The organism is Streptomyces sp. NPDC088785 (assembly GCF_044750685.1).
GTDB lineage: Bacteria > Actinomycetota > Actinomycetes > Streptomycetales > Streptomycetaceae > Streptomyces.
The window spans coordinates 465,379-520,689 of sequence record NZ_JBIVKH010000001.1 but is presented as its reverse complement, the minus strand read 5'-3'; the positions used below and the strand labels follow the sequence as shown (position 1 = coordinate 520,689).

General features: G+C 72.7%; 51 protein-coding genes. 27 read left to right on the top strand and 24 right to left on the bottom strand.

Annotated elements, in window-relative coordinates:
* The first annotated feature begins 280 nt into the window (after positions 1 to 280).
* From ACIP5K_RS02295 to ACIP5K_RS02265, 7 genes are all read left to right on the top strand, one after another.
* Entirely contained in the window at positions 281 to 1,333 is a 1,053-nt protein-coding gene (locus tag ACIP5K_RS02295; RefSeq protein WP_401404107.1) for a BMP family protein, read from the top strand.
* 156 nt (positions 1,334 to 1,489) lie between these two features.
* Positions 1,490 to 3,079, top strand: a complete 1,590-nt coding sequence (locus ACIP5K_RS02290) for an ABC transporter ATP-binding protein (protein ID WP_401404105.1) — start codon at positions 1,490 to 1,492, stop codon at positions 3,077 to 3,079.
* Positions 3,080 to 3,084: 5 nt separating this feature from the next.
* The gene (locus ACIP5K_RS02285) at positions 3,085 to 4,224 is read left to right on the top strand and encodes an ABC transporter permease (protein WP_401405232.1); all 1,140 of its coding nucleotides are present in this window, start codon (positions 3,085 to 3,087) and stop codon (positions 4,222 to 4,224) included.
* Positions 4,221 to 5,489, top strand: a complete 1,269-nt coding sequence (locus tag ACIP5K_RS02280; RefSeq protein WP_401404103.1) for an ABC transporter permease — start codon at positions 4,221 to 4,223, stop codon at positions 5,487 to 5,489. The genes ACIP5K_RS02285 and ACIP5K_RS02280 overlap by 4 nt, the downstream gene beginning before the upstream one ends.
* Positions 5,489 to 5,878, top strand: a complete 390-nt coding sequence (locus ACIP5K_RS02275) for a cytidine deaminase (protein WP_401404101.1) — start codon at positions 5,489 to 5,491, stop codon at positions 5,876 to 5,878. The genes ACIP5K_RS02280 and ACIP5K_RS02275 overlap by 1 nt, the downstream gene beginning before the upstream one ends.
* 219 nt (positions 5,879 to 6,097) lie before the next feature.
* Positions 6,098 to 7,318, top strand: a complete 1,221-nt coding sequence (locus tag ACIP5K_RS02270) for a beta-ketoacyl-[acyl-carrier-protein] synthase family protein (RefSeq protein ID WP_401404099.1) — start codon at positions 6,098 to 6,100, stop codon at positions 7,316 to 7,318.
* 79 nt (positions 7,319 to 7,397) lie between these two features.
* Positions 7,398 to 8,675, top strand: a complete 1,278-nt coding sequence (locus tag ACIP5K_RS02265) for a thymidine phosphorylase (protein WP_401404098.1) — start codon at positions 7,398 to 7,400, stop codon at positions 8,673 to 8,675.
* Between the two features lie 93 nt (positions 8,676 to 8,768).
* On the opposite strand, the gene ACIP5K_RS02260 is transcribed toward ACIP5K_RS02265, so the two are convergent.
* Entirely contained in the window at positions 8,769 to 9,698 is a 930-nt protein-coding gene (locus ACIP5K_RS02260; protein WP_401404096.1) for an AEC family transporter, read from the bottom strand.
* Positions 9,699 to 9,823: 125 nt separating this feature from the next.
* Between ACIP5K_RS02260 and ACIP5K_RS02255 the strand changes: the two genes are divergently transcribed.
* The gene (locus ACIP5K_RS02255) at positions 9,824 to 10,201 is read left to right on the top strand and encodes an STAS domain-containing protein (protein WP_401404094.1); all 378 of its coding nucleotides are present in this window, start codon (positions 9,824 to 9,826) and stop codon (positions 10,199 to 10,201) included.
* On the opposite strand, the gene ACIP5K_RS02250 is transcribed toward ACIP5K_RS02255, so the two are convergent.
* Both ACIP5K_RS02250 and ACIP5K_RS02245 read right to left on the bottom strand, forming a co-directional pair.
* Positions 10,082 to 11,089, bottom strand: coding sequence for a sigma-70 family RNA polymerase sigma factor (locus ACIP5K_RS02250; protein ID WP_401404092.1), 1,008 nt, complete (start codon positions 11,087 to 11,089; stop codon positions 10,082 to 10,084). The genes ACIP5K_RS02255 and ACIP5K_RS02250 overlap by 120 nt on opposite strands.
* Before the next feature lie 151 nt (positions 11,090 to 11,240).
* On the bottom strand, positions 11,241 to 12,539 hold the full coding sequence (locus ACIP5K_RS02245; RefSeq protein ID WP_401404091.1) for an MFS transporter: 1,299 nt from the start codon (positions 12,537 to 12,539) through the stop codon (positions 11,241 to 11,243).
* 62 nt (positions 12,540 to 12,601) lie between these two features.
* On the opposite strand from ACIP5K_RS02245, the gene ACIP5K_RS02240 reads away from it, so the two are divergent.
* The gene (locus ACIP5K_RS02240; RefSeq protein ID WP_401404089.1) at positions 12,602 to 13,597 is read left to right on the top strand and encodes a LysR family transcriptional regulator; all 996 of its coding nucleotides are present in this window, start codon (positions 12,602 to 12,604) and stop codon (positions 13,595 to 13,597) included.
* Positions 13,598 to 13,624: 27 nt separating this feature from the next.
* Here the strand turns inward: ACIP5K_RS02240 and ACIP5K_RS02235 are convergent, their stop codons facing one another.
* Positions 13,625 to 14,383 carry an alpha/beta hydrolase gene (locus ACIP5K_RS02235; RefSeq protein WP_401404087.1) on the bottom strand — a complete coding sequence of 253 codons (759 nt, stop codon included), beginning with the start codon at positions 14,381 to 14,383 and terminating at the stop codon, positions 13,625 to 13,627.
* 145 nt (positions 14,384 to 14,528) lie between these two features.
* Between ACIP5K_RS02235 and ACIP5K_RS02230 the strand changes: the two genes are divergently transcribed.
* Both ACIP5K_RS02230 and ACIP5K_RS02225 read left to right on the top strand, forming a co-directional pair.
* Complete coding sequence (locus ACIP5K_RS02230; protein ID WP_401404085.1) at positions 14,529 to 15,677, top strand: adenosine deaminase; 1,149 nt, start codon at positions 14,529 to 14,531, stop codon at positions 15,675 to 15,677.
* A gap of 141 nt (positions 15,678 to 15,818) precedes the next feature.
* The gene (locus ACIP5K_RS02225) at positions 15,819 to 16,169 is read left to right on the top strand and encodes an ATP-binding protein (protein ID WP_401404084.1); all 351 of its coding nucleotides are present in this window, start codon (positions 15,819 to 15,821) and stop codon (positions 16,167 to 16,169) included.
* A gap of 80 nt (positions 16,170 to 16,249) precedes the next feature.
* Here ACIP5K_RS02225 and ACIP5K_RS02220 read toward each other — a convergent pair whose 3' ends face one another.
* The 5 genes from ACIP5K_RS02220 to afsQ1 all read right to left on the bottom strand — a co-directional run bounded on the left by ACIP5K_RS02220 (position 16,250) and on the right by afsQ1 (position 20,131).
* Positions 16,250 to 16,450 (bottom strand): PspC domain-containing protein, encoded by a 201-nt coding sequence (locus ACIP5K_RS02220; RefSeq protein WP_401404082.1) that lies wholly within the window; start codon positions 16,448 to 16,450, stop codon positions 16,250 to 16,252.
* Positions 16,451 to 16,529: 79 nt separating this feature from the next.
* Positions 16,530 to 17,072 carry a VanZ family protein gene (locus tag ACIP5K_RS02215; protein WP_401404080.1) on the bottom strand — a complete coding sequence of 181 codons (543 nt, stop codon included), beginning with the start codon at positions 17,070 to 17,072 and terminating at the stop codon, positions 16,530 to 16,532.
* Between the two features lie 142 nt (positions 17,073 to 17,214).
* Positions 17,215 to 17,820, bottom strand: a complete 606-nt coding sequence (locus ACIP5K_RS02210) for a hypothetical protein (protein ID WP_401404078.1) — start codon at positions 17,818 to 17,820, stop codon at positions 17,215 to 17,217.
* On the bottom strand, positions 17,817 to 19,457 hold the full coding sequence (locus ACIP5K_RS02205) for an ATP-binding protein (protein ID WP_401404076.1): 1,641 nt from the start codon (positions 19,455 to 19,457) through the stop codon (positions 17,817 to 17,819). The genes ACIP5K_RS02210 and ACIP5K_RS02205 overlap by 4 nt, the downstream gene beginning before the upstream one ends.
* Positions 19,454 to 20,131: a two-component system response regulator AfsQ1 gene (gene afsQ1, locus ACIP5K_RS02200; RefSeq protein WP_383487233.1), complete on the bottom strand. Its 678-nt coding sequence runs from the start codon at positions 20,129 to 20,131 to the stop codon at positions 19,454 to 19,456. Before afsQ1 ends, ACIP5K_RS02205 begins: the two co-directional genes overlap by 4 nt.
* Before the next feature lie 215 nt (positions 20,132 to 20,346).
* On the opposite strand from afsQ1, the gene ACIP5K_RS02195 reads away from it, so the two are divergent.
* Positions 20,347 to 21,120: a SigE family RNA polymerase sigma factor gene (locus ACIP5K_RS02195; RefSeq protein WP_401404074.1), complete on the top strand. Its 774-nt coding sequence runs from the start codon at positions 20,347 to 20,349 to the stop codon at positions 21,118 to 21,120.
* A gap of 114 nt (positions 21,121 to 21,234) precedes the next feature.
* On the opposite strand, the gene ACIP5K_RS02190 is transcribed toward ACIP5K_RS02195, so the two are convergent.
* A complete protein-coding gene (locus tag ACIP5K_RS02190; protein ID WP_401404072.1) occupies positions 21,235 to 21,915 on the bottom strand; it encodes an ATP-binding protein in 681 nt (226 codons plus the stop codon).
* Between the two features lie 85 nt (positions 21,916 to 22,000).
* On the opposite strand from ACIP5K_RS02190, the gene ACIP5K_RS02185 reads away from it, so the two are divergent.
* A complete protein-coding gene (locus ACIP5K_RS02185) occupies positions 22,001 to 22,414 on the top strand; it encodes a hypothetical protein (protein ID WP_401404071.1) in 414 nt (137 codons plus the stop codon).
* 64 nt (positions 22,415 to 22,478) lie between these two features.
* On the opposite strand, the gene ACIP5K_RS02180 is transcribed toward ACIP5K_RS02185, so the two are convergent.
* Genes ACIP5K_RS02180 through deoC form a run of 3 tightly spaced genes read right to left on the bottom strand, consistent with a single transcriptional unit; the run spans position 22,479 to position 25,776 of the window.
* Positions 22,479 to 23,366 (bottom strand): aldehyde dehydrogenase family protein, encoded by an 888-nt coding sequence (locus ACIP5K_RS02180; protein WP_401404069.1) that lies wholly within the window; start codon positions 23,364 to 23,366, stop codon positions 22,479 to 22,481.
* Positions 23,359 to 24,795 (bottom strand): aldehyde dehydrogenase family protein, encoded by a 1,437-nt coding sequence (locus ACIP5K_RS02175; RefSeq protein ID WP_401404068.1) that lies wholly within the window; start codon positions 24,793 to 24,795, stop codon positions 23,359 to 23,361. Before ACIP5K_RS02175 ends, ACIP5K_RS02180 begins: the two co-directional genes overlap by 8 nt.
* Before the next feature lie 24 nt (positions 24,796 to 24,819).
* Entirely contained in the window at positions 24,820 to 25,776 is a 957-nt protein-coding gene (deoC, locus tag ACIP5K_RS02170) for a deoxyribose-phosphate aldolase (RefSeq protein WP_401404066.1), read from the bottom strand.
* 679 nt (positions 25,777 to 26,455) lie between these two features.
* On the opposite strand from deoC, the gene ACIP5K_RS02165 reads away from it, so the two are divergent.
* The gene (locus tag ACIP5K_RS02165) at positions 26,456 to 27,082 is read left to right on the top strand and encodes a PH domain-containing protein (RefSeq protein ID WP_401404065.1); all 627 of its coding nucleotides are present in this window, start codon (positions 26,456 to 26,458) and stop codon (positions 27,080 to 27,082) included.
* A 56-nt stretch (positions 27,083 to 27,138) separates the two neighbouring features.
* On the opposite strand, the gene ACIP5K_RS02160 is transcribed toward ACIP5K_RS02165, so the two are convergent.
* The 4 genes from ACIP5K_RS02160 to ACIP5K_RS02145 all read right to left on the bottom strand — a co-directional run bounded on the left by ACIP5K_RS02160 (position 27,139) and on the right by ACIP5K_RS02145 (position 31,646).
* Positions 27,139 to 28,338, bottom strand: coding sequence for a hypothetical protein (locus tag ACIP5K_RS02160; protein WP_401404063.1), 1,200 nt, complete (start codon positions 28,336 to 28,338; stop codon positions 27,139 to 27,141).
* Positions 28,339 to 28,482: 144 nt separating this feature from the next.
* A complete protein-coding gene (locus ACIP5K_RS02155; RefSeq protein ID WP_401404061.1) occupies positions 28,483 to 30,129 on the bottom strand; it encodes a phospho-sugar mutase in 1,647 nt (548 codons plus the stop codon).
* Positions 30,130 to 30,258: 129 nt separating this feature from the next.
* Positions 30,259 to 31,083: a purine-nucleoside phosphorylase gene (locus ACIP5K_RS02150; RefSeq protein ID WP_401404060.1), complete on the bottom strand. Its 825-nt coding sequence runs from the start codon at positions 31,081 to 31,083 to the stop codon at positions 30,259 to 30,261.
* A gap of 125 nt (positions 31,084 to 31,208) precedes the next feature.
* On the bottom strand, positions 31,209 to 31,646 hold the full coding sequence (locus tag ACIP5K_RS02145) for a gamma-glutamylcyclotransferase (RefSeq protein WP_401404059.1): 438 nt from the start codon (positions 31,644 to 31,646) through the stop codon (positions 31,209 to 31,211).
* A gap of 107 nt (positions 31,647 to 31,753) precedes the next feature.
* Here ACIP5K_RS02145 and ACIP5K_RS02140 point away from each other — a divergent pair, with 107 nt between their 5' ends.
* Both ACIP5K_RS02140 and ACIP5K_RS02135 read left to right on the top strand, forming a co-directional pair.
* Positions 31,754 to 33,202 carry an NAD(P)H-quinone dehydrogenase gene (locus tag ACIP5K_RS02140; protein WP_401404057.1) on the top strand — a complete coding sequence of 483 codons (1,449 nt, stop codon included), beginning with the start codon at positions 31,754 to 31,756 and terminating at the stop codon, positions 33,200 to 33,202.
* Positions 33,203 to 33,423: 221 nt separating this feature from the next.
* Positions 33,424 to 34,347 carry a DeoR/GlpR family DNA-binding transcription regulator gene (locus ACIP5K_RS02135; protein ID WP_401405231.1) on the top strand — a complete coding sequence of 308 codons (924 nt, stop codon included), beginning with the start codon at positions 33,424 to 33,426 and terminating at the stop codon, positions 34,345 to 34,347.
* A 55-nt stretch (positions 34,348 to 34,402) separates the two neighbouring features.
* On the opposite strand, the gene ACIP5K_RS02130 is transcribed toward ACIP5K_RS02135, so the two are convergent.
* Both ACIP5K_RS02130 and ACIP5K_RS02125 read right to left on the bottom strand, forming a co-directional pair.
* On the bottom strand, positions 34,403 to 34,984 hold the full coding sequence (locus ACIP5K_RS02130) for a TetR/AcrR family transcriptional regulator (protein ID WP_401404055.1): 582 nt from the start codon (positions 34,982 to 34,984) through the stop codon (positions 34,403 to 34,405).
* A 115-nt stretch (positions 34,985 to 35,099) separates the two neighbouring features.
* Positions 35,100 to 36,872: an acetyl/propionyl/methylcrotonyl-CoA carboxylase subunit alpha gene (locus ACIP5K_RS02125; protein WP_401404053.1), complete on the bottom strand. Its 1,773-nt coding sequence runs from the start codon at positions 36,870 to 36,872 to the stop codon at positions 35,100 to 35,102.
* A gap of 353 nt (positions 36,873 to 37,225) precedes the next feature.
* Here ACIP5K_RS02125 and ACIP5K_RS02120 point away from each other — a divergent pair, with 353 nt between their 5' ends.
* Positions 37,226 to 37,699: a hypothetical protein gene (locus tag ACIP5K_RS02120; RefSeq protein ID WP_401404052.1), complete on the top strand. Its 474-nt coding sequence runs from the start codon at positions 37,226 to 37,228 to the stop codon at positions 37,697 to 37,699.
* Here the strand turns inward: ACIP5K_RS02120 and ACIP5K_RS02115 are convergent.
* From ACIP5K_RS02115 to ACIP5K_RS02100, 4 genes are all read right to left on the bottom strand, one after another.
* Positions 37,671 to 38,282 carry a nucleoside triphosphate pyrophosphatase gene (locus ACIP5K_RS02115; RefSeq protein ID WP_401404051.1) on the bottom strand — a complete coding sequence of 204 codons (612 nt, stop codon included), beginning with the start codon at positions 38,280 to 38,282 and terminating at the stop codon, positions 37,671 to 37,673. The genes ACIP5K_RS02120 and ACIP5K_RS02115 overlap by 29 nt on opposite strands.
* Positions 38,283 to 38,311: 29 nt before the next feature.
* A complete protein-coding gene (mmpB, locus tag ACIP5K_RS02110) occupies positions 38,312 to 38,440 on the bottom strand; it encodes a morphogenic membrane protein MmpB (protein ID WP_401404049.1) in 129 nt (42 codons plus the stop codon).
* 94 nt (positions 38,441 to 38,534) lie between these two features.
* Entirely contained in the window at positions 38,535 to 38,741 is a 207-nt protein-coding gene (locus ACIP5K_RS02105) for an acyl-CoA carboxylase epsilon subunit (RefSeq protein WP_401404048.1), read from the bottom strand.
* 19 nt (positions 38,742 to 38,760) lie between these two features.
* Positions 38,761 to 40,356 carry an acyl-CoA carboxylase subunit beta gene (locus tag ACIP5K_RS02100; RefSeq protein ID WP_401404046.1) on the bottom strand — a complete coding sequence of 532 codons (1,596 nt, stop codon included), beginning with the start codon at positions 40,354 to 40,356 and terminating at the stop codon, positions 38,761 to 38,763.
* Positions 40,357 to 40,478: 122 nt separating this feature from the next.
* Here ACIP5K_RS02100 and ACIP5K_RS02095 point away from each other — a divergent pair, with 122 nt between their 5' ends.
* The 5 genes from ACIP5K_RS02095 to hutH all read left to right on the top strand — a co-directional run bounded on the left by ACIP5K_RS02095 (position 40,479) and on the right by hutH (position 46,984).
* Complete coding sequence (locus tag ACIP5K_RS02095; protein WP_401404045.1) at positions 40,479 to 41,354, top strand: biotin--[acetyl-CoA-carboxylase] ligase; 876 nt, start codon at positions 40,479 to 40,481, stop codon at positions 41,352 to 41,354.
* Positions 41,355 to 42,176: 822 nt separating this feature from the next.
* Positions 42,177 to 43,298, top strand: a complete 1,122-nt coding sequence (locus ACIP5K_RS02090) for an adenylate/guanylate cyclase domain-containing protein (RefSeq protein WP_401404043.1) — start codon at positions 42,177 to 42,179, stop codon at positions 43,296 to 43,298.
* 43 nt (positions 43,299 to 43,341) lie between these two features.
* Positions 43,342 to 44,154, top strand: coding sequence for an enoyl-CoA hydratase/isomerase family protein (locus tag ACIP5K_RS02085; protein WP_401404041.1), 813 nt, complete (start codon positions 43,342 to 43,344; stop codon positions 44,152 to 44,154).
* A 78-nt stretch (positions 44,155 to 44,232) separates the two neighbouring features.
* The gene (locus ACIP5K_RS02080) at positions 44,233 to 45,381 is read left to right on the top strand and encodes a diguanylate cyclase domain-containing protein (RefSeq protein ID WP_401404039.1); all 1,149 of its coding nucleotides are present in this window, start codon (positions 44,233 to 44,235) and stop codon (positions 45,379 to 45,381) included.
* Between the two features lie 64 nt (positions 45,382 to 45,445).
* On the top strand, positions 45,446 to 46,984 hold the full coding sequence (hutH, locus tag ACIP5K_RS02075; RefSeq protein WP_401405229.1) for a histidine ammonia-lyase: 1,539 nt from the start codon (positions 45,446 to 45,448) through the stop codon (positions 46,982 to 46,984).
* A 78-nt stretch (positions 46,985 to 47,062) separates the two neighbouring features.
* On the opposite strand, the gene ACIP5K_RS02070 is transcribed toward hutH, so the two are convergent.
* On the bottom strand, positions 47,063 to 47,347 hold the full coding sequence (locus ACIP5K_RS02070) for a hypothetical protein (RefSeq protein ID WP_401404037.1): 285 nt from the start codon (positions 47,345 to 47,347) through the stop codon (positions 47,063 to 47,065).
* Between the two features lie 109 nt (positions 47,348 to 47,456).
* Between ACIP5K_RS02070 and ACIP5K_RS02065 the strand changes: the two genes are divergently transcribed.
* The 5 genes from ACIP5K_RS02065 (at position 47,457) to ACIP5K_RS02045 (ending at position 55,183) form a co-directional block, all read left to right on the top strand.
* Entirely contained in the window at positions 47,457 to 47,804 is a 348-nt protein-coding gene (locus ACIP5K_RS02065; protein ID WP_401404035.1) for a hypothetical protein, read from the top strand.
* Between the two features lie 204 nt (positions 47,805 to 48,008).
* A complete protein-coding gene (locus tag ACIP5K_RS02060; protein ID WP_401404034.1) occupies positions 48,009 to 49,274 on the top strand; it encodes an Ig-like domain-containing protein in 1,266 nt (421 codons plus the stop codon).
* Between the two features lie 216 nt (positions 49,275 to 49,490).
* Positions 49,491 to 50,969 carry an ABC transporter permease gene (locus ACIP5K_RS02055; RefSeq protein WP_401404032.1) on the top strand — a complete coding sequence of 493 codons (1,479 nt, stop codon included), beginning with the start codon at positions 49,491 to 49,493 and terminating at the stop codon, positions 50,967 to 50,969.
* A 102-nt stretch (positions 50,970 to 51,071) separates the two neighbouring features.
* The gene (locus ACIP5K_RS02050) at positions 51,072 to 51,758 is read left to right on the top strand and encodes an ABC transporter ATP-binding protein (protein ID WP_401404030.1); all 687 of its coding nucleotides are present in this window, start codon (positions 51,072 to 51,074) and stop codon (positions 51,756 to 51,758) included.
* A 95-nt stretch (positions 51,759 to 51,853) separates the two neighbouring features.
* On the top strand, positions 51,854 to 55,183 hold the full coding sequence (locus ACIP5K_RS02045) for a S8 family peptidase (RefSeq protein WP_401404028.1): 3,330 nt from the start codon (positions 51,854 to 51,856) through the stop codon (positions 55,181 to 55,183).
* Positions 55,184 to 55,311: the final 128 nt, after the last annotated feature.

Here is a 55,311-nt window from a genome sequence, read left to right as displayed (position 1 = left end):
TCAAAAAAACCCCGCAACCACCCCCGCCGCCACCTTTTCCCCCCGGGCCACCGGGGCCCCGGGGGGGGGGGGGGCCGGGTCCCCCGGGCCCCCGCCCCGCTTTGCTGCGTCGCGGACGCACCGGCTCCCGCGCGCTCCACCGCGCCCGACTTAAGGCTTTCAGTACAGCCCGATAACAGTGGGGGGAAGGGGGTTCTATGTTCTGTCTACGCGCGTTAATCTGCGGCGAAGTCAGCGCCGTCCGGAACGCCGTCGGTGCGAGTACGAAGGAGCACATCCCATGCGCCGCGTTTCCCGAATAGCGCTCGCAGGCACTGCGACCGTGGCTCTCGCCGCGTCCCTCGCCGCCTGCGGCGGCACGTCCACCGACGCCTCGAAGCAGAGCGGCGGCGGCAAGTCCAAGGGTCTCGCCATCTCCTACGACGTCGGCGGCCGCGGCGACCAGTCCTTCAACGACGCCGCGTACGAGGGCCTGAAGCAGTCCGAGAAGGCCTTCGGCTACAAGGGTACCGACGTGGAGCCGAGCGACGGCGAGTCGGACGCGGACAAGACGGCGCGCCTGGTGGCCCTCGCCAAGCAGGGCTACAACCCGATCGTCGGCATCGGCTACTCCTACGCCCCGGCCGTCAAGGCCGCCGCGGCGAAGTACCCGAAGACCACCTTCGGCATCGTCGACGACTCGACGGTCCAGGCGAAGAACGTCGCGGACCTCGTCTTCAGCGAGCAGGAGGCCTCGTACCTGGCCGGTGTCACCGCCGCCAAGACGACGAAGTCGAACGTCGTGGGCTTCGTGGGCGGCGTGGACGTCCCGCTGATCCACAAGTTCCAGGCCGGCTTCGAGCAGGGCGTCAAGGACACCAACAAGAAGGCCAAGGTCGTCTCGCAGTTCCTGACCGAGACCGCCGACGAGGGCGGCTTCTCCAGCCCCGACAAGGGCAAGACCGCCGCCGACGGCCAGATCGACAAGGGCGCCGACGTGGTCTACCACGCGGCCGGCCTGTCCGGTCAGGGCGTCATCCAGGCCGCCGCCGACAACAAGGTGTGGGCGATCGGCGTGGACAGCGACCAGTACCGGCAGGGGGCCCTCGCCAAGTACAAGAAGTACATCCTGACCTCGGCGACGAAGGACGTCGCCAAGGCCGTGTACAACCTGGCGAAGTCGGTCCAGGATGGCAAGCCCGAGACCGGTGTCATCACCGGTGACCTCAAGTCGGGTGAGGTCGCCCTGGCCGGCTCGAACCCCGAGTTCGCGGACAACGCGGACCTCCAGAAGGCTCTGAAGACTGCTCAGGAGAAGATCGCCAGCGGCGAGATCAAGGTCAACAGCAAGTAGCCGTAACCAGCGGGACACGTCCGGGGAACGGGGTGCGGGGAGGCTGAGGACAACGCCTTCCTCCACCCCGTTTGTCCGGATTGTGGTCAACTCGCAGTGCCGTAGGGGCTCTACGCGCGTAGTAGTAGGCGTCGGCCCCCTGTCCATTCCACAGGAGTGTGCGCCATCAACGCGTCCAGCAGCCCGCCGGCCGTCGAACTGACCGGCATCACCAAACGCTTCCCCGGCGTCGTCGCCAACCACGACATCCACCTCACCGTCCGCAGGGGCACCGTCCACGCCCTCGTCGGGGAGAACGGTGCGGGCAAGTCGACGCTGATGAAGATCCTCTACGGCATGCAGAAGCCGGACGAGGGCACCATCGCGATCGACGGCGAGAGCGTCTCGTACACCTCGCCCGCCGACGCCATCGCGCGCGGCATCGGCATGGTGCACCAGCACTTCATGCTCGCCGACAACCTCACGGTCCTGGAGAACGTGGTGCTCGGCAGCGAGAAGCTGCACGGGATCGGGGCCAGGGCCCGCCGGAAGATCCTGGAGATATCCGAGCGCTACGGCCTCGGCGTGCGCCCGGACGTCCTCGTCGAGGACCTCGGCGTCGCCGACCGCCAGCGCGTGGAGATCCTCAAGGTCCTCTACCGCGGCGCCACCACGCTGATCCTCGACGAGCCGACCGCCGTCCTCGTGCCGCAGGAGGTCGACGCGCTCTTCGACAACCTCCGCGAGCTCAAGGCCGAGGGCCTGGCCGTCATCTTCATCTCGCACAAGCTCGGCGAGGTGCTCTCCGTCGCCGACGAGATCACCGTCATCCGGCGCGGCACCACGGTCGGCACCGCCGTCCCCGCCGAGACCACCCCGCGCCAGCTCGCCGAGCTGATGGTCGGCTCCGAGCTGCCGACCCCGGAGACCTCCGAGTCGACGGTCACCGACCGCCCGGTGCTCACCGTCCGGGCCCTGCGCCTGGACGCCGAGGGCGGCCGCCCGCTCCTGGACGACATCTCCTTCACCATCCACGCCGGTGAGGTCCTCGGCCTCGCGGGCGTCGAGGGCAACGGCCAGACCGAGCTGATCGACGCGATCATCGGCCTCAAGCACGCCGACTCCGGCAGCATCGCGCTGGAGGCCGACGAGATCACCGCGTGGTCCACCCGCAGGCGCCGCGAGGGAGGCGTCGGGTACATCCCCGAGGACCGCCACCGCCACGGGCTCCTGCTGGAGTCCCCGCTGTGGGAGAACCGGATCCTCGGCCACGTCACCGAGAAGCCCAACGCGCGCGGCGTGCTGCTCGACATCAAGGCCGCCCAGGCCGACACCCGGCGCATCGTCGAGGAGTACGACGTGCGCACCCCCGGCATCGACGTCACCGCCGCCTCGCTCTCCGGCGGCAACCAGCAGAAGCTGATCGTCGGCCGCGAGATGAGCCACAGCCCGCGCTTCCTCATCGCCGCGCACCCCACGCGCGGTGTGGACGTCGGCGCGCAGGCGCAGATCTGGGACCAGATCCGCGAGGCCCGCCGCGAAGGACTCGCCGTGCTGCTGATCTCCGCCGACCTCGACGAGCTGATCGGTCTCTCGGACACCCTGCGCGTGATGTACCGCGGCCGGCTCGTCGCCGACGCCGACCCGGCCACCATCACGCCGGAGGAGCTGGGTTCGGCGATGACCGGCGCGGCCTCCGGCCACCTGGAACACGTAAGCGAAGACGCCGAGATCCCGGCGACCCGTCAGCCGGAGGACGAGTCCTGATGGCCATGAAGAACACGTTCGACAAGGAGCGGCTGCTCCTCGGGGCGGCCGGTCCGGTCATCGCCCTGGTGACGTCGGTCGTCCTGACCTCGATCGTGCTGGTGCTGTCGGGCAAGAGCCCGATCCAGCCCTACACGATCATGTTCACCCAGGCCACGTTCTCCGACGTGCAGGTCCTGATCATCAACCAGGCCGCCATGTACTACCTGGCCGCCCTCGCGGTGGCCATCGGCTTCCGGATGAACCTGTTCAACATCGGCGTCGACGGCCAGTACCGGCTCGCCGCGATGGTCGCCGCCATCGTCGGCGCGAAGGTGGCGCTGCCCGCCGCCCTCCAGCTGCCGCTGCTGATCCTCGTCGCGATGCTCACCGGCGCCATGTGGGCCGGCATCGCGGGCCTGCTGAAGGTGACGCGCGGGGTCAGCGAGGTCGTCGCGACGATCATGCTGAACTCCATCGCGTCCGGCCTGATCGGCTATCTGTACCTGCCGGACATCTTCGGCGTGCAGGTCGGCAACAACAAGACGACCGGCCAGATGCACGAGTCCGGCTGGTTCCCCGGCATCGACATGGGCGCCTCCGGCGAGATCTACGGCTTCGTGGTCATCGCCGCCCTGCTCGGCGTCGCCTACTGGTTCGTGCTCAACCGCACCCGCTTCGGCTTCGACCTGCGCGCCACCGGCTCCTCCGAGTCGGCCGCGGCCGCCTCCGGCGTCGACGCCAAGCGCATGGTGCTCACCGCGATGCTGGTCTCCGGCGGCCTCGCGGGCCTGGCCGGCATGCCGCTGCTGCTGGGCGAGGCCCACACCTACAGCCTCACCTTCCCGACCACCATCGGCTTCACCGGCATCACGATCGCCCTGCTGGGCCGCAACAGCCCGGTCGGCATCGCCTTCGCCTCCCTCCTGATCGCCTGGCTCGACAAGGCCTCGCAGCAGCTCGACTTCGAGGGCTACGACAAGGAGATCGCGACGATCATGCAGGGGATCATCGTGATCGCCGTGGTCGTCTCCTACGAGTCCGTACGCGTCTGGGGCCAGCGCCGCCAGCAGCGCCGGGTCGGCATCGAACTCGGCACCGCGCTCGCCCGGCCCACCGGCACCGACGGCACCAACGACACCAAGAAGGAGGTGGCTGCCCGATGAGCACGGCTCCGGTCCTCGACAAGAAGCCCGCGTCGCAGCCCGCACCCGGCGGCCGCCGCAGAATGTCCCTCCCCGTGACGATGCTCGTCATCGCCGCGGTCCTCGCGCTGACCTCCCTGGTCCGCCTGATCACCGACGCCGACGGCATCACGAACGTCAGCCAGATGGCGACCGCCCTCCAGCTCGCCGTGCCGATCGGCCTCGCCGGGCTCGGCGGCCTGTGGGCCGAGCGCGCGGGCGTGGTCAACATCGGCCTCGAAGGCATGCTCATCCTCGGCACCTGGTTCGGCGCCTGGGCCGGCTACCAGTGGGGCCCGTGGGTCGGCGTGCTCGCCGGCATCATCGGCGGCGCGATCGGCGGCCTGCTGCACGCGGCCGTCACGGTCACCTTCAACGTGAACCACATCGTCTCCGGTGTGGCCATCAACATCCTGGCGCTCGGCGTCACCCGCTACCTCTCCAACTTCACCTTCGAGGGCGTCGAGGGCGGCACCACCAAGCAGTCCCCGCCGGTGGACTCGCTCGGCACGCTCACCGTGCCGGGCCTGTCCGACTGGCTGACGACCCTGAACGAGAAGCACTGGTTCCTGATCTCCGACCTCGCCGGCCTCCTCGGCGGTCTGGTCACCGACCTGTCGCCGCTGACGATCGTCGCCGTCGCCCTCGTCCCGTTCACCTGGTGGGTGCTGTGGCGGACCTCGTTCGGGCTGCGCCTGCGCTCCTGCGGCGAGAACCCGGTCGCGGCCGAGTCGCTGGGCGTCAACGTCATCAAGTACAAGTACCTCGCCGTGATCATCTCCGGCGGCCTGGCGGGCCTCGGCGGCGCGTTCCTGTCGATCGTCGCCAACCCCTTCTACCTGGAGGGCCAGACCGCGGGGAAGGGCTACATCGGCCTCGCCGCGATGATCTTCGGCAACTGGATGCCGGGCGGTCTCGCCCTCGGCGCGGGCCTGTTCGGCTACACCGACAGCCTCAAGCTGCGCGGCGGCACGGAGAACGTGCACGCGCTGCTGCTCCTGGTCGCCCTGCTCCTGGTGATCGGCGCGGTCTGGATGCTGGTGCGGAAGAAGTACGTCGCCGGCGCGGTCTGCGCGGTCGTCGCCGCCGGTACGGCAGCCTGGTACGCCACCACGGACGACGTGCCGACCCAGCTCGTCACGGCGACCCCGTACATCGTCACGCTGCTCGTCCTGTCCTTCTCCGCGCAGCGCCTGCGCATGCCGAAGGCGGACGGCCAGCCCTACCGGAAGGGCCAGGGCGCGTGATGACGGACGCCGACTGGGAGGCGCTGCGGCAGGCGGCCCGCGAGGCCATGTCCCGCGCGTACGCCCCGTACTCGGGCTTCCCGGTCGGCGCGGCCGCCCGCGTCGACGACGGCCGCACGGTCACCGGCTGCAACGTGGAGAACGCCAGCTACGGCCTCGGCCTGTGCGCCGAGTGCGGGCTGGTCTCCCAGCTCACGGCGACGGGCGGCGGCCGGCTCACCCACTTCACGTGTGTGGACGGCAAGGGCGAGATCCTGATGCCGTGCGGCCGCTGCCGCCAGCTGCTGTACGAGTTCGGCGGCGCCGAACTGCTGCTGGAGACCTCCGTCGGGGTGCGCTCGCTGGGCGAGATGCTGCCCGACGCGTTCGGCCCGGACCAGCTCGTCTGACGCGCCCGCGCCACGGCATCGGCCGCTCCTCCTTCGGGAGGGGCGGCCGTTTCGCGTGACGGGACCCCGGCCGGCCCGTCCGGCCCGGATTGTGACAACCCCACAAAGTGTGCGGGTCGAATCGCTCGCATCCCGGGCTTCTGCGCGGGGCGCTCGCCGTGATGGTCTCGGAGCAGAGCACGAAGCGTCTTGTGAACTATCTATAAGGGAGCTGCCGAGATGCCCCAGAGCGAAGCGGTGCTGGTGACCGGTGCGGGCGCGACGACCCCGGTGGGCGGTGACGCCGCGGCCACCTGGGCGGCGCTGCTGGCCGGCACCTCCGGGGTGCGTGCCCTGAGCGAGGAGTGGGCGGCGCGGGTGCCGGTGCACGTCGCCGCCGGGCTCGCCCGCGACCCGGCCGACGAGCTGTCCCGGGTCGAGGCGCGCACGCTCGACCGCGTCGAACAGGTCGCGCTGGTCGCCGCCCGGGAGGCCTGGCGGGACGCGGGCGCGCCCGAGGCCGACCCCGTACGCGTCGCCGTCGTGATCGGCACCGGCACCGGCGGCGTCCTCACCACCCTCGCCCAGGACGACGTCTTCGAACGGTCCGGGGCCCGCAGGCTCTCCCCGCACACCGTGCCGATGCTCATGCCCAACGGCCCGGCCGCCCGGGTCAGCATGGACCTCGGCGCCAAGGGCGGCGCGCGCACCCCGGTCAGCGCCTGCGCCTCGGGCGCCGAGGCGCTCGCGACGGGCCTGGACCTGATCCGGGCGGGCCGCGCGGACGTCGTCGTCGCCGGGGGAGTGGAGGCGTGCCTGCACCCGTTCACGCTCGCCGCCTTCGCGCAGATGAAGGCCCTGTCGCCGCGGGACGGGGACCCGGCGGCCGTCTCCCGGCCCTTCGACACTGCCCGCAGCGGCTTCGTGATGGGCGAGGGCGGCTGCGTCCTGGTTCTGGAACGGGCCGGATTCGCCCGAGCCCGCGGCGCCCGCGTCCTCGGCACGCTGGCCGGGGCCGCGGTGGGCTCCAGCGCCGACCACATCACGGCGTCGGACGCCGGGGGCCAGATCGCGGCCATCGAACTCGCCCTGCGGGACGCCGGACTCGGCCCGCGCGACATCGGCCACGTGCACGCCCACGCCACCTCCACCCCGTCCGGCGACCTCGCCGAGGCGACGGCCGTGCGCAAGGCCATCGGCGACCACGCCCCGGTGAGCGCCACCAAGTCGACGACCGGGCACATGCTCGGGGCGTCGGGCGCGGTCGGCGCCCTCGCCGCGCTGCTCGCCCTGCGGGACGGCGTCGCCCCGGCCGTGCGCAACCTGGACGAGCTGGACCCGCGGGTCGACCTCGACGTCGTCCGCGGCGAGAACCGCACCGGCCGCTGGGGCGCCGCCCTCGCCAACTCCTTCGGGTTCGGCGGGCACAACGTGAGCCTGGTGTTCACCGGCGACCACTGAGGCCGACGCTCTTCCCGCCCCGCATCTATGCGCGTAGAGTCTGGCGGGTCACCTGTAGCGGGCCCTGGAAGGAAGTGCCATGGACGTCATCTCCGTCATCCGTACGAAGCGGGACCGGGGCCGGCTGAGTGACGAACAGATCGACTGGGTCGTCGACGCGTACACGCGCGGCGCGGTCGCGGACGAGCAGATGTCGGCGCTCGCCATGGCCATCTTCCTGAACGGCATGGACCGCGCGGAGATCGCCCGCTGGACCGCGGCGATGATCGACTCCGGCGAGCGGATGGACTTCTCGGTGCTGGGGCGCCCGGCCGCCGACAAGCACTCCACGGGCGGTGTCGGCGACAAGATCACGCTGCCGCTCGCGCCGCTGGTCGCCGCGTGCGGCGCGGCCGTGCCGCAGCTCTCCGGGCGCGGCCTCGGCCACACCGGCGGCACCCTCGACAAGCTGGAGTCGATCCCCGGCTGGCGCGCGGACATCGGCGGCGCGCAGATGATGCGCACCCTGGAGGACGTCGGCGCCGTCATCTGCGCGCCGGGCAGCGGCCTGGCCCCGGCCGACAAGAAGCTCTACGCGCTGCGCGACGTCACCGCGACCGTCGACTGCATACCGCTCATCGCCTCGTCGATCATGTCGAAGAAGATCGCGGAGGGGACCGGCTCGCTGGTCCTCGACGTCAAGGTGGGCACGGGCGCGTTCATGCGCGAGCTGGACCAGGCCCGTGAGCTGGCCCGCACCATGGTCGGCCTCGGCGCCGACCACGGCCTGCCCACGGTCGCGCTGATCACCGACATGAACACCCCGCTCGGCCGGACGGCGGGCAACGCCCTGGAGGTGCGCGAGTCCGTCGAGGTGCTGGCGGGCGGCGGCCCCGCCGACGTCGTCGAGCTGACCCTCGCGCTGGCCCGCGAGATGCTCGACGCGGCGGGCCTGACGGACGCCGACCCCGCCAAGGCCCTCGCCGACGGCTCGGCGATGGACGCCTGGCGGCGCATGATCGCGGCGCAGGGCGGCGACCCGGCCGCGCCGCTGCCCACGGCCCGCGAGACCCATGTCGTCACCGCCGCCGTCTCGGGCGTCCTGACCCGCCTCGACGCGCTCTCGGTGGGCCTCGCCGCCTGGCGGCTCGGCGCCGGCCGTGCCCGCAAGGAGGACCCGGTGCAGGCCGCCGCCGGCATCGAACTCCACGCCAAGCCCGGGGACACCGTCGTCGCCGGCCAGCCCCTGATGACCCTGCACACCGACACCCCCGAGCGGTTCGCGTACGCGCTGGAGGCGCTGGACGGCGGCTGCGACGTCGCGACCGCGGGCACGGAGTTCACCGCGGGGCCGATCGTGCTGGAACGCATCGCCTGATCGGGGGCGTCGAGCCACCCCGGGCCCGGGCCACCCCCGGCCCGGGCCCTCGGCCACCCCGGATCCGGGCATCCCGCCCCCCGGGCGCCCCCGTCACCCCAGCAGCGCCGCGACCACCACCAGCACCGGTACCGCCACCATCGTCGACAGCAGGATCGACTCCCGGGCCAGCCGCTCGGCCACCCGGTACCGGCTCGCGTACGTGAACAGGTTCTGCGCCGCCGGGAGCGCCGACGTCACCACGACGTCCAGCAGCCGCGCCCCGTGCAGCCCGAACAGCGACGTCGCCAGCGCCCAGGCCGCCACCGGCTGCCCCACCGACTTCAGCGCCGTCGACAGCAGCACCGGCACCCGGTCCGCGCCCCGGCCGCCCGGCCAGGAACTCCCGCACAGCGAGATGCCGAACGCGATCAGGATGGCCGGCACCGACATGTTCGCGATCAGTTCCAGCGGGTCGAGGACCGGCGACGGGACGCTCCAGCCCGTCGCCGACACCAGCACCCCCGACAGCGACCCGATCGCGATGGGATTGCGGAACGGGGTCACCAGCCGCTGCGCCCACGACAGCCGGGCCCCCGACGACGCCTCCGCCAGATCGAGCACCGTCAGCGCCACCGGCGTCACGAACAACTGCTGGAAGAGCAGCACCGGTGCCACGAGCGAGGCGTCCCCGAGGACGTATACGGCGATCGGGATGCCGAGATTCCCCGAGTTCACGTACGAGGAGCAGAGCGCCCCGATCGTGGTGCGGCCCACGCCCCAGCCGCGCACGGCGCCCACGGCGACGAAGATCCCGGCCGTGACCGCCGTGGAGAGCGCCGTCACCAGCAGGCTCGGCGACAGGATCAGGGACAGGTCGGCGTCGGCCAGCATCGTGAAGAGCAGCGCCGGGGTCGCCACGTGGAAGGCCAGCCGGGTGAGCACCTCCCGGCCGCCGTCGCCGAGATACCCGCGCCGGCCGATGACGTAACCGACCGCGATGACCAGCGCGATGACCGCGAACCCGTTGAGTACCCCCTGCACGCACCCCACCATCGGACGCGGAAGAACCGCAGGTCAACGCCGAGCGGGGGCAACGTGATCCAGCCCACGCCGCAACCGGGGCCCGGTACCGATGAGTTCCGCCCCGCTGTCCGGTCTCGTCTTGCGTGGCCGCCTACTCGTCTCCTCCCGTCGTGGTCGTCGCCGGGCCGATCCGCTCCGCCGACGTGCCGGACCTGTGCGCCCGGGTCCGCGCCGCCCACCCGGGCGACGGCACGGACCGCGCCGAGATCGTCTGCGACGTCTCGGGCGTCACCGGCGCCGACTTCGACACCCTCGACGCGCTCGCCCGGATGCAGCTCGCCGCCCGGCGGGCCGGCGGACGGATCCGGCTGCGCGATCCGTCCCCCCGACTCGTCCTGCTGCTACGGCTGACCGGGCTGGGGGAGGCCCTGGGCGTCCAGCCGCTCGGGGACGCCGAACAGCGGGAACCACCGCTTGGCGAGGTCCAGGAAGCAGTGGAAACCGGCGATCCGGCCGTCTGAGATCTCCAGGACCTGGATGGCCCAGGGCACGAACCCGCCGCTCGCCGGGTCGGGCTTGTAGTGCGCGAACGCCGGTGTGCCGTTCGCCGAGACCGGCAGCAGGCGGGAGCCCGCGCAGTCGTGGCCGAGGGTGAGCATGAAGCCCGTGATGTCGTCCGTGCCGCGCAGCCACAGGTCGAACGGCGGCATCGTCATGACCGCGTCCTCGGCCAGCAGCTCGGTGAGCGCCTTCATGTCGTAGCCCTCGAAGGCCGACACATAGCGCTCCAGGAGCTTGCGCTGCGCGTCGTCCAGCGGGTCCGCCGTCGCCGAGTCCGCGGGGGGCGCGTCCGCGAGCGTGGCGCGGGCCCGCTGCAACGCGCTGTTCACCGACGCCACCGACGTGTCGAGCAGCTCGGCGACCTCACTGGCCTTCCACGCCAGCACCTCGCGCAGGATCAGCACCGCCCGCTGCTTCGACGGCAGTTGCTGGAGTGCCGCCACGAACGCGAGGCGCACCGACTCGCGGGCGACCGCCGCCTCCGCCGGGTCGTGGACGGTGGGCAGCACGCGGGCGTCCGGCATCGGCTCCAGCCACACATTGTCCGGACGGGGGGTGAGCGCGGCCTGGGCGAGCGGGGCCGCCGCCGTCAGGTCCATCGGGCGGGCCCGCCTGTTGCCCGCGTTCAGCGAGTCCAGGCAGACGTTCGTCGCGATGCGGTAGAGCCAGGAGCGCAGGCTGGAGCGGCCCTCGAACTTGTCGAAGCTGCGCCACGCCCGGACCATCGTGTCCTGCACGGCGTCCTCCGCCTCGAACGCCGAGCCCAGCATCCGATAGCAGTACCCGGTCAGCTCGACCCGGTATTTCTCCAGGTCGGCGACGCCGGCCCTCGTCGCGGTGTCACTCATCGTCCAACGCCCCCATCGCGGCTGTGATCGTCAACACATCCCCACCACTTCGCAAGCTACCGCAGCCCACTGACAACGGCCCCCGGACCGGCGAAAGCCGCAGGTCCAGGGGCCGTGGGGAGCGCGCGGGGGCAGGGCGCGCGAGGCGTGGTCAGTGCGCGGAGGCCGGCACGCCGCCGTGCCGCCGGGTCCGCGCCGCGTACGTCCCCCACACGGTCAGCGCGACGACGCCGAGCACGGCGACGAAACCGAGCCCCACCGTGCCGTCCCAGCCCGCCGCGTGGAACGCCAGGGCGCCCACCGCCGAGCCGACGCTGGAGCCGATGTAGTAGGCGGACTGGTAGAGCGCGGACGCCTGCGCCCGGCCGTGCGTCGCGGTGCGGCTCACCGAGGACGACGCCGTGGCGTGCCCGGCGAAGAAGCCCGCCGTGATCAGCACCAGACCGACCAGCATGACCGGCAGGTGCGGCACCAGTTCGAGGACCAGGCCCGCCGCCGTGGTGCCCGCCGCGAGGTAGAGCGTGCCGCGCCGGCCGAGCCTGGCGACCAGCCTTCCGGCCGCCGACGAGGAGACCGTGCCCACCAGGTACACCAGGAAGATCGAGCCGACGAGCCCCTGGGACAGCGAGAACGGCGCCGCGCTGAGCCGGTAGCCGATCACCGTGTAGGTCGCGCCGAACACCATCATGAACAGCGCGCCGATCACGTACAGGCGGCGCAGCAGCGGATTGCCGAGGTGGTCGCCGACCGTGCGCGCGAGGGCGCGCGGGTGCAGCGAGCCCGCCGCGAAGTGGCGCGGCGCCGGCAGCAGGGCCCGGAAGGCGACCGCGCAGCCCACCGCGATCACCCCGATGGTGCCCACGGCCACCCGCCAGCCCCACGCCTCGGCGAGCCAGCCGCCGATGATGCGCCCGCTCATGCCCCCGATCGAATTGCCCGCCACGAACAGGCCGATCGCCGTGACCAGCGCCTTCGGCCGGACCTCCTCGGCCAGGTAGGCCATCGCCGAGGCGGGCAGGCCCGCGAGCGCGGCGCCCTGCACCACCCGCAGCGCGACGAGCACCTCCAGGCTCGGCGCGAACGGCACCAGGAGCCCGACCGCCACCGCCACCGCGAGCGACGCCGTCATCAGCGTGCGCCGCCCGAACCGCTCCGACAGCGCGCTCAGCGGCAGCACGCACACCGCGAGCGCGAAGGTCGCCCCGGACACCGTCCAGCTCGCCGCGCTCGCGCTGGCCCCGTAGTCGGCGGAGACCAGGGGCAGCAGGGCCTGGGTGGAGTACAGCAGCGCGAAGGTGGCGACGCCGGCCAGGAAGAGGGCGAGGCTCATCCGGCGGTAGCCGGGCCCGCCCGGGGTCAGGCGGGTGTCGCCGGCCGGTGCGGTCGGGGTGGCGGGGGCGGGGTCGGCGACCGCGGGGGTGACGGCCGCCCGGCTACTGGCAGGTGACATGTCACGAACGTAGAAGCGTCCGATTCATGCGTCCAATGCACGGACCGCCCATAATCGTTCACATGGAGCATGAGCGCAGGTCACACGGTCGCACGCCACCGATGAGTGACGGGGAAGACATCGTCTCGCTGCTCGTGCCCCGGCTCGCCCACTTCGCCGCCGTGGCCCGCGCCGAGCACGTCACGCGCGCCGCCCAGGAGTCGCAGGTGCCGCAGTCGACGCTCAGCCGCGCGCTGGCCCGGCTCGAACGGGACCTGGGCGTCGGCCTGTTCGCGCGGCACGGGCGCACGGTGTCGCTGACCCCGGCGGGCCGGACGTTCCTCGCCGCCGTCGAGCGGGCGCTGGCCGAGGTGGAGAGGGCCGCCGAGTCCGTCCGCGCCGACGCCGACCCGGCCTCCGGCAAGGTCGCCTTCGGGTTCCTGCACACCCTGGGCGTCGAGACGGTGCCCGGCCTGCTCAGCGCCTTCCGCGCGCGGCACCCCCGGATCCGCTTCAGCCTGGTGCAGAACTACGGCGAGGCGATGCTGGAGCGGCTGCGCGCGGGGGAGCTCGACCTGTGCCTGACCTCGCCGCTGCCCGACGCCCCCGACCTGGTCGCCCGCCGCCTGGACGAGCAGCGGCTGCGGCTCGTCGTCCCCGGGGACCACCGGCTCGCCGCCCGCAAGCGCGTCCGGATCGCCGAGTGCGCCGACGAGACGTTCGTCACCCTGGAGCCCGGCTACGGACTGCGCCGCATCTTCGACGACCTCTGTACGGAGGCGGGGTTCAAGCCCCGCGTGGCGTTCGAGGGCGAGGAGGCCGAGACGCTGCGCGGCCTCGTCGCGGCGGGCCTCGGCGTCGCGCTGCTGCCGCCGCCGACGGTGCCCCGGCCGGGAGTGGTCGAGCTGACGGTCGCCGGTGGCCGCGCGGTCCGCGAGATCGGCGTGGCCTGGCTGGACGGCCACCCGGACACCCCGCCGGTGGCCGCGTTCAAGGAGTTCCTGCTGTCGCGGCGCGGGCGGCTGCTGCCGAAGGAGCCGAAGGAGCCGGAGGAGCCGGAGAGCGCGCAGGCGTCCTGACGGCGGCGGGCCGCCGGGGCGGTCCGGCTACGCGGAGAGCGTGCGGCCGAACCCCGCGGCCAGCGGCATCCGCAGCCCGATCGGCGGCGGCGCGGCCAGCGCGTCCTGCAACGGCCGGGAGAACGGGCGGCCGAACAGCGTGCCGAGCACGAAGTCCACGGCCAGCGCGGAGACTTCGGCCCGGTGCTGGGCCATCGCGTGGCCGTCCGAGTGCACCTCGAAGCGGCACACGTCCCGGTTGGCCTTCTTCGCCCGGCCGGCGAGCCGGAACGACAGCTCCGGGTCGGTGCGCCGGTCGTCCGTGCCGTGCACGATCAGCACGCTGCGGCCCACGAGCTGTTTCACCGGTTCGGGCGGCGCCGCGACATCGTCCTCGGGGAGCCAAGGGGCGAGCGCGAGCACGGAGTTGACGGTCTCGTGGCCGCCCGCGCGCAGCGCCGCCCGGCCGCCCATGTCCCGGCCCAGGAGGCAGACCGGCACGTCGCCGTAGCGGCGCACCACCTCCTCGGCGGCCCACTCGGCGTCCCGCGCCAGCTCGGCCTGCGGACCGTTCCACCCCCGGTACCGGTACTGCACGGCGTGCGTGACCAGGCCCTGTTCGCGTCCCGCGCGCGTGAGGCGGCGCGCCAGCGGGCGCAGCAGCGCCGCCGCGAACGGCGAGGGTCCGCGGCTGGACGCCTCCTCGCCGGACGGCAGCAGCAGCACCACGCCGCCGACCGCCCCTGGCACCGTCCCCACCGCCCTGCCGAGTCCGGCCCCGCGGGCCGGTGTCGCTCGCTCCTGCATGACAGAACAGTGTCAGAAGCCCGGATGTACGCCACCCGTCCGCCGGGTCACTGTTGCGTATCGGCAGATCACGTTCTTTGCACTTTCCGACACCGAACCGCGCCGACCCGGAGCGATCTACGCGCGTAGGAGTTAGAGTGCCGAAATGACGAGCCAGACACAGAACGTGCCCACCGCGGAACAGGTCCGCCGCGCCCCCAAGGTGCTCCTCCACGACCACCTCGACGGGGGCCTGCGCCCCGGCACCGTCGTCGACCTGGCGCGCGAGCAGGGGTACGGGAGCCTGCCGGAGACCGACCCCGACAAGCTCGGCGCCTGGTTCCGCGAGGCCGCCGACTCCGGCTCCCTGGAGCGGTACCTGGAGACGTTCGCCCACACCTGCGCCGTCATGCAGACCAGGGAGGCGCTGTTCCGGGTCGCCGCCGAGTGCGCCGAGGACCTCGCCGAGGACGGCGTCGTCTACGCCGAGATCCGCTACGCCCCCGAGCAGCACCTGGAGCGCGGCCTCACCCTCGAAGAGGTCGTCGAGGCGGTCAACGACGGCTTCCGGGAGGGCGAGCGGCGCGCGAAGGAGAACGGCCACCGCATCCGGGTCGGCGCCCTGCTCACCGCGATGCGGCACGCGGCCCGCGCCCTGGAGATCGCCGAACTGGCCAACCGCTACCGCGACCTGGGCGTCGTCGGATTCGACATCGCGGGCGCCGAGGCCGGCTTCCCTCCCACCCGCCACCTGGACGCGTTCGAGTACCTCAAGCGCGAGAACAACCACTTCACGATCCACGCGGGCGAGGCCTTCGGGCTGCCGTCGATCTGGCAGGCGCTCCAGTGGTGCGGCGCCGACCGCCTCGGCCACGGCGTGCGCATCATCGACGACATCAAGGTCGCCGACGACGGCACGGTCCAGCTCGGCCGCCTCGCGAGCTACGTGCGCGACAAGCGGATCCCGCTGGAGATGTGCCCGACGTCCAACCTCCAGACGGGGGCCGCCGACTCGTACGCGGGCCACCCCATCGGCCTGCTGCGCAAGCTGCACTTCCGGGCCACCGTCAATACGGACAACCGTCTGATGTCGGGTACGTCGATGAGCCGCGAGTTCGAGCACCTGATCGAGGCTTTCGGATACACGCTCGACGACATGCAGTGGTTCTCCGTCAATGCGATGAAGTCGGCGTTCATTCCTTTCGACGAACGACTGGCGATGATCAATGACGTCATCAAGCCCGGGTATGCCGAGTTGAAGTCCGAGTGGCTGTTCCGCCAGACCGCTTCGACCAGCGGTTCTGTCACCGGATGACAGAGTTCACGCACCACGGGGGCGGCCGCGGATTCCGACGCGCGGCCGCTTTCCGGTGTTTGCGGACGCGTCGATGGCGTGTTTACGGTCGTGGACCGCTCAAGCCCCGTCTACGACATACGTCATGAGGACGCATTCACGATGAAGCAGTCTGCTGTGAAGACCCTCGGTGTCGCCGCTCTCGGTGCCGCCTTCGCCGCCGCCGGTGCGGGCGCCGCGACCGCCGCCCCGGGTGTCCCGGACGCCACCGCCACGCTCGACTCCCTGACTCAGAACCTCCCCACTGAGTCGCTCACCAGGACGCTGCCCGGGGCCCCCGAGTCCCTGGCCGCGGGCCACAACGCCCTCGGCACCCTCGCCACCGCCGCCCCCGCCGTGGAGAAGGCCGCCCCCAGCCTCCTCCCCACCGACGGCGCCTCCCCGGTCTCCGGCCTGCTCGGCGGCCTCCCGGTCGGCGGCCTCGCCGGCGGCCTGCCCGGCCTGGGCGGCTGACCCACCGCACACCCACAGGGGCGCACCCGCGATCTCGCGGGTGCGCCCCTGTGGCGTACGCGGGCGTCGGTGCGCCCCGGTCACCAGGCCTGACGGGCCTTGTTCTCGGACGGGAACAGGATCCACAGCGCGAGGTAGAGCAGGAACTGCGGTCCGGGCAGCAGGCAGGAGACCACGAAGATCACGCGCATCGTGGTCGCGGAGGTGCCGAAGCGCCGTGCCAGCGCTGCGCACACTCCGCCGAGCATCCGTCCGTCGATGGGGCGGGCAAGGGCGGTCATGAGGGGCTCCTTCGCGAACCGTGGATGGCTGGTGCCGATGACATCGACACTACGGTCACGAAGCGGTCAAAACGTCAGCTCACGGGGCGATGCCGACCCTGGTAATCGTCGGGGTCCGACCCTGAGCCGGCTCCTCCACGAGGAGGGGCGCCCCCTCCGTCCCGCGGCGGAGCCGGGCCCGCAGGACCGGCACCACGACCAGATGCGCGACGGCCACGCCCACGGTGTTCAGCAGCACCGAGTCGATGTCCACGACCTGGCCCGGCACCCCGGTCTGGAGCAGTTCGATGCCGAGCGAGATCAGCGCGCCCGCCGCGACCGTACGCACCAGCGAACCCCACACCGACACATGGACCCGCCCGCCCGCCAGGGGCAGCAGGAAGCCCAGCGGCGCGAGCAGCACGAGACCCCCGCCGATGCGCGCCGCGCCCTCGCGCCAGCCCAGCGCCAGATCGGCGCGGATGCCCGCCAGCGGATGCAGGTTCGCCGCGCTGACCCACGGCACGTCCAGCGGGCGCAGCATGATCCATGCGACGAGGAGGAGATGCGCGGCGAGGAGGGCGAAGCCTGCCGTACGGATGCGGACGGCGGCCGCGTGGCCGCCTGGGCGATGGCGCTGCACGCTCCCCAAGACGCAGGGGGCGGGACGAACGGTTCCGGGGGGTTCCGGGGGGCCGCGATGACGTGGGTCACGCGCGGGTCGGCCGGGGGCGCGGGGAACCGTGCGGGCGTCCGGCCGCGGGCCCGCGGCCGGACGCCCGGCGTCAGCCGACCGTCCGCGCCGGAGCCGGGATCGTCCCCGGCCGCGCCTTCACGGCGTCGGTGCACGCGTAGTCGCGCAGCGGGTCGTCCCCCGGCCCGCCCAGGACCACGTGGTCCCCGTCCTCCGTCGTCATCTTGCTGTTCGCGAACGTACAGACGATCTGGGCGAGGGCGTACGGGGACAGGTCGTCCGGCGGCGCGCTCAGCCGCAGCGCGCCGGACGGATCGCCCGGCGCCGGGCCCGAGACCTTCAGCCGGGTGCCCACGTCCGTCGAGAAGCCCGCCTGGCCCTCGGCGGACGACGGCCGCCGCGCCAGCTGGGCCAGCAGCTGCTGGGCGACCACGGCCCGCTCGGTGGACTGGTCGCGCTCCAGGGTGACCGTGCGGTCGACCGTCACGAGCTGCGACGTGCACACCAGATAGACCTGCACCGCGAACTGGCCACCGGTACGCGCCTCCTGCGTCGCACCCGCCCGCGTCAGGGCGCAGCCCACACGCGTGGGCGCGGCGCCGAACTCGGTGGGGACCTCCGTCGGCCGGATCCCGCACCCGGCGAGCAGCGTCGCCGACAGCCCGAGCAGGACCGACAGCCTGGTGCGCGGCCTCACGTCGCGGCACCGCCTTCCTGGGGGTCCCCGGCCCGCCCGGCGCCGCCGGGGCCGGGCGCACCGGTGTCGGGGTCGTCGGGGTCGTCGGGGTCGTCGAGGTCGTCGTAGGTGTCGCGCGGCAGCCGCAGCGTGAAGACCGCCCCGGCGTCCGGGGAGTTCGCGGCGGTGATCTCACCGCCGTGGATGTGCGCGTTCTCCAGGGCGATGGACAGCCCGAGCCCGCTGCCCTCCGACCGCGGCCGCGACGCGCTCGCCTTGTAGAACCGGTCGAAGACGTGCGGCAGCACGTCCTGCGGGATGCCGGGCCCGTGGTCGGTCACGGCGATCACGAGGTCGTCACCGTCCTGGGTGTCCTCCGTGCGCACCGAGACCCGCACCGGCGAGCCGCCGTGCTTGAGCGCGTTGCCGATCAGGTTCGCGAGGATCACGTCGAGGCGGCGCGGGTCGACCCGCGCCATGATGCCGCGCTCCGCGTCGAGATCGACGGCGTCCAGCCAGGCCCGGGCGTCGATGCAGGCGGTGATCTGGTCGGCGATGTCCACGTCGTCGAGGACGAGCCGGGCGGTGCCCGCGTCGAAGCGGGTCACCTCCATCAGGTTCTCCACGAGGTCGCCGAGCCGCCGCGTCTCGCTCACCACGAGCCGCACCGCCGGCTCGATCATCGGGTCCACCGAACCCGTCTCGGCGTCCAGCTCCTCCTCCAGCACCTCGGTCACCGCGGTGATCGCGGTCAGCGGGGTCCGCAGCTCGTGCGACATGTCGGCGACGAACCGGCGCGAGGACTCCTCGCGCGCCCGCATGTCGGCGACCTGCTTCTCCAGGTTCTCCGCCGTCTTGTTGAACGTCCGCGACAACTCGGCCAGCTCGTCGGTGCCGGACACCCGGAGCCGGGTGTCGAGCTTGCCCTCGCCGAGCCGCCGGGCCGCGATCCCCAGCCGGTGCACCGGCTTGAGCACGGTCGTCGCGGCGGCCTGCGCCAGCAGCGCCGAGCCGATCAGCGCGAGCCCGGTGGCGATCCCCAGCGACCAGGCGAGGGAGCTGAGGTCCTTCGCCTCGGGTTCCAGCGACTTCAGCATGTAGCCGGTCGGCCCGCCGTTCACCCGCGCGCCGCCCACCAGGTACGGGTCGTCGTCCTGCGTGGTGCGCTGCCAGTACAGGTGGTACGCGTTCCTGTCGTCGGACGTCACCGCCTGCTTGCGGACCACCGCGTCCTGCAACGCGTCCGGCACGTCGGCCAGTGTGAAGGCGTCGAGGTCCGAGTTGCCGACCACCTGCCGGCCGTTCTCGTCCGTGCCGATGAGCAGCACGCTGAAGTGCTGGCTGCTGTCGGCCATCAGGTTCGCCGCGTGCTGCAACTCGCCCTGCGTGGGATGTTCGGGCAGCACGGCCGCCCGGTTCTGCATCTCCTGCTGGAAGTCGCTGAGCGCCGCGTCCTGGGTGCGGGTCAGCACCGCCTCGCGGTTGAGCCAGTACGCGATCCCGGACGCGGAGACCGCGGCCGTCAGCGCCACCAGGGCGAACACGACCACGAGACGCAGCCGCAGGCTGGTGAAGCGCAGTCCGGCGAGTATCGCCCGCCGGGGCGGGGCGGCCGCGGCGGGTCCGCCGTGCCCGGGCCGGTCGTGCGGCTGGGTCACTGAGGCGAGTCCAGCCGGTAGCCCACGCCGCGCACGGTACGGATCAGGGTCGGCGACGACGGCACGTCCTCCACCTTCGCGCGCAGCCGCTGCACACAGGCGTCGACCAGCCGGGAGTCACCGAGGTAGTCGTGCTCCCACACCAGGCGCAGCAACTGCTGCCGGGACAGCGCCTGTCCGGGCCGCCGGCTCAGCTCCAGCAGCAACCGCAGCTCGGTCGGCGTGAGTTGCAGGTCCTCGCCGTTCTTGGTGACCGTCATCGCGGACCGGTCGATGACCAGCGACCCGAACGACGCCGAGTCGTTCGCCTCGCGCTCGCCGCGGCGCAGCACCGCGCGGATCCGGGCGTCGAGGACCCGGCCCTGCACGGGCTTCAGCACATAGTCGTCGGCGCCGGACTCCAGACCCACCACCACGTCGATGTCATCGCTGCGCGCCGTGAGCAGGATGATCGGCAGCTGGTCGGTGCGCCGGATGCGGCGGCACACCTCGAATCCGTCGATGCCCGGCAGCATCACATCGAGCACGATCAGATCCGGCCGCTGCTCGCGCAGCAGCTTCAGACCGTCCTCGCCGGTGGCAGCGGTGGCCACCCGATGACCCTGGCGGGTGAGCGAAAGCTCCAGGGCCGTACGGATGGCGTCGTCGTCCTCGATCAGCAACAGGGAAGGCACGAACGCCATTCTGGCCCATGACTGGCTCTTAGTTCGACCGCCGGAGCCGTCCCACACCCGACCCGCACAGCCGGATCCCCTGTGACAGGTCTGTGACAGTCGGCGGACACCGTCATGAAGTCGCCCGGGCAGGCTTTGGGACATCGCAGGGAACCACGGCGATGAGCACGAGAACGACGGCAGGAAGAACCGGACTCCACGACGGGGGGCGCGAGATGACCACGCTGCACAGCACCAGCTCAAGCGCAGTTGTGACACGCCTGCACGACGTGACGGTCCGGACCGACCGACACGAGAAGTCCGGTGCCGTGAGCGGGCGGGGGTGCGCTCGCGGCGCCGGACGTCAGCACACGTCGTACATGACGGTGCTCGACGGGTACGAGACGGTGGCCGACGGGGGTCACGGGGGTGGCCACGGGGGAGCCGCGTACAGGGAGGACTCGGGGGAGCAGCGTCGCACGTCCTTGTCGGAGGCCGAGTTCACGGCCTACGTCCAGGAGCGCCGCGCCTCCCTGTACGCGACCGCCTACCACCTGACCGGCGACAGGTTCGAGGCCGAGGACCTCTTGCAGAGCGCCCTCTTCTCGACGTACCGGGCCTGGGACCGGATCAGCGACAAGGCCGCGGTCGGCGGCTATCTGCGCCGCACCATGACGAACCTGCACATCAGCGCGTGGCGCCGCCGCAAGCTGAACGAATACCCGACCGAGGAGCTGCCGGAGACGGCCGGCGACACGGACGCGATGCGCGGCACCGAGCTGCGCGCGGTGCTCTGGCAGGCGCTGGCCCGGCTGCCCGAGCTGCAACGCACCATGCTGGTGCTGCGCTACTACGAGGGCCGGACCGACCCGGAGATCGCGGAGATCCTGGGGATCAGCGTCGGCACGGTGAAGTCGAGCATCTGGCGGTCGCTGCGGCGGCTGCGCGAGGACGAGGTGCTCAGCTTCGGCCGTGACCAGGAGGAGTCCTTCGGCGAGCTGGTGGCCTGAGGCAGGGGGCCCTGTTCGGGGGAGCAGGGAGCAACGGGGACGGTGGCGGGACCGGAGGGCCGGGGGGTCTTCCCGGTCCCGCCCCTTTTTTTCGCCCGTTCCGCCGGACGGCCGTCAGCCCGCGACGACCGTGCGGCCCGCGGCGGCGGAGGTGAGGCGGCCCATCGCCGTCTCCTTGTCGCAGGCGTACGCGCCCAGGGCCACCTGGTGCGCGACGATGGCCCGCTCGGCGCGCATCAGTCGCCACCCGCGCCGCAGCAGGAACGGCACCGACTTGCGCCCCTCGCGCAGATCGCGGAGCAGCCGGCGGCGGAACGTCGTCGAAGGGCGCCCGCGCAGGCACAGCGCGTCCGCCAGCACGCCCAGCTCGCGGCACCGGGCCACGATGTCGGCCGCGAAGATCCCCTCCGCGACGAAGAGGGGGGTGCGCCCGATGTCGAGCGCCGTCGCCCCCACCCGCGAACTGGTCGCGATGTCGTACACCGGGACGTCGGTGCGCCCCTTCTCGCACAGCGACACGATCGCGGCGACGGCCACCTCGGCGTCCCACGAGCCGGTCGAGTCCCAGTCGATGTCCGAGGTGCCCGGCACCAGCGGCAGCGTGGGATCGCCGGCTTCCTTGTAGAAGTCGTCGAGGCAGAGCACGGGAAGCCCCGAGCGTGCCGCGAACGACGATTTGCCGGAGCCGGAGGGGCCGGACAGCAGGACGACCCGGGTCGGTATCGGAGGATGCGCGCTCACGAGAGAACAGTGTGCGGCATCGGGGCCCCGCCGCCGACCCCGCGTGGTGGCCATGTGGCGGGCGCCACGTCAACTACGCTACGTGGTTCCACGGTTACCCGTGCCGCACGTCGAACTCGGAAAGGTCAGGCGGAATCACATGGCCCGACACGCACAGTCCACGCACTCCTCCCGCACCCGTCACCCGCTGCTGCGGGCCGGCCTCGTCGTGGGTGCCGCGGGCGCGGCCCTCGTCGGGGGCGCCGCGGCCGCCGGCGCCGCGGAGCAGGCCGGAGCGGCGCAGGGCGCCGGCGGCTCCGACGTCACGGCCGCGACCCAGGCCGTCACGCAGGCGCTGCACGGGTCGACGGCGACCGGCCTCGGCACGCTGAAGTCCCTCCAGCTCGACCCGCTGGCGGGCACCGGCGTCGACCCGCTGGACAACGGGATCGGCACCCAGGTCGCCGACTTCAAGCCGATCGGCTCGTCCGGCCTGACGGCGCCGCTGACCAGCGGCGGGTCGCTGGAGGACCTGCCGCTGGTGGGCCCGGCGACGCGCCTGCTGCCCAACTGACCGCGCGGCCCGCGGGACCCCGGGTCCCGCGGGCCGCCCGGCCGGCGCCTCGTCCGCGTACGCCTCAGTACGAGGAGCCGGACGCGCCCAGCGAACCCGTCGGGTGCCAGACCGTCTTGGTCTCCAGGAACGTCGTCAGCCGGCCCGTGCCCGGGTCCGCCGCGAAGTCCTCCACAGGCTGTGGACGGCGTACGCGCTTCAGGTTGTCCGCCGCCGCGATCTCCAGCTCCCTGGCGAGCGCCGGGTCGGCGCCGGTCAGGTCGATGCCGTTCACGTCCTGGTGCGCGGCGAGCGCGGGGGCGATCTCCGCCGCCCGGCCGGACAGGATGTTCACGACGCCGCCCGGCACGTCCGAGGTGGCCAGCACCTCGCCGAGGGAGAGGGCCGGGAGCGGCGCCCTCTCGGAGGCGATCACGATGACCGTGTTGCCCGTCGCGACGACCGGCGCGATCACCGAGACCAGGCCGAGGAACGACGACTCCCGCGGTGCCACGACCGTGACGACACCGGTCGGTTCGGGCGTCGAGAGGTTGAGATAGGGGCCCGCGACCGGGTTGACCCCGCCCACGACCTGGCCGATCTTGTCGGTCCAGCCCGCGTACCAGACCCAGCGGTCGATCGCCGCGTCGACGACCGCCGCCGCCTTCGACCTGCCGAGCCCCTCGGCCTCGGCGACCTCCCGCGCGAACTGCTCGCGGCGGCCCTCCAGCATCTCGGCGACGCGGTACAGCACCTGCCCGCGGTTGTACGCGGTCGTGCCCGACCAGCCGCCGAACGCCTTGCGCGCGGCGACGACCGCGTCCCGGCCGTCCTTGCGGGAGGAGAGCGGCGCGTTCGCGAGCCAGTTGCCCTTACCGTCCTGCACTTCGTACACCCGGCCGCTCTCGGAACGCGGGAACTTCCCGCCCACGTACAGCTTGTAGGTCTTGAGGACACTCAAACGGTCAGACACTGAGGTACGCCTCCAGGCCGTGACGGCCGCCCTCGCGGCCGAAGCCGGACTCCTTGTAGCCGCCGAACGGCGAGGTCGGGTCGAACTTGTTGAACGTGTTGGCCCAGACGACCCCCGCGCGCAGCCGGTCGGCCACGGCGAGGATGCGGGAGCCCTTCTCGGTCCAGATGCCGGCGGAGAGCCCGTACTGCGTGTTGTTCGCCTTGGCGACGGCCTCCTCCGGCGTGCGGAAGGTCAGCACCGACAGGACCGGGCCGAAGATCTCGTCGCGGGCGATGGTGTGCGCCTGCGTGACGTTCGTGAAGAGGGTCGGCGCGAACCAGTAACCCGACGAGGGGAGTTCGCACGGCGCCGACCAGCGCTCGGCGCCCTCCGCCTCGCCGGTCGCGGTGAGCGCGGTGATCCGGGCCAGCTGCTCCGCGGAGTTGATCGCGCCGATGTCGGTGTTCTTGTCCAGCGGGTCGCCGAGGCGCAGCGTGGACAGCCGACGCTTCAGGCTGTCCAGCAGCTCGTCCTGGACCGACTCCTGGACCAGCAGGCGCGAGCCCGCGCAGCAGACCTGCCCCTGGTTGAAGAAGATCCCCGTGACGATGCCCTCCACCGCCTGGTCGATCGGGGCGTCGTCGAAGACGATGTTCGCGCCCTTGCCGCCCAGCTCCAGCGTCAGCTTCTTGTCCGTGCCGGCGAGGGTGCGGGCGATCTCCTTGCCCACGGCCGTGGAACCGGTGAACGCCACCTTGTTCACGTCCGGGTGGGCGATCAGCGCCGCGCCCGCGTCCCCGTACCCGGGAAGGATGTTGACGACGCCCCTGGGCAGGCCGGCCTGGCGGCAGATGTCCGCGAAGAACAGCGCGGACAGCGGGGTCGTCTCGGCGGGCTTGAGGACCACCGTGTTGCCGGTCGCGAGGGCCGGGGCGATCTTCCACGCGAGCATCAGCAGCGGGAAGTTCCACGGGATGACCTGGCCCGCGACGCCGAGCGGCCTGGGGGCGGGGCCGAACCCGGCGTGGTCGAGCTTGTCGGCCCAGCCCGCGTAGTAGAAGAAGTGCGCCGCCACCAGGGGGAGGTCGGCGTCCCGGGTCTCCTTGATGGGCTTGCCGTTGTCCAGCGTCTCCAGGACCGCCAGCTCGCGGCTGCGCTCCTGGATGATGCGGGCGATGCGGAACAGGTACTTGCCGCGCTCGGCGCCGGGCAGCGCCGACCACTTCTCGAACGCCTTGCGGGCCGCCTTCACCGCACGGTCCACGTCGGCCTCCCCGGCCTGCGCGACCTCGGAGAGCACCTCCTCGGTGGACGGCGAGACCGTCTTGAAGACCTTGCCGTCGGCCGCCTCGCCGAACTCGCCGTCGATGAACAGGCCGTAGGACGGCGCGATGTCGACGACCGCGCGCGACTCGGGGGCGGGGGCGTACTCGAATGCGTGGGCCATTGCCGTTTTCTCTGCCATGGGGGATCAGTCCACCGTCACGTAGTCGGGACCGGAGTAGCGGCCGGTGGCCAGCTTCTGGCGCTGCATCAGCAGGTCGTTGAGCAGGCTGGAGGCGCCGAACCGGAACCAGTGGTTGTCGAGCCAGTCCGGGCCCGCCGTCTCGTTCACGATCACCAGGAACTTGACGGCGTCCTTCGAGGTGCGGATGCCGCCCGCGGGCTTCACGCCGACCTGGACGCCGGTCGCGGCGCGGAAGTCGCGGACCGCCTCCAGCATGAGCAGGGTGTTGGCCGGGGTCGCGTTGACCCCCACCTTGCCGGTCGACGTCTTGATGAAGTCGGCGCCGGCCAGCATGCCGATCCAGCTCGCGCGGCGGATGTTGTCGTACGTCGACAGCTCGCCGGTCTCGAAGATGACCTTCAGCCGGGCGGCGCCCGCGGCCTCCTTCACCGCGCGGATCTCCTCGTAGACCTTCAGGTAGCGGCCCGCGAGGAAGGCGCCGCGGTCGATGACCATGTCGATCTCGTCGGCGCCCGCCGCGACGGCCTCCCGCACGTCGCCGAGCTTCACGTCGAGGGCGGCGCGGCCGGCCGGGAAGGCGGTGGCGACCGAGGCCACCTTCACCTCGGTCCCGGCGACGGCGGCCTTCGCGGTGGCGACCATGTCCGGATAGACGCAGACCGCCGCCGTGCGGGGGGTCGTGCGGTCGGTCGGATCGGGGTTGACCGCCTTGGCGCCGAGGGCCCGGACCTTGCCCGGGGTGTCGGAGCCCTCCAGGGTCGTCAGGTCGATCATCGAGATCGCGAGGTCGATGGCGTACGCCTTCGCCGTGGTCTTGATGGAACGGGTCCCGAGCCCGGCGGCCCGCGCCTCTAGCCCCACCGCGTCGACGCCGGGCAGTCCCTGGAGGAAGCGGCGCAGGGTGTCCTCGGAGGCGGTGACGCCGGTCAGGGCGTGTTCTTTTGCGGGTGCAGTGGACATGGTCACGAGGGGAGCATATCTACGCGCGTAGCGGCTGTACAGGGTCACCCCTGAACCGGGCCGGCCCCCGGGGCTGGCGGTGACTGACTGATGGTCTTTCGGGTGCGGGTCGCGTGGTGGCCGGTCGCGCAGTTCCCCGCGCCCCTCGGGGTTGTTCTTCGTGTGCGGCCCGGTGGGGGCTGGTCGCGCAGTTCCCCGCGTCCCTGAGATGCGCACTGCGTGCGCCATCTCATCGGGAGAGGCGCGCCGCCGTCCCGCACCTGGGGAGGTGTGTCACCGTCCTGCGCCCGGGGAGGTGTGCCACCGCCCCTAAGCCCGGGAGAGCTGCGCCCCCGTCCCGCCTCCTGGGGAGAGGCGCGCGGAGCGCAGCCTCGGGGGAGGCTGCGCGCAGCGCATGCCTCAGGGGCGCGGGGAACTGCGCGATCAGCCACGGCGGTGGCGCGCGTGAGAGACGGCCCAGGGGCGTGGGGAACTGCGCGAGAAGCGGCCACCGGCCCGCGGATGACGTGCGACCTAGGGGCGCGGGGAACTGCGCGACCAGCCACGACGGTGGCGCGCGTAACGGACGGACCCAGGGGCGCGGGGAACTGCGCGAGACGCGGCCACCGGGGCGCGGGGAACTCCGCGATCAGCGGGCAGTGGGGGAGGGGGGTGGGGGGCGTCAGGCACAATCGACGGCATGACGAGTGAACCCGGGCCCACCCACGACCGCGCATACAGGTCACCGGCCGGCATCGCAGGCGGCTGCCTGCTGCTGGCGCTCGGTGCCTGGCTCGGCATCGACGCCGTGGTCGGCGGCGAGGGCCGCACCCCGTGGGTGGCGCTCGCGGGCCTGCTCCTGGTGGTGCCGCTCGTCGTCGCGTTCACCCTCCGCCCGGCGGTCTTCGCGGGCGAGAACCACCTGCGCATCCGCAACCCGTTCCGCAGCATCACCCTGCCCTGGGCGGCCGTCTCGGGCTTCCGCTCGGGGTACTCCAACGAGGTCTTCGACCAGTCCGGCACCAAGTACCAGCTGTGGTCCGTGCCGGTCTCCCTGCGCGGCCGCAAGAAGGCCCAGCGCAACCTGGCCCGGGCCGCCGCCGCGGGCGACCCCGGCCGCCCCTCGCTGATCGGCAGGAGCGGCGCCCAGAACCGCCCGACCCGGGCCCCCGCCGACCAGGTCATGGACGACCTGCGCGAGCTGGGCGAGGCCCGCGCGGCGGAGCCCGCGGCGCAGGGCGAACCGGAAGTGCGCTGGGCCTACGAGATCATCGCCCCGGCGCTGGCCGGCGCCGTGGCGCTGGCCGCGCTCCTGGCCATCGGCTGACCCGCACCCCGAACCCCCGCACCCCGTAAGCAGGCCGCAGGCCCCCGTACCCACGCTCACGGCGCGCTCGGCCACACCAGCGCCATGTACGCCCCGCAGTACGCGGCCCCGAGCACCGCGCCCGTCACCCCCAGCACCCGCACCCGCGCCGACGTCGTCCTCGCCAGCGCCAGCGCGAGGGGCAGCAGCAGCGGGAAGCCGGGCAGCAGGAAGCGGGCCCGCGGGAAGTAGACGCCGCCACTGCCCAGCACGATCACCAGCAGCACCCCGGTGAAGACCAGCAGCGGCAGCGGCTGCCGGTCCGCCAGCGACAGCAGCCACAGCACCGCCGCCGCGACCAGCGTCAGCGAGACCAGCACCAGGAACAGCTCGGGCGTCGAGTCGTAGGCCAGGAACTCCCGCATCCGGCGCAGCGTCTCCACGCCACCGTCCAGCTGGTTGTGCCACAGCCGCTGGACCGCGAAGTACCCGTCCCAGCGCCCGAGCCGCAGCCCCACCCAGCCGACGTACGCGCACCAGCCCAGCGGCGCGAGCAGCCCGCCGGCCAGCACCCGCCAGGACCGGTGGCGGCGCAGCGTGAGCAGCGCCGGCAGGACGACCGCCGCGGCGATCGCGATGCCCGTCGGGCGGGTCAGGCCGGCCAGCGCGGACAGCGTGCCCGCCGCCACCCAGCGGCCGGTCAGCACCGCGTACAGCGACCAGGCGACGAGCGCCGTGAACAGCGACTCGGTGTAGCCCATCCACTGCACCAGGCCCACCGGCAGGCACGCCCAGAGGAACGCCAGGGCCACCCCGGCGCGGCTGCCGTACAGCCGGTCGCCCACCGCGAAGATCCCCCACGCCGCCGCGAACGAGGCGAGCACCGCGAGGACCAGCCCGACGCTGGCGCGCGAGCCGGGCGTCACCGCCGCCACGGCCTTGACCAGGCCCGGGTAGAGGGGGAAGAAGGCCAGGTTGTTGGCGTTGTACGCGCTGCCGAGGCGGTGGGCGTACCCGTGGTCGGCGATGCCCAGATACCACTTGGAGTCCCAGTCGTGGGCGAGCGTCGGCCAGATGCCGTGCCCCTCTTTGTGTGCCCAGAGACCGAGGACGAGCAGCGAGAACAGGCGGACGGCCGCGTACGCGCACAGGGCGGGGGCCGCGCGGCGCAGGGACCGGGCCGCGCGGGCGCGGAGCCGGGTCATCGCCGCGGGGGCGGGGCGGCTCCCTCTGGCGTGGGGGAGGAGAAGGGCCTCGGGGGCGGCGGTCGGCGGCACGGCGGGGGCTCCAGGGAAACGGGGGACAAGGGCCGGGGGCAACGTTCCCGCCGCCCCCGGCCCCCGGCCCCCGCCCGCGCGCGTTCCGTCAACTGCCGTGCGGGAACCACTCGTCCGGGGGACCCCGGACGTCACCACCGGCCCCTAGAGACCGGCCGCCTCGGAGAGGTCCCGCTTGATCGCGGCCAGCAGCGCCGCGCCCTCGGCCCGGGCGGCGGCCAGCGCCCCCCGGTCCGCGACCGGCACCACGACCTCCAGGTAGCACTTCAGCTTCGGCTCCGTGCCGGACGGGCGGACGACGACCCGCGCCCCGTCGAGCGTGTACCGCAGCCCGTCGGTCGGCGGCAGGCCGCCCGCGCCCCGGGACAGGTCCTCGGCCGCCGTGACCGCGCGCCCGGCCAGCGCCGCCGGAGGCCGCTCGCGCAGCCGCCGCATGGCGTCGGCGATGACCGACAGGTCCTCGACCCGCACGCTCAGCTGGTCGGTGGCGTGCAGCCCGTGGGCCAGCGCCAGGTCGTCCAGCGCGTCCAGCAGCGTGCGGCCCTGCTCCTTGAGCCCGCTGGCCAGCTCGGCCACGAGCAGCGCGGCGGTGATGCCGTCCTTGTCGCGCACGCCCTCGGGGTCGACGCAGTAGCCCAGCGCCTCCTCGTAGCCGTAGCGCAGGCCCTCCACCCGGGCGATCCACTTGAAGCCGGTCAGCGTCTCCGCGTGGGGCAGCGACGCCGCCTCGGCGATCCGGCCCAGCAGCGACGACGACACGATCGACTCGGCGAGCACGCCGGTGGCGCCCCGCCGCACCAGGTGGGCGGCGAGCAGCGCGCCGACCTCGTCGCCGCGCAGCATCCGCCACGCGCCACCGTCGTGGACGGCGACGGCGCACCGGTCCGCGTCCGGGTCGTTGGCGATGATCAGGTCCGGCGCCTCGGCCAGCGCGCCGGCCGTCGCGAAGGACAGGTCCATCGCGCCCGGCTCCTCCGGGTTCGGGAACGCGACCGTCGGGAAGTCCGGGTCCGGCTCGGCCTGCTCGGGCACGAGCACCGGCGCCGGGAAGCCCGCGCGGGCGAACGCGGCCAGCAGGGTGTCCTTGCCGACGCCGTGCAGCGCCGTGTAGACGGCCCGGGCGGTGCGCGGCGAGCCGGGGGCCAGGACGGCGTCCGTGCGCGCCAGATAGGCGTCCAGGACGCCGTCGTCGAGCGTCTCCCAGCCGGCCCCGGGCCGCGGCACGCCGGCCAGCGGCCCGACGGCGGCGATCTCGGCGGCGATCCCCGTGTCGGCGGGCGGCACGATCTGCGAGCCGTCGCCGAGGTACACCTTGTAGCCGTTGTCCCGCGGCGGGTTGTGCGAGGCCGTGACCTCGACGCCCGCCACCGCGCCCAGGTGCCGGATCGCGAACGCGAGGACGGGCGTGGGCAGCGGCCGGGGCAGCACCGCCGCCCGCAGCCCGGCGCCCACCAGCACGGCCGCCGTGTCGCGGGCGAAGTCCGCCGACTTGTGGCGCGCGTCGTACCCGATGACGACCAGCCCGTCGCCCCGGCCCTCGGCCTTCAGGTACGCGGCGAGCCCGGCGGCCGCGCGGATCACCACCGCGCGGTTCATCCGCATGGGCCCCGCGCCCAGCTCGCCGCGCAGCCCGGCGGTGCCGAACTGGAGCGTGCCCGCGAAACGCTCCGCCAGCTCCGTCAGGTCCCCGGCCGCGACGAGCCCGGCGAGCTCCGCACGGGTCTCGGGGTCGGGGTCCTCCGCGAGCCAGGCCTTCGCCCGGTCGAGCAGTGCGCTGCCTTCAACGGTCACGGTGAGTTCCTTCGGGGACGACTTCGGACGACTGTGTACGGCCGCGTACGACCGCCTGCTCCTGCGGCGGAGGCTTCCTGCGGCCGGTCGGGTGGTGGGTCCGGGCGGCGGCCCGGACCGGGGCCCGGCTCAGATCTTGGCGAGGACCTGGGTCAGCAGCTCGCCCATGCGGACGGCCGAGTCGCGGCCGGCCTGGAGGACTTCCTCATGGTTGAGGGGCTCGCCGGACAGGCCCGCCGCCAGGTTCGTCACCAGGGAGATGCCGAGCACCTCCGCACCCGCCTCACGGGCCGCGATGGCCTCCAGCGTGGTGGACATGCCGACGAGGTCGGCGCCGAGCACACCGGCCATGCGGACCTCGGCCGGGGTCTCGTAGTGCGGGCCGGGGAACTGGGCGTACACGCCCTCCTCCAGCGACGGGTCGATCTCCTGGCACAGCTGCCGCAGGCGCGGCGAGTACAGGTCGGTGAGGTCGACGAAGTTCGCGCCGACGATCGGCGACGTCGCCGTCAGGTTGAGGTGGTCGGAGATGAGCACCGGCTGACCGGGGCGCATGCCCTCGCGCAGGCCGCCGCAGCCGTTGGTCAGCACGATGGTCTTGCAGCCCGCGGCGGCGGCCGTGCGCACCCCGTGCGCGACGGAGGCGACGCCCCGGCCCTCGTAGTAGTGGGTGCGGCCCAGGAAGACCAGGGCGCGCTTCTGGCCGACCTGGTACGAGCGCACCTTGCCGCCGTGGCCCGCCACCGCGGCGCCGGTGAAGCCGGGCAGCTCGGTGAAGGGGAACTCGGCGGCCGGAGCGCCCAGGGCCTCGGCGGCGGGCGCCCAGCCGGAGCCCATCACGAGGGCGACGTCGTGGGTCTCGGCACCGGTGAGCTCGCGCAGGCGCGCGGCGGCGGCGTCGGCGGCGGCGTACGGGTCGCCCTGGATGTGGTCCGGAGTAACAGATGCGTTCACGCGTTTGAGAGTAGCCGGTCACGTCCTACGCGCGTAGATGCTGATGCCGACGGGAACGCGATCGTTGTCTTGTCGTTTCCGACGAGAGCGCCCCTCGGGGGTGCGGGGCGGCTCCGGCGGGGGCGTCAGCAGGGGCGCTTGCGCAACTCCATGACGTAGTCGTGGGGGGCGCCCGCCGACTCGGCGGCGTCGGCCAGCTCGCCCAGGTAGCGCGCGGAGGGGAGCCCGCCCTCGTACCCGTTCAGGACGTAGAGCCAGGCGGGCTCCTCGCCCTCCAGGGTGTCGATGCGGACCCGCATGCGCCGGTATATGTCGAGGCCGACGCCCTCCCAGCGGTCCATCGAGTCCTCGTCCATGGGGGCGATGTCGTACAGCGCGACGAAGACCTGCGACCGCGGGGCCTCGACGATCGTGGCCAGCGAGCCCTCCCAGCCCATCTGCTCGCCGCCGAACGTCAGCCGCCAGCCGTTGAGCCAGCCGGTCGCGCGCAGCGGCGAGTGCGGGGCGCGGCGGGTCATCAGCCGCGCGTCGAGGTTGCCGGCGTACGCGGCGTAGAGCGACATGGGTCCGAGGGTACGACAGGGACGGCCGGGACCTCGGGTGAAGTCCGTACCAGGCAGGATCCGCGGCACGCACCCCGGCAGGACGCGCCCTTGAACCGTGCGGGACAATGGGGCATGTGACTCGGATCGTGATCATCGGTGGCGGACCTGGCGGATACGAGGCGGCCCTGGTGGCCGCCCAGCTCGGCGCGGAGGTGACCGTCGTCGACTGCGACGGTCTGGGCGGTGCGTCGGTGCTCACCGACTGCGTGCCGTCGAAGACCCTGATCGCCACGGCCGAGGTGATGACCACCTTCGACTCTTCGTACGAGGAATTGGGGATCATCGTCGAGGACGACACCCCCGACCCGGACTCCCCGGCCCGCGTCGTCGGCGTCGACCTGGGCAAGGTCAACCGCCGGGTGAAGCGCCTCGCGCTGGCCCAGTCCCACGACATCACCGCGTCCGTCACCCGCGCGGGCGCGCGCGTGCTGCGCGGCCGGGGCCGGCTCGACGGCCAGCAGGACCTCGACGGCTCCCGCAAGGTCGTCGTCACCGCCGCCGACGGCACCGAGGAGACCCTCACCGCCGACGCCGTGCTGCTCGCCACGGGCGCCCACCCGCGCGAGGTGCCGGACGCGCAGCCCGACGGCGAGCGGATCCTGAACTGGACGCAGGTCTACGACCTGGACGAGCTGCCCGAAGAGCTGATCGTGGTCGGCTCCGGCGTCACCGGCGCCGAGTTCGCCGGCGCCTACCAGGCGCTCGGCTCCAAGGTCACCCTCGTGTCGTCGCGCGACCGGGTGCTCCCGGGCGAGGACCCGGACGCCGCCGCCGTCCTGGAGGACGTCTTCCGGCGCCGCGGCATGAACGTGATGGCCCGCTCGCGCGCGGCCTCCGCCAAGCGCGTCGGCGACCGCGTCGAGGTCACCCTGTCCGACGGCCGGGTCATCTCCGGCACGCACTGCCTGATGGCGGTCGGCGCGATCCCCAACAGCGAGGGGCTCGGCCTGGAGGGCGCCGGGGTCCGGGTGAAGGACTCCGGGCACATCTGGACCGACAAGGTCTCGCGCACGACCGCTCCCGGCGTGTACGCGGCCGGGGACGTGACCGGGGTCTTCGCCCTGGCGTCCGTGGCCGCCATGCAGGGGCGCATCGCGATGTACCACTTCCTCGGCGACGCGGTGGCGCCGCTGAACCTGAAGACGGTCTCCTCGAACGTGTTCACCGACCCCGAGATCGCCACCGTCGGCGTCTCGCAGGCCGACGTGGACGGCGGCAAGTTCGACGCCCGCGTCGTGAAGCTGCCGCTGCTGCGCAACCCCCGCGCCAAGATGCAGGGCATCCGGGACGGCTTCGTCAAGATCTTCTGCCGCCCCGGCACCGGCATCGTGGTCGGCGGCGTGGTCGTCGCGCCCCGCGCTTCGGAACTGATCCACCCCATCTCGATCGCGGTCGACAACAATCTGACGGTCGAGCAGATCGCGAACGCGTTCACGGTGTACCCCTCGCTGTCCGGTTCGATCGCCGAGGTCGCGCGGCAGCTGCACACGCGCAAGATCGCCGAAGAGGGCTGAAGCCCGCTCCCGGGAGCCGTGACCGGCCGTTGTCACGCTGTGTCGCGGCCCATGCGGGGGGCATAGGCGCGGCGGGTAGGCACCCCGCCGTGCGTATACCACTTCCGGGTGTCCGGCATGAACAGAATCTGTAATTCGGCGCAAACTGCTGAAAGCAGACGGTCGTTGGGGTTACTGTCAGTTTCGTGTTCGCTGCAGAACGTCGTCAATTGATCCTCGAAATGGTGCGAGCCAACGGGGCTGTATCGCTCCGTGAACTCGCCCGCGTCGTCCAGACCTCCGAAGTGACCGTGCGGCGGGACGTGCGCGCACTGGAGGCAGAAGGACTCCTCGACCGCCGGCACGGCGGTGCGGTATTGCCGGGCGGATTCACGCGGGAGTCCGGCTTTCCGCAGAAGTCACATCTCGCGACCGCAGAGAAGACGGCCATCGCCGATCTCGCCGCGGGTCTCGTCGAAGAGGGCGAGGCCATCGTGGTGGGCGCGGGGACGACCACGCAGGAGCTGGCCCGCCGGCTCGCGCGTGTGCCGGGCCTGACCGTCGTCACCAACTCGCTCCTCGTGGCCCAGGCGTTGGCGCATGCCAACCGGGTCGAGGTCGTCATGACCGGTGGCACCCTGCGCGGTTCCAACTACGCCCTGGTGGGCAGCGGTGCGGAGCAGTCCCTCCAGGGGCTGAGAGTGTCGCGGGCGTTCCTGTCCGGGAGCGGCCTGACGGCCGAGCGCGGCCTGTCGACGTCCAACATGCTGTCGGCGTCCGTCGACCGCGCACTGGTGCAGGCCGCCGCCGAGGTCGTCGTGCTCGCCGATCACTCCAAGCTCGGGACGGACACCATGTTCCAGACCGTGCCCACGGACGTGATCACGCGCCTGGTCACCGACGAGCCGCCCGCCCACGACGACCGCGCCGCCACCGAGTTGCAGGCGCTGGCCGACCAGGGGGTGCAGATCGCCGTCGCGGGAGCGGGGGCGGCCGCGGCCGGGGGCGGTGAGTCCGCTCCGGCGCGACAGCCGCGCCGGGACGTGCCGCTGCCGGTCCAGCGCCGGAGCCAGCTCCCCGGCGGCGGGCATCCGCTGCGCAGCGCCGCCCCGATGGACCCGGGCCCGGAGCGCTCGGCCCGGGTCGCCGACCTCCGGCGGCGCTGAGCCCCCGGGGGCCGGCGCGCGTCCCGTCGGGGGCCGGCCGCGGCTCCCCGTGCGCTCAGGGGGCGGTGAGGCCCCGGAGCGTCAGGTGCAGCAGGCGGTCGGCCAGTTCCGGGTCCGACGGGGTCTCCTCGGCGGCCAGCGCGATGGCGTTGGTCAGTTGCAGCAGGTCCGTGATGGAGACGTCCCGGCGCACCGCGCCCGACTCCTGGGCCCGGGACAGCAGCGCCTGCCCCGCCGCCCGCATCGGCGCACTGCACCGGGCGAGCGCCGAACCGGCGTCCTGCGACGCCGACATGAGGGCCCGGGACAGACCGCGGTACTCACTCGCATGGGTGATGATGTCCCGCAGCCAGGCCACGAGCGCGGAGCACGGCTGCGGGGCGTCGAGCAGCGCCCGGGAGCGGTCGAGCAGTTCGGTCACCGCCTCCTCGAAGACGGCGCTGATCAGGGCGTACCGGTTCGGGAAGTGCCGGTACAGGGTGCCGATGCCGACCCCGGCGACGCGCGCCACGTCCTCCAGTGACGCCCCCGTCCCGTGCTCGGCGAACGCCGTGCGGGCGGTGGCGAGCAGCCGCTCGTAGTTGCGGCGGGCGTCCGCCCGCATCGGCCGGGCACCGGCGTGGGTCTCGGACGTCATGGGGCCTCCCAGGGTGCGGGCCTTCAAGGATGCCTGATCGCCGCGGCGCCACGGCGAAGCGCCCGCCGGCCCCCTCGCGGGGCCGGCGGGCGCTCGGTGGAGCCGGATCGGCCCGTCAGTCCTTGATCTCGCAGATCGTGGCGCCGGAGGTGAGCGACGCGCCGACCTCCGCGGACAGGCCCTTGATGGTGCCGGCCTTGTGCGCGTTGAGCGGCTGCTCCATCTTCATGGCCTCCAGGACGACGATCAGGTCGCCCTCCTTGACCTCCTGGCCCTCCTCGACGGCGATCTTGACGATCGTGCCCTGCATCGGGGAGGCGAGGGTGTCGCCGGAGGCGGCCGGGCCGGACTTCTTGGCCGCGCGCCGCTTGGGCTTGGCGCCCGCGTTGAGCCCGGTGCGGGCCAGCGACATGCCCATCCCGGCGGGCAGCGAGACCTCCAGGCGCTTGCCGCCGACCTCGACCACCACGGTCTCGCGGCCGGACTCGTCCTCCTCGCCGTCGGCCGCGGGCGCGGCGAACGGCGGGATGTCGTTGACGAACTCGGTCTCGATCCACCGGGTGAAGATGGTGAACGGCTCGTCGGAGCCGGTCAGTTCGGGGGCGAACGCCGGGTCGGTGACGACCTTGCGGTGGAAGGGGATGGCGGTCGCCATGCCCTCGACCTCGAACTCGGCCAGCGCGCGCGAGGCCCGCTCCAGGGCCTCCTTGCGGGTGCGGCCGGTCACGATCAGCTTGGCGAGCAGCGAGTCCCAGGCCGGGCCGATGACGCTGCCGGACTCGACGCCCGCGTCCAGCCGGACGCCGGGGCCGGCCGGGCCGTCGAAGCGGGTGACGGTGCCGGGCGCGGGCAGGAAGCCGCGGCCCGGGTCCTCGCCGTTGATGCGGAACTCGAAGGAGTGACCGCGCAGCACGGGGTCGCCGTAGCCGAGCTCCTCGCCGTCGGCGATGCGGAACATCTCGCGGACCAGGTCGATGCCGGCGACCTCCTCGGTGACCGGGTGCTCGACCTGGAGGCGGGTGTTGACCTCCAGGAAGGAGATCGTGCCGTCCGCGCCGACCAGGAACTCGACCGTTCCGGCGCCGACGTAGCCGGCCTCCTTCAGGATCGCCTTCGACGCCGCGTACAGCTCGTCGACCTGGGCCTGCGACAGGAACGGGGCCGGGGCCTCCTCCACCAGCTTCTGGTGGCGGCGCTGCAACGAGCAGTCACGGGTGGACACGACCACCACGTTGCCGTGGGTGTCGGCCAGGCACTGGGTCTCCACGTGCCGCGGCTTGTCCAGGTAGCGCTCCACGAAGCACTCGCCGCGGCCGAAGGCGGCCACCGCCTCGCGCACCGCGGAGTCGTACAGCTCCGGCACCTCGTCCAGGGTGCGGGCGACCTTCAGGCCGCGCCCGCCGCCACCGAAGGCGGCCTTGATCGCGATGGGCAGGCCGTGCTCCTCGGCGAACGCGACGACCTCGTCGGCACCCGAGACCGGGTCCGGGGTGCCCGCGACCAGCGGGGCACCGGCGCGCTGCGCGATGTGCCGGGCGGCGACCTTGTCGCCGAGGTCCCGGATGGCGTGCGGGGGCGGGCCGATCCAGATCAGGCCCGCGTCCAGTACGGCCTGGGCGAACTCCGCGTTCTCCGACAGGAATCCGTAGCCGGGGTGGATGGCGTCCGCGCCGGAGTCCTTGGCGGCCTGCAACACCTTGGCGATGTCCAGATAGCTGGTCGCCGGGGTGTCACCACCCAGCGCGAAGGCCTCGTCGGCCGCGCGGACATGCAGAGCGTCCCGGTCCGGGTCGGCATAGACGGCAACGCTCGCGATCCCTGCGTCCCGGCACGCCCGGGCCACGCGGACAGCGATTTCGCCACGGTTGGCGATGAGCACCTTGCGCACGATGGCTCCCTCCTTGAAACAAGCCGAGTTTAGGGACAGCCGACACGGCGTTACGACCCGTCCCCAATGGTGAGCTTGCCCACACGGAGTGTGACTCGAGGGCCGCTCGGTCCGTGAAACCCCTTGTCGCACCAGGATGCAGGGGATCCCTCGGTGGAACCCTATCCCCGCCGTGTGGTCAAGGTCTCTGTGAGACCGCGCTGCGCCCGGTGGTCTTTCTTTGTGGAGTCCCTACGAATGGCCCAATGATTCTTTGCCTCCAGCAGACCCCTTGTCCGGAGGTTTACCCGTTAGTAGCGTTCGCGATGTCTCGACGTACTCGCAGTAACAGGCGATGGCTCAGGGGAAAGTGGGTGGGGCCGGTGGCCCGCAGGCCGGTGGCGTGGGTGGCCGCGATCGTGCTCATCGCGGAGGCGCTCGGAATCGCCCTCCTGAACTGGTTCCTCGGCCTCGTGGTCGACCACCAGGACATGTCCCTCGCGGGCCTCGACCCGCGCGCCATGACCATCGGCGCCTGGATCGCGGGCGGCGTCTTCGGCGTCTATCTGCTGGTGTGCGCCGTGGTGCTGCTGCGCACGGCGATCCGCGACCGGGGGCCGGGCCTCGTCGGGCGGATCCTGCTGATCAGCGTCGCCGTCGTGCACGGGCTGCTCGGCGCGTTCGTGATCGGCCCGGCTGGCTGGCTCGCGTTCCTCGCCATGATGGTCGTGCTCGCGCTCATCGTGCTGACGCTGGTCGCCTACGACCGCCGGGAGAGCGGCGCCGCCGGTGCGCCGCCGGCCGCGCCGCAGGGGCCCGCTAGCTCTCCCGAGCCCACAACTCCGTGACGCTGACGTCCAGTTGCGCCAGCAGGCGGCGCAGCAGCGGCAGCGAAAGGCCGATCACGTTGCCGTGGTCGCCGTCGATGCCGTCGATGAAGGGCGCCGAGCGGCCGTCGAGGGTGAAGGCGCCCGCCACGTGGAGGGGTTCGCCCGTCGCCACGTAGGCGGCGATCTCCGCGTCGCTCGGCTCGCCGAACCGGACCACGGTGGAGGCGGTGCCCGACGCGTACCGGCCGGTGGTGGTGTCGCGGACGCAGTGGCCGGTCTGGAGGGTGCCCGCGCGGCCGCGCATCGCCTTCCAGCGGGCGGTGGCCTCCTCGGCGTCCGCGGGCTTGCCGAGCGCCTCGCCGTCCAGGTCCAGGACGGAGTCGCAGCCGACGACCAGGGCGCCGAGCGCCTCCGGGCGGGCGGCCACCACGGACGTCTTGGCCTCGGCGAGGGCGAGCGCCAGCTCCGCCGGGGTCGGCGCCGTCACGCTGTCCTCGTCGAAGCCGCTGACGATGACCTCCGGCGCGAAACCGGCCTGCCTGAGCAGGCCGAGGCGGGCGGGGGACTGGGAGGCCAGGATCAGGCGGCGGGGCGGCGTCATGGCCCTCAGCGTATAGAACCGCCGACCCCTCACAGCACGCCCAGCAGGAACATCGTCAGCACCATCGCCAGGGCCAGCACGACGCTCGCGCGCCGCAGCATCACCTGCGTCGCGCGAAGCTCCTCGGGAGGCTTGTCCTCCGGATCCGACCACAGCACGACTCCGATGGTGCGGCGCGCCCGCGCGGTGCGCCTGAGTACGCGTACTCAGGCGCCCCGCGCGGGCGGACCATTTTCGCGCGGCCCGGCCGGGTCAGGCGGGCCAGTACGTGCGCGACCAGCTGGCCGGGCCCGGGGCGGGCAGCCGGCGGCGGGCGATGCGGGAGGGATCGGCCCAGGCGTCCCGCTCGGCCGCGGCTGCCGGGGCCTGAGGCGCCGCCGCGGCCCGGGCCCTGACCACCGCGAGTGCGGCGGCCAGCTCCTCGGGGGTCGGATTGCCCCGAACGACCTTGATCATCATGGCGCTGGCTCCCTACGGCCTAGAGGGGGATGTTGCCGTGCTTCTTCGGGGGCAGGCTCTCCCGCTTCGTACGCAGCTGGCGCAGCCCCTTGACCACGTGCGCGCGGGTGTCGGACGGCAGGACCACCGCGTCGACATAGCCGCGCTCCGCCGCCGTGTAGGGGTTGAGGAGCGTGTCCTCGTACTCCTGGATGAGGCGGGCCCGGGTCTCCTCGGCGGTCCCGGCCTCCTCGGCAGCGGCGATCGTCTTGCGGTGCAGGATGTTGACGGCGCCCTGCGCGCCCATCACCGCGATCTGCGCCGTGGGCCAGGCCAGGTTCAGATCGGCGCCCAGGTGCTTGGAGCCCATCACGTCGTACGCGCCGCCGAACGCCTTGCGGGTGATGATCGTGATCAGCGGGACGGTCGCCTCCGCGTAGGCGTAGATCAGCTTGGCGCCGCGCCGGATGATGCCCTCGTGCTCCTGCTCGACACCCGGCAGGAAGCCCGGCACGTCGACGAAGGTCAGCACCGGCACGTTGAAGGCGTCACACGTACGGACGAACCGGGCGGCCTTCTCGCTCGCGTGGATGTCGAGACAGCCCGCGAACTGCATCGGCTGGTTGGCGACGATGCCGACCGGCCGGCCCTCGACCCGGCCGAAGCCGGTGAGGATGTTCGGCGCGAACAGCGACTGCGTCTCGAAGAACTCGGCGTCGTCCAGGACGTGTTCGATCACCGTGTGCATGTCGTACGGCTGGTTGGCGCTGTCCGGGACGATCGTGTCCAGCTCCCGGTCCTCGTCCGTGGTGGCCAGGTCGGCCTCCTCGGGGAAGGCGGGCGGCTCGCTCAGGTTGTTCGAGGGCAGGTACGACAGCAGCGACTTGACGTACTCGACGGCGTCCTTCTCGTCGCCCGCCATGTGGTGCGCGACGCCGGAGCGGGAGTTGTGCGCCCGCGCGCCGCCCAGCTCCTCGAAGCCGACGTCCTCGCCGGTGACCGTCTTGATGACGTCGGGGCCGGTGATGAACATGTGGCTGGTCTGGTCGACCATCACCGTGAAGTCGGTGATCGCCGGGGAGTACACCGCGCCGCCCGCGCACGGGCCCACGACCAGGCTGATCTGCGGGATGACGCCCGAGGCGTGGGTGTTGCGGCGGAAGATCTCGCCGTACATGCCGAGGGCCATGACGCCCTCCTGGATGCGGGCGCCGCCGGAGTCGTTGATGCCGACGACCGGGCAGCCGGTCTTCAGCGCGAAGTCCATCACCTTCATGATCTTCTGCCCGAAGACCTCGCCGAGCGCGCCGCCGAAGACCGTGAAGTCCTGCGAGAAGACGGCCACCGGGCGGCCGTCGACCGTGCCGTAACCGGTCACCACGCCGTCGCCGTACGGCTTGTTGGCGTCCAGGCCGAAGTCGGTCGAGCGGTGCCGCGCGAACTCGTCCAGCTCCACGAACGAGTCCTCGTCCATCAGCAGGTCGATCCGCTCACGGGCCGTCAGCTTGCCCTTGGCGTGCTGCTTCTCGACCGCGCGGGCCGAACCCGCGTGGGTCGCCTCGTCGATCCTGCGCCGCAGATCCTCGATCTTGCCTGCGGTGGTGTGGATGTCGGGCTTGTCTTCCAACTCGGACATCGGGATGCGGCTCCCTGCCTGGACGGTTCGGGGTGGGGGCGGTGCGGTGGCTACTGACTCGTAGCGTAGTGGCGCGAATACGGCTCGGCAGTGCGGCGTTTGCCACACCTACGCTGGGTTGCATGACGCCGCGAGATGGTTCAGACGTGCACGGGAACAACCGCTGGTCCGACCTGGACCGGCCCCCGCTCGGCCAGACGGGACTGCGCCGCTCCCTCCTGCGCCGGGACGGACTGTGGACGTCCCTCGAAGTGGTGCCCCGAACCGGCTCCACGAACACCGACCTGGTGGCCCGGGCGTCCTCGGGCGCCGTCGACGAGGGGGCCGTGCTGATCGCCGAGGAGCAGAGCGCGGCGCGCGGGCGCCTGGACCGGCGCTGGTCGGCGCCGCCGCGCTCGGGGCTGTTCTTCTCGGTGCTGCTCAAGCCCGGGGAGCACGAGGTGCCGGTCGAGCGCTGGGGGTGGCTGCCGCTGCTCGCCGGGGTCGCGCTCGCCACCGGGCTGTCCTCGGTGGCCGGGGTCGACACCGCGCTTAAGTGGCCCAACGACCTGCTGCTCACCGTCGGCGGCGAGGAGCGCAAGGCCGCCGGGATCCTCGCGGAGCGGGCCGGGGCGGACGGGGTCGTGGTCGGCATCGGGCTGAACGTGTCGCTGCGGGAGGCCGAGCTGCCGGTGCCCACCGCGGGGTCGCTGGCGCTGGCCGGGGCCGGGGTGGTCGACCGGGAGCCGTTGCTGCGGGCCGTGCTGCGGTCGTTCGAGCGCTGGTACCAGGAGTGGTGTGCCGCGCAGGGGGATCCGGGGCTGTCGGGGGTGCAGGACACGTATGCCGCCGGGTGTGCGACGTTGGGGCGGGCCGTGCGGGCGCATCTGCCCGGGGGGCGGGAGCTGGTGGGGGAGGCGGTGGCCGTGGACGGGGACGGGCGCCTTGTCGTCGCCGGCGCCGACGGTGTCCGGCAGTCCGTGTCCGCCGCCGACATCATCCACCTCCGCCCGGCCTGACATCACGGCCCGCCGCCGACTCCCCACGCCTCCGGCCGCCGTCGTCGTCCACGACTCGCGCAGTTCCCCGCGCCCCTGGGTGATCTTTTCGGGTGCGCCACCGTCGTGGCTGGTCGCGCAGTTCCCGGCGCCCCTGGGGTGGTTCTTCGGGTGTGGCTTTCGTGGTGGCTGGTCGCGCAGTTCCCCGCGCCCCTGGGTGGTCGGTCGTCTGCGGCCCGGTGGCCGCGTCTCGCGCAGTTCCCCGCGCCCCTGAGATGCGCACTGCGTGCGCCATCTCATCAGAGAGGCGCGCCACCGTCCGCCTCTCAGTGGAGGCGCGCGAAGCGCAGCCTCTGGGGGAGGCTGCGCGCAGCGCATGCCTCAGGGGCGCGGGGAACTGCGCGAGAAGCGGCCACCGGGCCGCGGACGAAGAACTACCCAGGGGCGCGGGGAACTGCGCGACCAGCCACGACGGTGGCGCGCGTGACGACCTGCCTAGGGGCGCGGGGAACTGCGCGACCAGCCACGACGGTGGCGCGCGTGACGACCTGCCTAGGGGCGCGGGGAACTGTGCGAGAAGCGGCCACCGGCCCGCGGATGACGTGCGACCCAGGGGCGCGGGGAACTGCGCGAGACGCGGTCACCGGGCCGCACGCGACGTGCGGCCCAGGGGTGTGGGGAACTGCGCGAGAGGCGGTTGCCGGGCCGTGTGCGGTGTGCTGACCAGAAGCGCGGGGAGACACTTTGGGGTTCGGGGTTGGTGGAGTGACCTGGCACACAGGGGCTGCCGTAGAGTTGAGCCCGGTCGATACCTGACCGCGGCAGATCGGAAGGGCAGCAGGCGTGAGCGTCGACGACTCGGGCTCCGGCACGGGTGGCCAAGGCGACCCCGAGAAGCCGGAAGGGGCCGAGGAGCACTCAGAGGATCCCCTCGCTCTGCGGCTCGAAGGGCTCATCCTCGGCGCCGAGCGCCGCTACACCCCGTTCCAGGCGGCCCGCAGCGCGGGCGTCTCGATGGAGCTGGCCTCCCGGTTCTGGCGGGCCATGGGCTTCGCCGACATCGGCCAGGCCAAGGCGCTGACCGAGGCCGACGTGCTGGCGCTGCGCCGGCTGGCCGGCCTGGTGGAGGCGGGGCTGCTCAGCGAGGCGATGGCGGTGCAGGTGGCCCGGTCCACCGGCCAGACCACCGCGCGGCTCGCCGAGTGGCAGATCGACTCGTTCCTGGAGGGGCTCACCGAGCCGCCGGAGCCGGGGATGACCCGTACCGAGGTCACGTATCCGCTGATAGAGCTGCTCCTGCCCGAGCTGGAGGAGTTCCTCGTCTACGTGTGGCGCCGGCAGCTGGCCGCCGCCACCGGTCGGGTGGTGCAGGCCGGGGACGACGAGGAGATGGTCGACCGGCGGCTCGCCGTCGGCTTCGCCGACCTCGTCGGGTTCACCCGGCTGACCCGCCGCATGGAGGAGGAGGAGCTCGGCGAGCTGGTCGAGGCCTTCGAGACCACGGCCGCCGACCTGGTCGCCGCGCACGGCGGACGGCTCATCAAGACGCTCGGCGACGAGGTGCTGTTCGCCGCCGACGACGCCGGGATCGCCGGCGAGATCGCGCTGCGGCTCATCGAGACGATGAGCAACGACGAGACCATGCCCGAGCTGCGCGTCGGCATGGCGTTCGGCACCGTGACGACCCGGATGGGCGACGTCTTCGGGACGACCGTGAACCTCGCGAGCCGCCTGACGTCGATAGCGCCCCGGGACAACGTGCTGGTGGACGGCGCCTTCGCCGAGGAGCTGATCCGCACCGGCGACGCGCCGACCTCGGAGGCCGAGGCCGCCGTCGAGGCGCAGAAGGCCGAGCAGGACGGCGAGGAACCGCCGTCGTACCGGTTCGCGCTCCAGCCCATGTGGCAGCGGCCGGTGCGCGGACTCGGCGTCGTGGAGCCCTGGACGCTGACCCGGCGCACCTGACACCCTCCGGTTAACGTCAGTTAACCGGAGGTGCGGGTCGGCCATGGGTGAAGAGCAGCAGCAGCAGCGGTTCGGGGAGTTCGTCGGCGTCACGCGGCACGAGGGCGGCACCGTCGCCGAACTGGCGCTGGACCGGCCCCGGGCCATGAACGCCGTGTCCAGCGCCATGGCCCGGGCCATCGGCGGCGCCTGCGCGGCGCTCGCCGCCGACCACGGCGTCCGGGCCGTGGTCGTCACCTCCACCCACGAGCGGGCCTTCTGCGTCGGCGCCGACCTCAAGGAGCGCAACTCCCTCACGGACGCCGAGCTGGTGCGGCAGCGGCCCGTCGCGCGGGCCGCCTACACGGGCGTACTGGACCTGCCGATGCCGACGATCGCGGCCGTGCACGGCTTCGCGCTCGGCGGCGGGTTCGAGCTGGCCCTCGCGTGCGACCTGATCGTCGCCGACGCCACCGCCGTGGTCGGGCTGCCCGAGGTGTCGGTCGGGGTGATCCCGGGCGGTGGCGGCACCCAGCTGCTGCCGCGCCGCGTCGGGGCCGCGCGCGCCGCCGAGCTGATCTTCACCGCGCGCCGGGTCGAGGCCGCCGAGGCCGCGGACCTCGGGCTCGTGGACCGGCTGGTGGCCGCGGGCGGGGACCGGGACGAGGCGCTGGCGCTGGCCGGCCGGATCGCCGCGAACTCCCCGGTCGGGCTGCGCGCCGCCAAGCGGGCGCTGCGGCTCGGGCACGGGCTCGACCTGCGGGCCGGCCTGGAGGTGGAGGACGCGGCCTGGCGGTCGGTGGCGTTCTCGGGGGACCGGGCGGAGGGCGTCGCCGCGTTCAACGAGAAGCGGGCGCCGCGCTGGCCCGGCGAATGAACCCCGCCGGGCCTCCGGGCCACCGGTACGGGTGTACCTGATTCACCGTAATGCCGGAAAAGTACCTAACCTGGATCAATGGGTGAGGACGTCCGGCTGCGGGCCGTCGTGATGCTCGCGCAGGGCATGGCGGCGGCGCAGTCCCCGCGGGAGTCCTGGCGGGCGGCCGCGCTCGGCGCCTGCCACGCGCTGTCGGGGAACTTCGCGGCCCTGTCGGTGTGGGAGCGCGAGCGCGGGCGGCTGCGGGTCCTCGTGAACGTGGGGGAGCGGTCGTCCGGCGAGGAGGAGTTCCCCGAGGACGAGACCTACCCGGTGCACCAGTTCCCGGAGATCACCGAGTTCCTGCACGAGCGGTGGGCGGGCGGCGGCGAGCCCGACGCGTGGGTGGAGACCGTCGCGGGGCCCGTCGAGCGCGCGGGCTACTGCCATCAGCGGGTCGCCGCGCTGCGCCGCCGGGGCCGCGGCAGCTGTGTCGTCGCGCCGGTCGTGCTGCACGGGCGGGCCTGGGGCGAGCTGTACGTCGCCCGGCCGCGCGGGGTGCCCGCGTTCGTGCCCGCGGACGCCGATCTCGCGACCGTGCTGGCCTCCGTGGTGGCCGCCGGACTCGCCCAGACGGAGCGGCTGGAGGAGGCCAGGCGGCTGGCGTTCACCGACGCGCTGACCGGCCTCGCGAACCGCCGGGCCGTCGACATACGGCTGGACCGGGCGGTGGAGCGGCACCGGGCGGACGGCGCCGTCGTCAGCCTCGTGGTCTGCGACCTGAACGGGCTCAAGCGGGTCAACGACACCCTCGGCCACGCGATCGGCGACCGGCTCCTCGAACGGTTCGGGTCCGTGCTCTCGCTGTGCGGCGCGATGCTGCCCGGCGCGCTCGTGGCCCGGCTCGGCGGGGACGAGTTCTGCCTGCTGGCCGTCGGTCCGGCCGCCGACGACGTGGTGCGGGTCGGCGGCGAGATCTGCTCGCGGGCGGCGGAGATGGACCTCGGCGAGGGCGTCGCGGTCGGCATCGCCTCGACCGGCGACCCGATCGGCGAGGTCAGGAGCGCGCGCCGGCTGTTCCGGCTCGCGGACGCCGCCCAGTACAAGGCCAAGGCGGCGCGCGCCGCGCGGCCGGTGGTCGCCGGCCGGGACGGCGGTCTCGACGACCCGGTCGTCCGGCTCGCCGACGCGCCGCCGCCGGTCACCGGGGAGCGCGAGCGCCGCCGGATCCGCGGTCTCGATCAGTAAGGGGCTTTCCCGGTACTCGGTCGTGACATCCAGGGATTCACTGCGTACGCTCCTGAATATGGATATGCACACTGTGGTGCTCGGGACGGCCGGGGTCACCGCTGCCGATGTCGTCGCCGTCGCCCGCCGCGACGCCCGGATCGAACTCGCCCCCGAGGCCGTCGAGGCGCTCGCCGCGGCCCGCCGGATCGTCGACGCGCTCGCCGCGAAGCCCGAGCCCGTCTACGGCGTCTCCACCGGGTTCGGCGCCCTCGCCACCCGGCACATCAGCCCCGAGCTGCGCGCCCAGCTCCAGCGCAACATCGTGCGCTCGCACGCCGCGGGCATGGGCCCGCGCGTCGAGCGCGAAGTGGTGCGCGCGCTGATGTTCCTCCGCCTGAAGACCGTCTGCTCCGGCCGCACCGGGGTCCGGCCCGAGGTCGCCAGGACCATGGCGGACGTGCTCAACGCCGGGATCACCCCGGTCGTGCACGAGTACGGCTCGCTGGGCTGCTCCGGCGACCTCGCCCCGCTCAGCCACTGCGCGCTCACCCTCATGGGCGAGGGCGACGCCGAGGGCCCCGACGGGACCGTCCGGCCCGCGGGCGAGCTGCTCGCCGAGCACGGCATCACGCCCGTCGAGCTGCGCGAGAAGGAGGGGCTCGCGCTGCTGAACGGCACCGACGGCATGCTCGGCATGCTCGTCATGGCCCTCGACGACCTCGACACCCTGTACAAGTCCGCCGACGTCACGGCCGCGCTGTCCCTGGAGGCGCTGCTCGGCACCGACCGGGTGCTCGCCCCCGAGCTGCACGCCATCCGCCCGCACCCCGGGCAGGCCGCCTCCGCCGCCAACATGCTGGCCGTGCTCAAGGGCTCCGAGCTGACCGGGCACCACCAGGACGACGCGCCGCGCGTGCAGGACGCGTACTCCGTGCGGTGCGCCCCGCAGGTCGCCGGGGCCGGGCGGGACACCATGGCGCACGCGCGGCTCGTCGCCGAGCGCGAGCTGGCCGCCGCCGTCGACAACCCCGTGGTGCTGGCCGACGGGCGCGTCGAGTCCAACGGCAACTTCCACGGCGCGCCGGTCGCCTACGTCCTCGACTTCCTCGCCATCGCCGCCGCGGACCTGGGCTCCATCGCCGAGCGGCGCACCGACCGGCTGCTCGACAAGAACCGCTCGCACGGGCTGCCGCCGTTCCTCGCGGACGACGCCGGGGTCGACTCCGGGCTGATGATCGCGCAATACACGCAGGCCGCGCTGGTGAGCGAGCTGAAGCGGCTCGCCGTACCGGCGTCCGCGGACTCGATCCCGTCCTCCGCGATGCAGGAGGACCACGTGTCCATGGGCTGGTCGGCGGCGCGCAAGCTGCGGACCGCCGTCGACAACCTGGCCCGGATCGTGGCCGTCGAGCTGTACGCGGCGACGCGCGGCATCGAGCTGCGCGAGGGGCTGAAGCCGGCGCCCGCGTCCCGCGCCGTGATCGCCGCCGCCCGGGAGGCCGGGGTGCGGGGGGCCGGACCGGACCGGTTCCTGGCGCCCGACCTCGCCGCCGCCGACGCGTTCGTGCGGAGCGGGGCGCTGCTGGCCGCCGCCGAAGGGGTCACCGGAGCGCTGGCCTAGGGACCGTACGGGGGGCGGGAGCGCCGTGGCCGGCCGCGCGCCGGCCCGGGCCCGCGCCCCGTGCGGGGCCGCGCGCTCCTACAGGGCGCTCCGCTCTCTGCGGACCGAGTAGGTGACGAAGACGACGCCCAGGCCCAGGAAGGCCGAGCCGCCCACGACGTACGGGGTGGTGTCCACCGTTCCCGTGTCGGCCAGGCGGAGTTGACGGTCGGTCCGGGTGTCGGCCGTGGCGGCGGTGCGCTGCTGGTCGGCGGTGGTGGAGACGTGTCCCGGATTCGCGGTGGCGTTGGGGACGAACCACAGGGCGGCCAGGAGGGTCCCGGCGGCGGTGGCGGTGAACAGTGATCGGCGTGTGGCGGACACGGAAGCGATCCCCCTTGTGGCGCTGGCGAATTGGCCGTGTGGGGCGATCCTAGTGACAGGGGCGGGTCACGTGAAAGTCACGGGGGTCGCGGGCCGTACGCTCCGCGTCATGAGTACTGATGAGACGTCACGCTTTGTTCGCCTGAAGGTGGAATTGGTCCTGGAGGTCGTCGACGGGGAGGCGCTGGCCGGCGGCGCGCTCCAGCGCGTCGCCGAGGCCGCGGCGGCGGGAGAGCTGCCGGAGCGCGAGCGCGAGCACGCCGAGAGCGCCGTGCAGGAGGACGAGGCGGAGGCCGTCGCGTACCTCGTCGACCCGTTCGACCTGGTCGGTGACGTGCCGGGCGCCGAACTCGTCCAGGCGTCGTGGTCCAGCGAGCAGGTCGACTACGACCCCGATTCGCCGGATTGGGACCTCGACGAGGATGATGACGCGGAGGACGCCGAGGACGGCGTGTAGCGGTCGGTGCGACGGGGAACCCCGGGGCGGCGACGGCCGCCCCGGGGTTCGCTGTTACCACGGGTGCACCGGCGGTCACCCCCTTTTCCGCGTGGTGTCCCCCACATCGGGGCTCCTCGGGAACGGGCCGGAGCGGTCACTGCGTTATGTATGGGTAGGGGGATGCCCTGTGTCCCTCCGGGGAGATCCGGGAAATCGGCGACTATGGAGAAGCGTGTGATGACGGACGGTAAGCGGCGCAAAGGTCTGATGGCCGCGTCCGCCCTGCTCGGCGGTGTTCTGGTGCTCTCCGCGTGCAGCGGCGGCGACGGCGACAGCGCCGCGTCGGGCAGCGGCGAGAAGACGCAGCAGCAGGCCGACGAGGCCGCGGCGAAGAAGACCTCCGAGGCCGACATCAGGATCGCGCCGAAGGACGGCTCCGACAACGCGAGCATCAACAACGCCGCCAAGGTCACCGTGAGCAAGGGCACGCTCACCGACGTCAAGATGACCACGGCCGACGGGACCGCCGTCGCGGGCCAGATAGCCCCGGACAAGAAGACCTGGAAGCCCACCAGCCAGCTCGCGCGCGCCACGACGTACCGGATCGCCGCCGTGGCGAAGGACGGGGACGGCCGCGCCGCGCACGAGAACTCGCAGTTCACGACGGTCTCCCCGGCCAACAGCTTCATCGGCAACTTCACGCCGGAGGACGGTTCGACCGTCGGCGTCGGCATGCCCGTGTCGATCAACTTCGACAAGGCGATCACGAACAAGTCCGATGTGCAGTCCCACATCACCGTGTCGTCGAGCAGCGGCCAGCAGGTCGTCGGCCACTGGTTCGGCGCCAACCGCCTGGACTTCCGCCCCGAGGACTACTGGAAGGGCGGCTCCACCGTCACCCTGAAGCTGGACCTCGACGGCGTCGAGGGGGCGAACGGGGTGACCGGTGTGCAGCAGAAGACGATCTCGTTCAAGGTCGGGCGCAACCAGGTCTCCACGGTCGACGCCAAGACCAAGACGATGACCGTCACCCACGACGGCAAGGTCGTCAAGACCATCCCGATCTCCGCCGGTTCGCCCGAGAACAAGACGTACGAGGGCCAGATGGTGATCTCCGAGAAGTTCAAGGAGACCCGGATGAACGGCGCGACGGTCGGCTTCACGGACGACGACGGCAAGGGCGAGTACGACATCAAGGACGTGCCGCACGCGATGCGCCTGTCGAACTCCGGCACCTTCATCCACGGCAACTACTGGGGCGCCAAGTCGATCTTCGGCTCGGTGAACACCAGCCACGGCTGTGTCGGCCTCTCCGACGCCAAGGGTGCCAACGACTCCAGCACCCCGGGCGCCTGGTTCTACGACAACTCGATGGTCGGCGACGTCGTCATCGTGAAGAACACCGGCGACAAGACCGTCCAGCCGGACAACGGCCTCAACGGCTGGAACCTGAGCTGGGCCGACTGGAAGGCCGGCTCCGCCGCCTGATCCGCGGCTCCGCACGGCAGGGCCCCGGTACGCGCCGCGTACCGGGGCCCTGCCGTGCGGGGGGTCTCATCCCGTTCTCATCGCCGCCTCACGCAACCCTTACAGCCGCGCCATACGGTTTCGCCGCAGCGGGAGCCGGGTCGTCCCACCGACGGCCCGGCTCCCGCTCATTCCTGTCAGCGCCCCACGTCGGGGCTGTCATCGGGCGAGGCTTCGATGTTCTTCACCTACCTCAGGCGTGAACTGCGCCGCCGCAGAAAGGCGGCGCTGGTCGTCGCCTCCGGTCTCGCGCTCGGAATCGCGCTCGTCATCGTCGTCAGCTCGGTGTCCTCCGGCATGAGCACGGCCCAGGACAAGGTCCTGAAGTCCCTGTACGGGCTCGGCACCGACATGACCGTCACCAAGGCGGCACCGGCCCAGACCGGTGACAACCGGCGGCCGAACTTCAAGTTCGACGCGAACGCCGACGGCTCGGACAAGGAGCAGTCCACCGACCGGGTCATGGCCCAGGGCTTCCAGACCCTCGCCTCCTCCACGGTCGCCGAGGTCGCCGGCCAGCAGGGCGTCGCCGACACCGTCGGCGGGCTGAGCCTCCAAGTGGTCAAGGTCAGCGGCCAGTTCACCCGCGGCCAGTTCAAGCAGGACCAGCAGGGCCAGAGCCAGGGCCGGCAGGGCGGCCCCGGCACCTCCGACCGGCCGCAGGGCCGCGTCGAGGGCGGCGGCGCCGACTTCGGCGTCAACTCCTACTCCGTGTACGGCACCGACGTCACCAAGCAGAACCTCGGCCCGCTGACCACCTCGAAAATCACCAAGGGCCGCACGTTCAAGACCTCCGAGACCGACGCCAAGGTGGCCGTGGCCGACGCCTCCTACGCCAAGGAGAAGAAGCTCGCCCTGGGCGACACCGTCACCATCAACAAGGTCACCTTCAAGATCGTCGGCATTTCCACGGCCGACAGCGGCGACTCCTCCGCCAACCTCTACATCCCGCTGAAGCGGGCGCAGACCATCGCCGACCTGAAGAACAAGGTGACGACGGTCTACGTCAAGGCGACCGACTCGCAGCAGATCGACGCGGTGAAGTCCGCCATCGGCAAGAACATCTCGGGGACCACGGTCACCACCTCCGCGGACCTCGCCAAGACCGTCTCCGGTTCGCTGTCCACCGCCTCCTCGCTCGCCTCCAACGTCGGCAAGTGGCTGTCGGTCGCGGTGCTCGTCGCCGCGTTCCTCGTCGCGGGCCTGCTCACCTCGTCGGCGGTCTCGCGCCGGGTCCGCGAGTTCGGCACGCTCAAGGCGCTCGGCTGGAAGTCCGGCCGGGTCACCCGCCAGGTCATCGGGGAGGCCGTCGTCAACGGGCTCATCGGCGGAGTCCTCGGCATCGCGGTCGGCCTCGCCGGGGCCTACGTGGTCACCGCGATCAGCCCGACCCTCAGCGCGTCCCTCGGCTCGGCCGGCGGGGGCGGCGGCGGGGGCGGCGGCTTCGGCGGGGGCGGCGGCCTGGGCGGTCCCGGCGGCGGCGGGCGGCAGGCCGCGAGCCGGACCCTCGACATCGCGCTGACCGCACCGGTCTCCGGCACCACCATCGTCCTCGCGGTCGGCCTCGCCGTCGCCGGCGGTCTGATCGCCGGCGCGTTCGGCGGCTGGCGGGCCTCGCGGCTGCGCCCGGCGGACGCGCTGCGCCGCGTCGAATAGCCCCGGACCCGCCGGCCGACCGGACGGACCCCGCCCTCACCGCCCTCACCTCCCTCACCTCCCTCAACCCCCTCCTCCTTACGCACCACAGGAGTCGCATCCATGTATCAACTCAGAGGCGTCACCAAGCAGTACCAGCGCGGCCGGGAGCGCATCGACGCGCTGGCCGGCGTCGATCTGACCATCGGCGACGGCGACCGGCTCGTCATCCAGGGCCCGACCGGGGGCGGGAAGTCGACGCTGCTCCAGATGCTGGGCGGTCTGGACCGGCCCACGGCGGGCAGCGTCGAGTTCGACGGCACGGACCTCGCCCGGCTGCCGGAGGCCCGGCTGACCAAGGTGCGGGCCGAGTCGATCGGGTTCGTCTTCCAGTCGTTCAACCTGATCCCCACCCTGACGGCGCAGGAGAACGTGGAGACGGCGCTGGTCCCGCTCGGCCTGAAGGGCGCGGTGCGGCGCGAGCGGGCGGGTGAGGCGCTGCGGTCGGTGGGCCTGGGGGAGCGGGCGGCGCACCTGCCGTCGGAGATGTCGGGCGGCCAGCAGCAGCGTGTCGCGATCGCCCGGGCGCTGGTGAAGAACCCGAAGGTGCTGCTGGCGGACGAGCCGACGGGCAACCTCGACGAGTCGATGCGCGACGAGATCATGGAGGTGCTGGAGACCCAGTGGAAGGAGCACGGGCTCACCTTCATCATGGTCACCCACGACTCCGCGATCGCCCGCCGGGCACCGCGCCTCGCGACCCTGCGCAAGGGCCGCATCACGATCACCGATAACGAAAAAATCAAGTAAAGAAGATCAGGCAACCTGTGACCCCCCTGAGCCATCTGAAGGCGCAGGGGGGTCTTCCGACCCCGGCCGGTGAACTACCGTCCCCAGGGGGAAAGTTGCACAGACAGCCACATTCTCGGACGCGACGGGCCGCGTTCGTCGCGAGCGCCGCCGCCGTCGCGGTGACCGCGGGCCTGGCCCTGCCGGCGCACTCCGCGCCCGCGGCCGCCGCGCACGCGCGCGCGGGGCACTCGTTCGCGCCGCGCACGCACGTCACGCTCATCACCGGTGACCGGGTCGCCGTGGACGCCAAGGGCCGGCCGGCCGGGGTGGAGCCGGCCGCGGGGCGCGCACACATACCCGTGCAGACCCGCACGCTCGGCGGACACACGTACGTGGTGCCGCTCGACGCCCAGCGCCTGATCGCCGCCGGCACGCTCGACCAGCGGCTCTTCGACATCACCGAGCTGTCCAAGGCCTCGTACGCCAAGGCCCAGAAGAACGGCCTGAAGGTCATCGTCGGCTACAAGGGCGCGGCGGCCGGTACCCGGGCCGAGGTGCGCGACGCCGGTGACACGACCGTGCGCCGCTCGCTCAAGGCGCTGAACGCGGACGCGCTCACCACGCCGAAGACCGACGCGGTGAAGCTGTGGGACGCCGTCACCGACCGGGACGGCAGCACCGCCTCCGGGGTGAGCCGCATCTGGCTCGACGGCCTGCGCCGGGCCAGCCTCGACAAGTCCGTGCCGCAGATCGGCGCGCCCACCGCCTGGGCCGCCGGATACGACGGCAAGGGCGTCAAGATCGCCGTGCTCGACACCGGCATCGACGCCACGCACCCCGACCTGAAGGACCAGGTCGTCGGGTCGAAGAACTTCTCCGCCGCGCCGGACGCCACCGACCACTTCGGCCACGGCACCCACGTCGCGTCCATCGCGGCCGGTACGGGCGCCAAGTCGGGCGGTGTCTACAAGGGCGTCGCCCCCGGCGCCAAGCTGCTCAACGGCAAGGTGCTCGACAACGACGGCTTCGGCGACGACTCCGGCATCCTCGCCGGCATGGAGTGGGCGGCCGCGCAGGGCGCCGACGTCGTGAACCTGAGCCTGGGCGGCGGCGACACCCCCGAGATCGACCCCCTTGAGGCCGAGGTCAACAAGCTGTCGCGGGAGAAGGGCATCCTCTTCGCCATCGCGGCGGGCAACGAGGGCCCCCACTCGATCGGTTCGCCCGGCAGCGCCGACGCCGCGCTGACCGTCGGCGCCGTCGACGGCAAGGACAAGCTCGCCGACTTCTCGTCCACCGGGCCGCGCGTCGGCGACGGCGGCATCAAGCCCGACGTGACCGCGCCGGGCGTCGACATCACGGCCGCCGCCGCGCCGGGCAGCGTCATCGACCAGGAGGTCGGCGAGAAGCCGGCCGGTTACCTGACGATCTCCGGTACGTCGATGGCGACCCCGCACGTCGCGGGCGCCGCCGCGATCCTCAAGCAACAGCACCCCGACTGGACCTCCACCCAGCTCAAGGGCGCCCTGGTCGGCTCGGCCAAGGGCACCGCGGGGCTCACCCCGTTCGAGCAGGGCAGCGGCCGGATCCAGGTCGACAGGGCCATCGCGCAGACCGTGTTCGCCGACCCGGTCTCCGTCGGCTTCGGCGTCGCGCAGTGGCCGCACACCGACGACAAGCCCCTGACCAAGCAGGTCACGTACCGCAACACCGGTACGAAGGACGTCACCCTCGACCTGACGGTCCAGGGCACCGGCCCCAAGGGCCAGCCGGCCCCCGCGGGCTTCTTCGCCCTGGGCGCGAACCGGGTGACCGTCCCGGCGGGCGGCACCGCCACCGCCGACGTGACCGCCGACACCCGGCTCGGCGGCACCGCCGACGGCGCCTACTCGGCGTACGTCACCGCGACCGGCGACGGGCAGACGGTGCGCACGGCCGCCGCCGTGCAGCGCGAGACCGAGTCGTACGACGTGACGCTCAAGCACCTCGGGGGCGACGGCAAGCCGCTGTCGACGTACCTGAGCGACCTGATCGGCTACACCGGCCTCGCCAAGGAGCAGGTCTTCTCGGCCGAGCCCAGCGACTCCGGCACGGTGACGCTGCGCGTGCCCCGGGGCGACTACCTCCTGGACGCGTGGCTCGCCAAGGACGTCGTCGACTTCAAGGGCGGCGTCGACTGGTTCGTCCAGCCGAAGCTCAGCGTCACCAAGAACGTCACCCTGACGCTGGACGCCCGCAAGACCAAGAAGGCCGACATCACCGTGCCGGACACGGCGGCCAAGCCGCTCAGCGCCAGCATCGGGTACACGTACGACCCGGCGGAGCTCTCGCTCTCGCTGCAACTCGGCTCGTTCGCGGACATCCGCATGGCGAACCTGGGCGCGGACGTGCCGAGCGGCCTGGCGCAGACCTGGTTCGGCCAGTGGAGCAAGGGCGGCGGCGCCGAGTACGACGTGGCGACCACGGCCAGGGTCAAGCACGTCGTCGGCGACAAGTCCCGGCACTTCAAGAAGTCCGAACTCGCCACGGTGGTCAACACGCTGGGCGCCTCGGCCCCCGGGAAGACCGGCGCGCTCCAGCCCGTCGGGATGTTCCCCGACGACCTCGTCATGGGCGCCGGCGTCGAGCAGAAGCTGCCCGGCACCCGCACCCTGTACCTGTCGACGACCGACAAGATCCAGTGGACGTACGACTTCCTCCAGTACGCGGGCAAGGACGCCGAGGGCAACCCGGTCCCCGACGCGGGGTACTCGCTGGGCGACACGCAGACCTTCAAGGGCGGCTCGCGCTACGAGAAGACGTTCAACACGGCCGTCTTCGCGCCGCGCGTCGGCGGGGACTACGGCCTCTTCCGCGCCGGCAACGAGATCTCCGGTTCCGTGCCGCTGTTCGCGGACGGCAAGACCCACGCGGGCTCCTCGGAGTTCACCTCGGCGGCCACGACGCTGTACCGCAACGGCACCAAGATCGGCACGAACCAGGACCCGCTGACCGGTGAGGAGGTGTTCACCGTCCCGTCGGGCGACGCCGCGTACAAGCTGACCACGTCGGTCAAGCGCAGCGCCAAGGTGTCGGCGGCCTCCACCCGGGTCGACGCGACCTGGACGTTCCACTCCAAGAAGCCCGCCGACTTCGCCCAGCTCCCGGCGTCCGGCGTGCGGTTCACCCCCGCGGTCGGCTCCGACAGCCGCGCCCCGGCCCGGAAGACCCAGTCCGTCCCGGTCTCCGTGACCGGCGCGGCGGCCGGCTCCCAGATCAAGTCGCTCTCCGTGTACGTCAGTTACGACGGCGGCGCGAACTGGAAGAAGGTCACCGTCAAGAACGGCAAGGTCGGCGTGAAGACCCCGAACGCCGGCAAGGGCGTCTCGCTCCGCGCCAAGATCACCGACAAGAAGGGCAACACGTCGACGATCTCGATCTACAACGCGTACTACGGCAAGTGACGTAGCGCGCGCAGGGGGGGCGGGGCCCCCCCCCCCCCCGGGGGGCGGGGGGGCCCCCCCGGGTTGGGGCGGCGCGCCAAAAAACCGAAGGGCGGGGGGACAAACCCCCCCCGGCCCCCGGGGCCCGC

Coding starts and splice junctions, on each gene's coding strand:
- ACIP5K_RS02265 (WP_401404098.1), top strand. CDS start 7,398: ATGGACGTCATCTCCGTCATCCGTACGAAGCGGGACCGGGGCCGGCTG.
- ACIP5K_RS02115 (WP_401404051.1), bottom strand. CDS start 38,282: ATGACGCCGCCCCGCCGCCTGATCCTGGCCTCCCAGTCCCCCGCCCGC.
- ACIP5K_RS02240 (WP_401404089.1), top strand. CDS start 12,602: ATGGAGCATGAGCGCAGGTCACACGGTCGCACGCCACCGATGAGTGAC.
- ACIP5K_RS02055 (WP_401404032.1), top strand. CDS start 49,491: ATGTTCTTCACCTACCTCAGGCGTGAACTGCGCCGCCGCAGAAAGGCG.
- ACIP5K_RS02185 (WP_401404071.1), top strand. CDS start 22,001: ATGGCCCGACACGCACAGTCCACGCACTCCTCCCGCACCCGTCACCCG.
- ACIP5K_RS02250 (WP_401404092.1), bottom strand. CDS start 11,089: ATGAGTGACACCGCGACGAGGGCCGGCGTCGCCGACCTGGAGAAATAC.
- ACIP5K_RS02065 (WP_401404035.1), top strand. CDS start 47,457: ATGAGTACTGATGAGACGTCACGCTTTGTTCGCCTGAAGGTGGAATTG.
- ACIP5K_RS02295 (WP_401404107.1), top strand. CDS start 281: ATGCGCCGCGTTTCCCGAATAGCGCTCGCAGGCACTGCGACCGTGGCT.
- ACIP5K_RS02270 (WP_401404099.1), top strand. CDS start 6,098: ATGCCCCAGAGCGAAGCGGTGCTGGTGACCGGTGCGGGCGCGACGACC.
- ACIP5K_RS02285 (WP_401405232.1), top strand. CDS start 3,085: ATGAAGAACACGTTCGACAAGGAGCGGCTGCTCCTCGGGGCGGCCGGT.
- ACIP5K_RS02275 (WP_401404101.1), top strand. CDS start 5,489: ATGACGGACGCCGACTGGGAGGCGCTGCGGCAGGCGGCCCGCGAGGCC.
- ACIP5K_RS02190 (WP_401404072.1), bottom strand. CDS start 21,915: ATGGCCACCACGCGGGGTCGGCGGCGGGGCCCCGATGCCGCACACTGT.
- ACIP5K_RS02245 (WP_401404091.1), bottom strand. CDS start 12,539: ATGTCACCTGCCAGTAGCCGGGCGGCCGTCACCCCCGCGGTCGCCGAC.
- ACIP5K_RS02085 (WP_401404041.1), top strand. CDS start 43,342: ATGGGTGAAGAGCAGCAGCAGCAGCGGTTCGGGGAGTTCGTCGGCGTC.
- ACIP5K_RS02080 (WP_401404039.1), top strand. CDS start 44,233: ATGGGTGAGGACGTCCGGCTGCGGGCCGTCGTGATGCTCGCGCAGGGC.
- ACIP5K_RS02135 (WP_401405231.1), top strand. CDS start 33,424: ATGGTGCGAGCCAACGGGGCTGTATCGCTCCGTGAACTCGCCCGCGTC.
- ACIP5K_RS02050 (WP_401404030.1), top strand. CDS start 51,072: ATGTATCAACTCAGAGGCGTCACCAAGCAGTACCAGCGCGGCCGGGAG.
- ACIP5K_RS02100 (WP_401404046.1), bottom strand. CDS start 40,356: ATGTCCGAGTTGGAAGACAAGCCCGACATCCACACCACCGCAGGCAAG.
- ACIP5K_RS02195 (WP_401404074.1), top strand. CDS start 20,347: ATGACCACGCTGCACAGCACCAGCTCAAGCGCAGTTGTGACACGCCTG.
- ACIP5K_RS02225 (WP_401404084.1), top strand. CDS start 15,819: ATGAAGCAGTCTGCTGTGAAGACCCTCGGTGTCGCCGCTCTCGGTGCC.
- ACIP5K_RS02130 (WP_401404055.1), bottom strand. CDS start 34,984: ATGACGTCCGAGACCCACGCCGGTGCCCGGCCGATGCGGGCGGACGCC.
- ACIP5K_RS02280 (WP_401404103.1), top strand. CDS start 4,221: ATGAGCACGGCTCCGGTCCTCGACAAGAAGCCCGCGTCGCAGCCCGCA.
- ACIP5K_RS02105 (WP_401404048.1), bottom strand. CDS start 38,741: ATGATGATCAAGGTCGTTCGGGGCAATCCGACCCCCGAGGAGCTGGCC.
- ACIP5K_RS02145 (WP_401404059.1), bottom strand. CDS start 31,646: ATGTCGCTCTACGCCGCGTACGCCGGCAACCTCGACGCGCGGCTGATG.
- hutH (WP_401405229.1), top strand. CDS start 45,446: ATGCACACTGTGGTGCTCGGGACGGCCGGGGTCACCGCTGCCGATGTC.
- ACIP5K_RS02095 (WP_401404045.1), top strand. CDS start 40,479: ATGACGCCGCGAGATGGTTCAGACGTGCACGGGAACAACCGCTGGTCC.
- ACIP5K_RS02165 (WP_401404065.1), top strand. CDS start 26,456: ATGACGAGTGAACCCGGGCCCACCCACGACCGCGCATACAGGTCACCG.
- ACIP5K_RS02140 (WP_401404057.1), top strand. CDS start 31,754: ATGGGGCATGTGACTCGGATCGTGATCATCGGTGGCGGACCTGGCGGA.
- ACIP5K_RS02235 (WP_401404087.1), bottom strand. CDS start 14,383: ATGCAGGAGCGAGCGACACCGGCCCGCGGGGCCGGACTCGGCAGGGCG.
- ACIP5K_RS02230 (WP_401404085.1), top strand. CDS start 14,529: ATGACGAGCCAGACACAGAACGTGCCCACCGCGGAACAGGTCCGCCGC.
- deoC (WP_401404066.1), bottom strand. CDS start 25,776: ATGTCCACTGCACCCGCAAAAGAACACGCCCTGACCGGCGTCACCGCC.
- ACIP5K_RS02220 (WP_401404082.1), bottom strand. CDS start 16,450: ATGACCGCCCTTGCCCGCCCCATCGACGGACGGATGCTCGGCGGAGTG.
- ACIP5K_RS02175 (WP_401404068.1), bottom strand. CDS start 24,795: ATGGCCCACGCATTCGAGTACGCCCCCGCCCCCGAGTCGCGCGCGGTC.
- ACIP5K_RS02060 (WP_401404034.1), top strand. CDS start 48,009: ATGGAGAAGCGTGTGATGACGGACGGTAAGCGGCGCAAAGGTCTGATG.